The organism is Flavobacterium panici, from assembly GCF_903819335.1.
Classification (GTDB): Bacteria; Bacteroidota; Bacteroidia; order Flavobacteriales; family Flavobacteriaceae; genus Flavobacterium; species Flavobacterium panici.
This window is the reverse complement of sequence record NZ_CAIJDE010000036.1, coordinates 1-57671: the sequence shown is the minus strand read 5'-3', so window position 1 is coordinate 57671 and position 57671 is coordinate 1. Positions and strand designations below refer to the sequence as shown.

The window sequence follows — 57671 nt, the reverse complement described above, 5'->3', positions numbered from 1 at the left end:
TTACAAAAAATGTCTTTCAAAGCGCAATATAATTTCCGTCCGGGATTAATGAAACCCGATCCAACGCAAATTCATTTAAAAGGATTTAATAAATACATCAAATTTCTGTATCCAATTATGGGATTATTTTATACAGGCTGCGAAACCAGAGAAATTGGCCGCGCCATGATTTCGACAGCACGATTCGGATTCTCTCAAAAAATACTGGAAGCCATTGACATTAAAAAAGCCGCGAACTAAAAATGAAAAAACGAATCCTAAAAATTATCAAAAGAATACTAATTGTTCTCGTAATCCTAATTCTGATTCTTGGTTTCAGCACTTGGTTGTATATGCAAAAAGCAACATTTGGAAGTTTACCTTCAGACGAAAGTATGGCTCGAATTGAAAAATCATCACATTATAAAAATGGTGAATTTCAAAATAATACGTGCACGCCAACATTTGCGCCCGGTTATACTTTTTGGAGCGTAATAAGAAGACAGCTTTTTGATAAAAAAGTTCCAACTGAACCTACAGGAAAAATTCCGTCTGTAAAAAGAGATTTGAAACATTTACCTGCAAATCAGAATTTGTTGGTTTGGTTTGGGCATTCTTCTACCCTTTTGCAAATTGACGGAAAGAAAATTTTAATCGATCCCGTTTTTAGTGATAATGCATCACCAATTCCAAATAGTGTAACCGTTTTTGCAGGAACAAATTCGTATCATGTTGAAGATTTACCCGAAATTGATTACCTGTTAATTTCTCACGATCATTACGATCATCTTGATTATGAAACTGTTTTGGCATTAAAAGACAAAGTCAAAACTGTAATTTGCGGTTTGGGTGTTGGCGCACATTTTGAACGCTGGGGTTATCCTCAAAATAAGATTATAGGAGAAGACTGGAATGATTCCATCACGGTTGGAAAAGATTTCACGATTCACACACTTCCGGCAAGGCATAAATCCGGACGTGGATTTACACAAAACCAATCTTTGTGGGCGTCGTATTTAATTAGTTCCCCAAAAATGAAAGTATTCTACAGCGGCGACGGCGGTTACGATACGCATTTTGCCGAAATTGGAAAGAAATTTGGCCCAATCGATGTTGCTATTATGGAAAACGGACAATACAACAAAGCGTGGCATTATATCCACATGCTGCCCGAAGAAACCCTTCAAGCGGCGAAAGATCTAAACGCTAAAAGTGTTGTTCCGGTTCATAATTCAAAATTTGCGCTTGCCAAACATAGATGGAATGAACCGCTAAACGAAATCACTCGTTTAAATGAAAAATATCACATTCCGCTGATTACGCCTATTATGGGAGAAATCGTTAATTTTGATAGTCCTAAAATTTTCCAACAATGGTGGAAAACTAATCCTGAAAAATAAACGCTTTATGAAATATACAGAAATCAAAAGTTGTTATATAGGTCCCGAAATATCGCCGGAACATTTTATTTCAGAACATTTCTTTTTGTATCTGGCAAAAGGCACTATTGAAGGTTATGACGGAGTTAGCAAATACAACCTAAAACCAGGCGAATATTGTATTGCCCGAAAAAATCATCTCGCAAGATACAACAAACAAAAACAAGACGGAGAATTTGAAAAAGTCGTCGTAATTTTTGATACGGCGTTTTTAAAAACTTTTGCCGCAAAACATAAAACCAAAGCTCAAAAAAGTGAAGATGAAGCGGTATTTTTTGCTTTAAAGAAAACAAATCTGGTTCCGAATTTCATTCTTTCCTTAATGCCTTATTATAATGATGGCGGTGAAATCGATGAGACTTTTTCGAATATAAAACGGGAAGAATTGCTTTTGATTCTTTTAAAAGAAAATCCGCAACTGACAGATATTTTATTTGATTTTGCACCGCCGGAAAAAATAGATTTAGAAGCTTATATGAACCGAAATTATAAGTTTAATATCAGCATGGAACGTTTTGCATATTTAACCGGAAGAAGTATTTCTGCTTTTAAACGTGATTTTGCCTCCATTTTTTCAGATACTCCAAGCCGCTGGCTGATTCAACGCAGACTAAAAGAAGGTTATTTTTTACTGGAAAAGAAAGGCAAAAAACCTTCTGACATTTATCTTGAACTCGGTTTTGAAGATCTCTCCCATTTTTCTTTTGCTTTTAAAAAGAAATATGGGTTTTCTCCTTCAGATGTTTTGAAATTGGCGAAGAAAATTTAAAAACGCTATAAATCAACTTTTTAAAACAAAGCTTTTACTAACAATTTAATTTTATATTAGCGGTAACAAAAATCTCAAACCTTTTTCATCAAAATAGATAAATGAAGAATTATTTTTTTATCCTTTTTAGTATACTACTAATTTCATGTCAACTTGAAAGAAGACCAAAAGGTTCATTCTTTGATTTTGTTCCAAAAGAAGACACCACCTGCTTAAAGGATATATCTGAGGCAAAAAAAGATTTAGAAAATGGAAAACTGACCTACTGTCATTATTCTGGAAATATAATTAGTCACTATTTGCGTTCACAAAAAGAGTTAATTAAAATTCTGAAAGAAAATAATATTGACTTTAGAAATGAAGGATCTTCTTGTATTGTCTACGATGACCAGACTGAACATTGCTATTGCAAATTAATGGAGGAAAAGATAAATCAAAAATATGGCGAAAAATTCATAGATTCTTTGCTAAACATTGCTGATGAAAAGTACTTAATGAATCACATTAACGATACACTATATTATGCAGATTGTGACACGAGACCAAATTATCCAAATGATAAAGACGACAGTAACGATGAATATAGTGAAGTGATGCAAAATGAAATTGATCGGACACTCATTTATCCAAAAGGTTATATACAAAGACCCAACTATGAAGTTTCTGCATTTGTGGATATTTCATTTAATGTAGATAAAAATGGTAATGGAAAAATTAAAAATTTCTGGTTTCTATTTGATATAAAATCAAATCATAAATTTGAAAAATATTTTGAAAGTGAATTAAATAGGATAATTAAGAGAGAGGGTTGGAAACCAGCACAAATAAGAAAACAAAATGTAAATTCTAGTATGGTAATGCGCTACGGATTTAAATAAAACACAAATACCACATGTCAATAACAACAGAAGCAGAATTAATCGGAATGAAAAAGGCAAGCGAAGCTGTAGCTTACGCTTTGAGAGAAATGAGGAATTATGCCAAACCCGGAATTTCAACAAAAGAATTAGACGATTACGGCGGAAAAATCCTGAATGATTTAGGCGCAAAATCGGCACCATATGTAACGTATGGATTTCCCGGCTGGACTTGTATCAGCGTGAATAAAGAATTCTGCCACGGAATTCCTTCTGATAAAAGAATATTGAAAGAAGGCGATTTAATCAATATTGATGTTTCGGCAGAATTAAACGGTTTCTTTTCAGATAACGGCGGTTCGTTTGTTATTGGCGAAGATATAAACCGTCATCAAAAACTGATTGAAGCTTCAAAAGAAATTCTGCATAAAGCAATTCACAATATAAAAGGCGGCGTTCGTATTTCTGATATCGGTTTTATAATGGAAACCGAAGCTAAGAAAAGAGGTTATAAAGTCATCAAAAATTTAACAGGCCACGGAATTGGAAGAGGTCTTCACGAAGCACCACACGAAATAGCCAATTACAGAGATAAATTTAACTTAACAAGATTCAAGAAAAACTCTGTTGTGGCAATTGAAACTTTTATTTCAACAACTTCTACAATTGCCGAAACTTTACAAGACGGCTGGACAATGGTTGGCAACAAGGGGGGTTTTATGGCACAGCACGAACATACCATTGTGGTTACTGATGGAAAGCCAATTATTTTGACAGAAATGAATGAGATTTGGAATTAAAAATTCTGAATCACATGTAATTTTAAAAAGCGTCATTCAGTTATCATTCCGTAGGAATGTTTCATTGGTAGAAAAAATAGAATTTCGCCACATTAACGTTCCATAGGAACGTTTCATCGGTAGAAAAAAATAACGATTGACCGCATTTACGTTCCGTAGAAACGTTTGATATATTAGATTATAAAAAACGATGTCAAAATCAAACGTTCCTACGGAACGTAAACGGTGATAATAATATAATTTTTCTACCGACGAGATGTTCCTACGGAACAAAGAAATATATAAATTTAAAAAGGGCTGTTTCGATTTTGAGACAGCCCTTTTTTATTGTTTTTCAAATCTAAATTCACCCATTCTTCAAATGCTTCGCACGCAATCTGCTTAAAAATTCAGGCGTAATTCCCAAATAAGAAGCAATATACTGCTGAGAAACCCTTTGCGAAATTGTTGGATAACGCGTAACAAACTCAATATACTGATCCATTGCGGTTGAAGAAACGGTTTTAAACAATCTTTTTTGCAATTTCGATAAATGCCTTTGAATCATCAAACGGAACATTCTTTCTAACTGCGGAACTTCGTTAATCAAATTTTCTTTAGACTGACGAGTTAAAACCAATAATTCGCAATCTTCAAGCGTTTCAATATACATGTCACTCGGAATCTGGTCTTCAAAACTGGTAATATCACTTACCCACCAATCTTCGGTTGCAAATTGCAGCGTCAGTTCAATTCCTGCATCATCAATAAAATATTCGCGAATACAGCCTTTATTAATATAAGCTTCAAAATTGCATATTTCGCCAGCCTGTAACAAGATTGTTTTTTTGGGAACCAGCCTCAATTCCAGACTGTTTTCAAAAATTTTAATTTCTTTTTCAGAAAGGCGGACAGACCTTGAAAGATATTCTCGTATTTTTTGAAACATTGTTTTACTGATTTACAAGATGTAAATATAAGATGATTTATTTAACTCATTAAATGTAATAATCTAAACACATAGAAACATAGATTTTGTTGCTGTTGAAAGGCGTTTCACTTGCATAAACAAACATAGGCTATGTGCAAATGATGTGTCATTTATTTTAATCTTTTTCAACTTGAATATAAAACTATGTTTCTATGTGTTTAATAAAATTTTTATTTATTATAATTTCTTGATCTAGTTTAAGAAATTAGGAAACAAAATATTTCATCTTTGAAATCCCTAACATTTTATAAATCAAAATAATGAATGATCAAATTCTACACTTAAGAATTGCTTTAGCTTTATTGGCTATTGAAGATCTGATCCCCAGTTACATGGACGTTCAGGAAGACAAAGTAATTTCAAACGGAAATGTAGCCGTATGTATTATTGACGAAGAAGGAACCGTTTATGGCCGTATGTACGGAAATGATAAAGCCAAAAAAAGACAATCGTATAAAATTGCGTGGACAAAAGCGAGTCAGGTTTGGCTTACCGGAGTAAAAACGGGAGATTATGAAAAATTGGTTTTTAATAATATTGTAGATGAAAACGCTAACGGAATTGAAGCCCCAGATCTTATTGGCTGGCAGGGCGGACAACCTTTAACTTTATCTGACGGAACAAAACTTTCTGTTGGTTTTAGCGGCTTTAGAGGCGTTAGTGATTTAGAAATTGTAATAAAAGCATTCAAAAAAATATAACAACCAACTCGTTTAACTGTAACATTTTTTTTAAACACATAGAAACATAGCCTATGTTTGTTAAGGCAAGTGAAACGTCTTTTTTAGATTTATAAAAACTATGTTTCTATGTGTTTAATTAAATTGCACCACAGAACAAAAAATTAAAATAAAAACATGAGTTACACACCTGATTCCAACCGATATCAAAAAATGGAATACCGCCGCAGCGGTAAAAGCGGATTAATGCTTCCTGCCCTTTCTCTTGGGTTGTGGCACAACTTTGGCGCGATTGACAATATCGAAAACGCCCGTAAAATATTACACACTGCATTTGATAATGGTATAAGTCACTTTGATTTGGCCAATAATTATGGTCCGCCGGCGGGATCTGCAGAGCAGACTTTTGGTCAATTATTTAAAGAAGATTTCAAACCTTTCCGTGATGAACTTGTGATTTCTACCAAAGCTGGATGGCCTATGTGGGATGGCCCTTACGGCGATTGGGGATCAAAAAAACATTTAGTTGCGAGTTTAGATCAGAGTCTTTCCCGCCTCGGATTAGATTATGTTGATATTTTTTATCATCACAGGCCAGATCCAAATACACCATTAGAAGAAACTATGGCAGCACTTGACTTAATTGTACGTCAGGGAAAAGCACTTTATGTGGGTATTTCGAGCTACAATCCGGAAGAAACTCAAAATGCAATTAAAATTTTGAAAGAATTAGGAACGCCTTGCTTAATTCATCAGCCTAAATATTCGATGTTGGAACGTACTATCGAAAACGGTTTACTGGATGTTTTGGAAGCTAACGGAGTTGGCGGCATCGCTTTTTCTCCTTTGGCACAAGGACTTCTGACGAATAAATATTTAAACGGAATTCCTGAAAATTCAAGAGCAAACGCACATCGCGGAAACGGAGCAATTGAAGAAGACGCCATTACGCCGGAAAATATTGCAAAAGTTCGTCTGTTAAATGAAATGGCGATAGAACGCGGTCAAAGTCTGGCACAAATGGCATTGTCGTGGGTTTTAAAAGATAACAGAATTAGTTCAGTTATCATTGGCGCAAGCAAACCAGAGCAGGTTTTAGATTCTGTTGGCTGTCTTAAAAACACTGCTTTTTCTGCAGATGAACTTCAAAAAATTGATAACATTCTAGCATAAAACGACACTAACTATTTAACCATAATTATGAAAACATACCAATTCAACACATGCCTGACCATCATGTTATCGGGGTTTCTGACGGCAAGTTTAACGGCGCAGAAAAAGCAGACTAAAGCATCCGATTATAAAAGTGTAACAGTTTTTGTAACGGCAAAAAACACCGAAAATAAATTAACAAAAACCGAAACTTTATCGTTTTTTGATAAACCTCAGCCAACAGAAAAAGAAACTTCTGTTTTTGTTGATCCTTCAAAAACCTATCAAACTCTGCTTGGAATTGGCGGTGCACTTACTGACGCTTCCGCAGAAGTTTTTTACGCACTTCCAAAAGATAAGCAAGAAGAAATCCTGACGGCTTATTACGATAAAGACAAAGGAATTGGTTATACTTTGGCGCGTACGAATATGCAAAGCTGTGATTTCTCAAGTGATATTTACAGTTACATTGCGGAAGGTGACAAAGATTTAAAAACTTTCGATATCAGCCACGACAGGAAATACAAAATTCCGTTAATTAAAGAAGCGATTGCAAAAGCCGGAGGAAAATTAACTTTATATGCTTCGCCTTGGAGTCCGCCCGCGTGGATGAAAACGAATAATAATGTTTTGCAGGGCGGAACTTTAAAACCGGAATACCACCAAAGCTGGGCTAACTTTTTTGTAAAATTTATTAATGAATACGAAAAAGAAGGAATTCCTATTTGGGGTTATACCGTTCAAAATGAGCCAATGGCGGTTCAAAAATGGGAATCGTGCATTTTTACTGCGGAGGAAGAACGTGATTTTATCAAAAACTTTCTTGGGCCAACGATGCAAAAAGCCGGATTGTCTAAAAAGAAACTGATTATGTGGGATCACAATCGTGATTTAATGTATCAGCGTGTTAGTACGGTTTTAGAAGATAAAGATGCGGCAAAATATGTTTGGGGAGTTGGATATCACTGGTACGAAGACTGGATGAAAAACGGAATGAACTTTGAAGGCGAACGCCGCGTTGCAGAAGCTTTTCCGGACAAACCGCTTATTCTTACGGAAGGCTGTGCTGCAGATTTTGACCAAAAATTATTAACGGAATGGAGTTACGGTGAAAAATACGGAATGTCGATGATTAACGATTTCAACATTGGAACGGTTGCCTGGACAGACTGGAATATTTTACTGGATGAAAGAGGCGGACCAAATCACGTTCAAAACTTTTGCATGTGTCCTATTCACGTTGATTTAAAAACCGGAAAATTGATTTACACCAACGGATATTATTATTTAGGACATTTTTCTAAATTCATTAAACCGGGTGCAAAACGTGTAGCTTGTAATTCTAGCAGTAATAAATTGTTGTCTACAGCTTTTGTAAATCAGGATAATAATCTTGAAGTTGTGGTAATGAACCAAACTGATAATGATGTAGAATATTTTCTATGGATAAAAGGAAAAGCTTCTAAAATTACGAGTTTGGCGCATTCTATAGCAACTTTAGAAATACGTTAATGCTAAAATTGACTACTATGAAAAAAATATTATTATTTCTGAATGCTTTCGTTTTGATGAATGGTATTTCGACGTTTGCACAAACATCGGCTGAGAAGCCAAAATCTTTTAAAACACAGCAAATTCCAGGAAAAATAGAATGTGAATTCTATGATTTGGGAGGCGAAGGCGTTGCGTATCACGACACGGACGAAGTGAATAACGGAAGCGGAAAACTAAATCCCGTAAATGGAAATCCGTTAAACGAATTCCGATTAAAAGAAGGTGTTGATATTTCGTATACCAAAACAGACAGCATTGACGATACGCCTTATACCAAAGTTCCGATAAGGATGAAACAGCTTTATGTAGGCTGGACGCAGCCAACAGAATGGATTAATTATACGGTTGCCGTTAAAAAATCCGGCACTTATAAAATTGGTGTTTTATATACGGCAAACGGCGACGGAACAATTTCTATTGCTGTAAACGGGAAAGACGCAACGGGAAACATGAAAATTATTTCAACGCACGATGATAAAGATCCTGTTGCCTGGAGACAATGGCATCACTGGAACAGTTCTGAAAATATTGGTACAATTAAATTAGAAAAAGGAAAGCAATTGCTCACTTTGCATATCGTAGAAAACGGTAATATGAATTTAGATTATTTGACCTTTACGCCCAATTAATAATGATTTATGATTAGTTAACTTGATTTGGCCGCATGATTCAAACCAAATTGTGCGGTCATTTCTTTTTATAACTTTTCGAAGTAAAGATAATTGGTACTGCTGCTTACATCGCGCAATCTAATCTGCGAGTTATTAAATTCAAACAATTTCCAGCTGTTGTTCAATTTACTTAATAACGTTGAACTGAAAGTCAATTTTAATTCTCTAACATTATTTTGTACGCTGCTTTCCCATTGGCCCGTTTCTGAAGTTCCGCCTTTTGTAGCCACTACAGAATTATCGTTTTTAAATACAAATGAATAACCGCTGTAAGACGAAGTTTTTTCAGAATCATCAAAATAATACGGAATATCCCAAGAGCCTTTTGTAATTACTTCATTCAAGTCAAGGGTTACAATATTGTTTTCAGGACAGTAATCAATCGCATATTTTATAGCATTTTCGAAATCCAGATTATTATTAATAGTTTTCGTTTGGCCATGATAATCAACTATAGCAATTGGATATTTTAAAGAAATATACTGACTCGGATTCAAATTTTTAATAAAATTGAAAAAGGCCTGATCGCTTATAATCGATTGGGAACTTCCTATTTGATTAGCGCTGTTATAAATATTTATTGTTATAGGATAATTGATATTCAGTCCGTTAATTTTAGATAAAAGATCAGGGTATTGATTCCAGTAATCAATTAAAGAATCAAAATCAGCTTCATTTGGAATCAGTTTTTGGATGTAATTATAATAGACCATCGTTACCGGAAAATCTATTTTTACAATATCGTCATCATAATTATTTGCATTGATATTGTCTATTACTTTTTGATAATCGGCGGTAGTATTAACGGCAATTTGAGTATTATTTACAGTAACCGTATAAGGTAGTTTTATAGTACAATAAGTAGAACCGTCAATTACATTATCCTGCACGGTTGGCACCATAGCAACCCTTTGCAGATAAGAAGTAAGCGGAGAAGCATTTGTAATTGTTCCTTGTCCACTATCACCCTGATCGTCAGGCGATTCATTTTGACAAGATAACAAAAACAGGAAAACTGCTGCTAGTGATAAATATTTTTTAAAAGGGAACATATTTATATTTTTACAAAGGTAATAAAATTTAAGAAACTGCTTTTTAATAAATTCTCGATCAAGGAGTTTGAATTGTTTTTTCATTTTTAATTATCATACGAAATTTCATTTCATACTACTATAAAACAATCTGCATTGCTTTTACCCTACTTAAAGTAAAAACAAATACTTTTGCATCATACCAATCACAAATATAAATGCCAACTAAGAACCAATCAGATACTTGCGATGAAATAATTTTTTCGTCTTTTTTCAAAAGTCATGTAAAAGCACTTCGAAATTTTCTTTTTTACAAATTTGGCAATATCAATCAGGCAGAAGATGTGGCGCAGGAAGCATTTGTAAAACTTTGGCAAAATTGTGCATCTGTACCACTGGAAAAAGCAAAATCTTACGTATATACCATTGCCAACAACAGCAGTCTCAACGAAATTGCACACCAAAAAGTGGTTTTGAAATATGAAAAAAACTTCACAGGTTTAGACAAAACAAATGAAAGTCCCGAATATATTCTGGAAGAAAAACAATTTCAGGCTAAACTTTTGAAAGCCATTGAAAATTTAAACGAAAAACAGCGTGAAGCTTTTTTAATGCACAGAATTGACGGAAAAAAATACAGCGAAATTGCCTTAGAATTAAATATCAGCGTAAAGGCAGTAGAAAAGCGCATTCATCTCGCTTTATTAAGCCTGCGTAAAGAAATTGATTTATAAAAGTAGGGTAAATTTAGTTTTAATTGTTTTAATAATATAGTACAGTACAATGAAAAAAGATCGCTTATTAGCAAAATGGCTCAACGATGATTTATCTCCGGATGAATTGGCTGAATTTGAAGCAAGTCCCGATTTTGAAAAATACCGAAAATTAAAAGATTATACAGCTCATTTAGAGGTAGGTGATTTGGATGAAAACGCGATGCTGTCGAACATTTTGAGTCAGAAAAAAGCGGCTCCAAAAGTAGTTCCGCTATACAAAAAATGGGTGTTTAGAGCGGCGGCCATATTTGTTCTGGCACTTGGAATTACGTTTGCAATGAAAGTTTTAGTACCGCAGACAGAAACAGCAGATTTTGGAAAAAAGACCACTTTTTCATTACCTGATAATTCTGAAGTGGTATTAAATTCCGGTTCTGAAATAAATTATAAAAAATGGAACTGGGACAACAACAGACATCTCGAACTAAAAGGAGAAGCTTATTTCAGGGTTGCCAAAGGCCGAAAATTTGAAGTTCAGACCAATTTAGGAAAAGTAACGGTTTTAGGAACTCAGTTTAATGTAAAAGCCAGAAAAAACAGGTTTGATGTAGTGTGTTTTGAAGGACGTGTAAAAGTAAATTATGCCGATACTCAAATTTTATTAACGCACGGACAAAGCGTTAGTTTTGAAAACGGAAAACAAATTAAGACGGTTGTAAGTTTAACGCAGCCAGAATGGATAGGCAATGAAATCGCTTTTTATAAAGAAAATATCAGAAGCATTCTTGACGAAGTTGAAAGACAATATGACATTACAATCGAATTAAATACAAAAGATACAACATCATTATTTACAGGGAAATTACCCGCTAACGATTTAAACACAGCCTTGCAGATTATTAGTACAACTTATCATTTAGAGGCCAAGCAAGTCTCAAAAAATAAAATAATTTTTGACGGAAAATAAATGTTGCTCCCCAAACAATTTCATTTTTTGTTTCTTCTGTTTTTCCTTGTCCTGAATGCTTTTGCTCAGGACAAAGGAAAACTTATGCCTTTTAAAAAAATCATACTTGAAATTGAACAGCAGCATCAGGTCAGTTTTAATTATACCGAAAATAATATTGCGGGGCTGGAATTAGTTCCGCCAAAAAAATCACTTTCTTTAGTCGAAAAGCTGGAATATCTGGCTCAAAAAACCCATTTATCTTTTGAAAACATCGACAACAAATTCATTAATATTTATAAAAAAGAGAATCAGGAACCGCTAATCTGCGGTTATGTTTTTTCTAATACAGATAAAAAACCTATTGAAAATGCCAATATTAACCTATCTAACAAAACTCAGGTTTCAACAGATGCAAACGGTTATTTTGAATTTAAAAAAGAAGACAAAAACACATTCTTAATCAGTCACATAGGATTTTTAACTAAAAAAATAACCGCTGGCAATACCGATTCTAAAGATTGTCTACAACTATTTTTAGAACCGGAAATTATGCAGCTTCAGGAAATTAAAGCGAATGCAATTCTGGCTTCGGGGATTTCAAAAAACAAAGACGGATCGTTTGAAATTAAACCCAAGAAATTTGGGATTCTTCCCGGACTTATTGAGCCCGATGCTTTGCAGACCATGCAGCAAATTCCGGGTGTAAACAGTATCGACGAAAGCGTTTCCAGCATTAACGTTCGCGGCGGCACACACGACCAGAATTTGTTTTTGTGGAATGGTATACGAATGTTTCAAACGGGACATTTTTTTGGTTTAATATCGGCATTCAATCCTAATTTGGCACATACAATTTCTATTTACAAAAATGGAAGTTCTGCTTTTTACGGAGAAAGTGTTTCCAGCGTTGTAGCGATTTCATCTACTCCGGAAACAGCTGAAAAAAACTCGTTTAGCGCAGGATTAAATATGATTAATGCTGATGTTTACGGGAAATACAATATTTCGCCAAAGGGTTATATTGAGATTTCGGCACGTAAATCAATTACTGATTTTGTTGAAACGCCTACTTACAAAGAGTATTTCAATAAAGTATTTCAAAACACAACGATCACTGATTTTTCAGATAAACAAAATGTCGATTATCACAGCGACAAAAAATTTGGTTTTTATGATGCGACGCTAAAATATGCTCAAAAAATAGGACTTAAAGATCAAATCGTTTTAGACCTTATTACGATTAAAGATAATCTGGAAGTTTTTCAAAGTGCCAAAGTTTACGACATAAACAGTTCTGAAAACAATATTTTACGTCAGCAAAATTATGGAGGAAATTTGTCGTGGAAACGAAACTGGAATAGCTTTAATACGACTAAAATTAATATTTACAATTCTGCTTACGAGCTTCGCGCGAATCAATCTACCAGCGAAGGTCAAATTGTAATTCAGGAAAATACGGTGAACAATAACGGAATTAATTTAGAGAACAATCATATCCTTAATTCTAAATTTACCATAAACGATGGGTATCAGTTTAATGAAATTGGTGTTACTAATTTAGAGCAGGTTACAAATCCGGATTTCTACCGTAAAGTAAAAGACGTTTTAAGAACTCACGCTTTAATTGCAGAAGTAAAATACAACGATACGATTTCGAGAATCTATTTTAAGGCCGGAAGCCGAATTAATTATATCGAAAAGTTCAAAAAATATATTATCGAACCGCGTGTGCAGTTTAGCTACGGCATTAGTAAAAGTTTAAATGCAGAATTGCTGGGTGAACTAAAAAGTCAAAATTCTCAACAGATTATTGATTTGCAAAAGGATTATTTCGGAATTGAAAAAAGACGCTGGATTATCTCTAACAACTCCACAATTCCTATTCAAAAAAGCAGGCAGCTGTCTTTAAATTTATCTTATATAAAAAATGACTGGCTTTTTGATATCGAAAATTTTTATAAAAAAGTAATCGGAATTACAACTTCCAGTCAGGGATTTCAAAACCAGTTAGAGTTTGTTAAAACTACTGGCGATTATGAGGTTTGGGGAACCGAAATGCTGATTCAAAAAAAAATGAATCACTTTTTGACGTGGTTAAGTTATACTTATAATCATAATAATTATCATTTTTCTAATTACGAATACCCAATTTTCCCTAACAATTTTGAGGTAATGCATACGGCTTCGTGGGCGGGAATTTATGAGAAAAACAACTTTAAAATTGCTTTGGGTACAAAATGGACTTCGGGCAGGCCTAAAACTTCTCCTGATAATACACAAATCGATCCTTCAAATCCTACTTTAATTTATCGTAAGCCAAACAGTGATAATCTGCATATATTTTCGCAGGTAAACTTTTCTTCAACCTATAAATGGGAAACAGCTAACGGCATTCAATACAAATTAGGGATCTCTATTTTAAATATTTTAAACAGAAGAAACGAAATCAGCGAATATTACAGAGTAAGTTCGTTGACAAATTCTATCGAAGAAGTCGAGACTTTTTCACTGCAAAGAACTCCAAACGTGAGTTTTAGGGTTTCCTACTAATTTTCTTCAAGTCAGGATTTAAAAAAATCCTACATTATTTTTCATTTTTTTTACAAAAACTTCAATTCTTTGGTAGGGTAATCTACATCAAGGCTGTTTTACTATTGAACCCTATCAAAAAAACAGAAATGACCGCCTTACAAAACTTCAAAAAATACCACGAAGGCTATTTTATTTATGACTCTTCGTAGCATAAACTAAAACAGGAAACAAAATGCTCATTAAAGCATGATTTCCTGATGTAGAATTTTAAAACAAAACACTTTACGATTTTCTGTAAAGTTTCAATTCCCTTATCAATATCAAAATAACTTAAATTAAAAAACGATGAAATTAAAACAACTTAAATTCGCTGCGGCCCTTGTAATTACAACATTCTTTTTAAGCTGCAGTAGTGACAGTGGAGATAGTGGAGACAATGGTGGAAATAATAACCCGCCAACTCCAGAAGTTAAAAAAGAGGTCAGCCTTGCTACAAGCACTACATTAGGTTCTTACCTTGTAGATAAAGACGGAAGATCTTTATATTTTTTCTCAACAGATTCAAAAGGACAAGTATCTTGTACTGGTGACTGTGAAAAAGTTTGGCCTCCATTTTATTTAGATAATTTAACTGCAGATAAATTGGGTGCAGGATTATCATTATCAGATTTTGGAACTGTTACTGTTGGCACAAAAAAACAAGTTACTTACAAAGGATGGCCTTTATACTATTACTCCCCAAGTTCTGGAGATGATGGATATGGAAATGTAACTAATACTCCTGAAGCTGCTGGAAAAACAGGCGGGGACGGAATTGGCGGTATTTGGTTTATCGCAAAACCAGATTATTCTATCATGATTGTTAGAAGCCAGCTTGTGGGGCATGACGGTAAAAACTACAAATCAGATTATACTGTTGGAGACGGTGCTACAACGTACTTTACAGATGCTAAAGGTATTACGCTGTACACTTTTAAAAACGATAAATTCAACAAAAACAACTACACAAAAGAAGATTTTTCTAACAATGCAGTTTGGCCAATATATGAGACAGACAAAATTGTAGTTCCTTCTACTCTTGATAAAACTAAATTCTCAGTTATTACTGTATTTGGTAAATCTCAATTGGTTTACAACGGATGGCCTTTATACTATTTTGGACAAGATGCAAACGTAAGAGGGGCTAACAAAGGAATTAGTTTCCCTGCTCCTGGTGTTTGGCCGGTTCCTGTAAAAGATATTGTGGCTGCGGTTGCGCCATAACATAATTTACCTACTGAGTGTAAATTAATTTCAACACATAGGGACATAGATTTTAGATTCTTAAAAAGGCGTTTCATTTATTTAAAATTCACAGCGCTTACTATGTGAAAGAAACGAGTTTCTTTTTTATCCTTTTTAAGTATAAAATCTATGTTACTATGTGTTAAATAAAAAATCAATACATAATAAATTCTGGTAAACTGCTGTAAAATTTAAATCCCAAATTGACATGAACAAACGAAAAATCACGATTTTAATCGTACTGCTTTTGGTAAGTTTTGGTCCTTACTATATCTACCAAAACATTATTTACAAAGATGCCAGAGACATCAATAATGAAAAATCAATACTTACCATTTCTGCTAAAAACTTAGAAAACCACTATGCAAAAAACGCTTTGCAGGCAGATTCAAAATACTTAAATAAAACAATTGAAATTGAAGGAACAGCCACAGAAGTTACTGATTCTTCAATGGTAATTGACGGAAAAGTATTTTGTAAAATGAATGAAATAGTAAAAACGAACTTCACCAATAAACCAATCAATATAAAAGGAAGATGTATAGGTTTTGATGATTTATTTGGAGTTGTAAAATTGGATCAATGCAGTATACAACAAAACTAAATATGAAAAAAATATTCTTAATAGCCAGCTTTTTAATCTGCTTATGTGCAAATGCCCAAGAAGATTTACTTTCCAGTCTGGACTCAACACAAGTAGTTGATAAAAACGCAACTGCCACTTTTAAAGGTCTGCAGATTATAACATTGCAGTCGACAAAAATGGCGGCCAAAAAAGAGCTTTATATTGTTATATCGCATCGATTTGGTTCTGTAAAAGGCGGAATCTCTGAGTTTTTTGGTTTTGATGATGCCACGACAAAAATTGGCGGAATTTATGGTGTAACCGATTGGCTTTCTGTAAGTGCGTCACGTCATACACTTTTGAAAATTTACGAAACATCGGTTAAATATCGATTAGCGAGACAAAACGACGAATTCCCGTTTGACATTGTGGGTTACAATACAATTGATATTAACAGCGGATTAAAAAAAGACGATTATCCTAAAATTGAATTCTCTGACCGATTAACTTATATTAATCAACTTTTGATTTCCAGAAAATTCTCTGATAAATTATCTTTAGAATTAGCGCCTTCATTTATCCATAAAAATCTATATAATCCGGATAATGAAAACGATAATCAATTTACTTTAAGTGCGGGCGGAAGATTAAAATTAACCAAAAGACTTTCTTTAAATCTTGAATATGGTGAAAATTTCAACAAACCTGATTTTTATAACAATCCATTATCTGTTGGCCTGGACATCGAAACCGGCGGTCATATTTTTCAATTAATTTTCACGAATTCGCAATCTATGACTGAGAGCGGCTATTTGACCAATGCAACCGGTGATTGGGGAAAAGGCGATTTTTTCTTTGGATTTAATTTATATAGAGTTTTTTAAAAGTATACAATATGAAAAAATTTATCTTCTTATCTGGCATTATATTATCCTTATACAGCTGCGAATCTACTACTTATGAAAGTCTGGAAGAACCAGAAGTTATAACAGGTCCGGTTACCTACAACGCCAATGTGAAATCTATCATTGATGCAAACTGTATTGTCTGTCATAATTCTGAGTCCCAGCTTATCCCTTTAGAAACGTATGCTCAGGTGAAAGACGCGACTTTAAATACGAATTTAATAGACCGAATTCAGCGTCAAAACGGAACTCCGGGACAAATGCCAAAAGCAGGAAGAATGTCTCAGGATAAAATCAATACAATTCTACAATGGAGTACGGACGGATTATTAGAAAATTAAATCGATAGAAAATGAAAAAACGAATTGTACTGCTATTTTTATTGGCTGGAATATTTCATGTTTCGGCACAAAAATATGCGACAAAAACAGGAAACTTAAAGTTTGAAGCTTCTGTTGATTCTTTTGAAGAAGTGGCGGCAGAAAACAAAAACACATCGGCCATTTTAGATTCAGGAACGGGAGATATTGCGGTGTTAACACTTATGAAAGGGTTTCGGTTTAAAGTGGCCTTAATGGAAGAACATTTTAATGAAAATTATGTAGAATCAGATAAATTTCCTAAAGCTTCATTTAAAGGAAAAATTGAAGATTTTGATGCATCTAAAATTTCGGCGACAGCTAAAACAGTTAAGATTTCGGGAGATTTAACGCTGCACGGAAAAACAAAAAAAGTAACGACAAATGCCAAAATTTCAAAGTCTGATGACAAGATTACCGTAACAGGAAATTTTGAAGTAAAAGCAGAAGATTTTGATATTCAAATTCCAAAACTGGTTTCTAAAAAAGTGGCGGATAAAATAAAAGTCAATTTTAACCTGCCGCTTACAAAAATGTAATACTTTTTTTTAGTTCATGGTTGTTAGTTATGGGGCTGTCTCAAAAGTCAGCCCTTTATCTACAATTTATTATATCCAGTTATCATTCCATAGGAATGTTTCGTAGGTAGAGAAAAATAAAGATCAGCAACATTTGCGTTCCATAGGAATGTTTGACAGATCAGATTATTAAAAAACAATATCGAAATCAAACGTTCCTACGGAACGTAATCCATTAAAACAATATAATTTTTCTACCGATGAAATGTTCTTACAGAACAAATAAACATGTAAAATAAAAAGAGGCTGTCTCAAAAGTTGAGACAGCCTCTTTTTATGTTAGATTATTAAAAAATGATGCTAATTCAAACGTTCCTACGGAACGCAAGCCATGATAACGATATAATCTTCTACCTATGAAATGTTCCTACGGAACAAGAAATATATAAAATAAAAAGGGCTATCTCAACTTTTGAGACAGCCCTTTTTCAAAGATTATTTCCCTACCGTTTGCTGAAATTGAGCAGGATAACGATCTCCCTGAATTGTAGTTTGAGCAAAAGCATCGTCAATTTTTTTCACATCATCTGCAGATAAATGAATGGAAGCGCCGCCAATGTTTTCTGTTAATCGGTGTGATTTTGTTGTTCCCGGAATTGGAGCAATCCATGGTTTTTGAGCCAAAAGCCAGCCTAATGCAATTTGTGCAGGAGTTGCTTGTTTTTGAGAAGCAATTGCAGACAATAAATCAACTAATTTTTGATTGGCTTTTCTGTTTTCTTTACTAAAACGAGGTAAATTATTTCTAAAATCTGTAGCTTCAAAACTCGTACTTTCAGTTATTGCTCCAGTTAAAAATCCTCTTCCCAACGGGCTAAACGGTACAAAACCAATTCCTAATTCTTCTAATACTGGTAAAACTTCTAACTCCGGTTCTCTCCACCAAATAGAATATTCACTTTGCAAAGCTGATACCGGCTGAACAGCATGCGCTTTTCTTATTGATGCTGCACCTGCTTCAGACATTCCAAAGTATTTTACTTTTCCTTCCTGAATCAAATCTTTAACCGTTCCGGCAACATCTTCAATCGGTACATTTTGATCTACTCTATGCTGGTAAAACAAATCAATAACATCCGTTTTTAAACGTCTTAAAGATTCTTCGGCAACAGCCCTGATATTTTCTGGTCGGCTGTCTTGTCCGTTAAACGCTTGTCCGCCTTTAAAACCAAATTTGGTTGCAATAACAACATCTTTTCGAAACGGAGCCAAAGCCTCTCCTACCAACTCTTCATTGGCAATACCATAAGCTTCGGCAGTATCAAAAAAAGTAATTCCCTGTTCGTATGCTTCTCTAATTAATTTTATTCCTTGTTCTTTATCTAACGCTGTACCATAAGCAAAACTCAATCCCATACAACCCAGTCCTAATGCAGAAACCTCTAATCCTTGTGTTCCTAATATTCTCTTTTCCATAATTTTATTTATATAAAAGTTTATTGTTATTTTTAACAGTACAAATTTCCTTCAATAAAACCGGTTGGCTATAATACAGATTACTGCTATTATTACCATTTTTACTGATTTGAATAATCACGCTAAGTTATTAAGAATCTGAATAGTATATTTGTGTAGATATTTTTTTTAAATACATCATGGACCAATTAAAACTCGAACAAGTTACACAGTATAATCAGTTAAAAGGTGTTGAAACGCAGCATCCTTTAATTAGTGTTTTTGATAATTCTAATAGTAACGCATTACCTAATAATACGCGCCTTCATTTTGGTTTTTATGCCGTATTTTTAAAAGCCGGTCATTGCGGCGAATTAAAATACGGACGTAATAATTACGACTACGATGATGGCACAATGGTTTTTGTAGCACCCGGACAAGTACTCGAAGTTAATAATACAGACAATTATAAATCGACAGGTTTAACACTACTTTTTCATCCTGATTTGATAAAAGGAACTGCACTGGCTAAAAATATAAATCAATATTCGTTTTTTTCTTATGATTCGCACGAAGCGCTTCATTTATCTTTAAAAGAACAGCAGATCATAAAAGATTTATTCAGTAAATTAGACTACGAATTAAGCCAGTCTATTGATAAACACAGTAAAAATATTATAAGTAATACGATTGATTTGCTTTTAAATCATTGCGTGCGTTTTTATGACAGACAATTTATTACGCGCGAAAACATCAATTCTGATATTTTATCAAAGTTTGAAAATTTGTTAAACGACTATTTTCAATCAGAAATGGCGCAAGATTCCGGTTTGCCTTCTGTTGGCTATTTTGCAGATCATTTGCATCTTTCCCCTAATTATTTTGGAGATTTAATCAAAAAAGAAACAGGGAAATCGGCTCAGGAACACATTCATCTTAAGTTGATAAATCTGGCCAAAGAACGAATTTTTGATGCAGAAAAATCGGTTAGTCAGATTGCCTCTGAATTAGGGTTTAAATATCCGCAGCATTTTAATCGAATGTTTAAAAAGAATACCGGTTACACACCAATTGAATATAGAAACCTAAACTAAACGAATGCTGGACGACTTTCCATTTTACCTCGGTCTTTTAATTATCATTTTGCTGCTCATTATGCTGGGCAATAAAATAAAAGTAGCTTATCCTGTTCTTTTAGTATTGGCGGGATTGGTTATCAGTTTTATTCCGGGCATTCCCACTATAAATATTGAGCCGGAACTTATCTTTTTTATTTTCCTTCCGCCTTTATTATATGAAGCGGCGTGGACAATTTCATGGAAAGAGTTGTGGCGCTGGCGGCGTATAATTACAAGTTTTGCTTTTATTGTCGTTTTTATTTCCGCACTTTCAGTCGCGTTAGTGGCTAATTATATTATTCCCGGATTTTCATTGGCTTTAGGTTTTGTTTTAGGCGGAATTGTTTCGCCGCCGGATGCCGTAAGTGCCGGAGCGATTTTAAAATTTGTTAAAGTTCCCAAAACCATTTCGTCCATATTAGAAGGCGAAAGTTTATTGAATGACGCATCTTCCCTTATTATTTTCAGATTTGCGATGATTGCCGTCGCAACAGAGCAGTTTATATTTTACAAAGCAGCAATAAGTTTTAGCTGGATGATTTTTGGCGGCGTTGCCATTGGTTTATTAATTGGCTGGCTTTTTATGAAAGCGCATAAATATTTACCAACAGACGCGAATGCCGATATTGTGCTGTCATTGCTAACACCTTATATTATTTATCTGGCGGCTGAAGAAGTGCATAGTTCAGGGGTATTGGCGGTTGTAAGCTGCGGATTGCTTTTATCTAATAACAGGCATCGTTTTTTGAGCAGCAGATCGCGTATACAAGGCGTAAATGTCTGGGAAAGTTTATGTTTTATTTTAAATGGATTGGTCTTTATGCTGATTGGTTTAGATTTACCTCAAATTACAAAAGGGCTTGAAGGTGTAAGTCTTTTAACCGCAATTGGATATGGCGTACTAATTACGCTTGTTTTAATTGTAAGCCGAATGATATCATCTTACGGTGCAGTAATTGTGACCTTAATTGCCCGAAATTTTATCACCGTTGCTGACAGAAGACATCCGGGTTACAAAACGCCTTTTATTCTGGGCTGGACCGGAATGCGCGGCGTTGTATCATTAGCCGCAGCATTATCTATTCCGGTATATTTGAATAATGGCAACGGATTTCCGCAGCGTAATCTTATTTTGTTTATCACTTTTATTGTGATTCTTTTGACATTATTAATTCAGGGATTAACACTTCCTTATTTTATTAAAAAAATTAAACTGCCTAATATCTACGATGTACCTCGTGAAGAAGCTTATCATCAAATACGACAAGAATTAGCTGAATTTGCTTTACACTATTTAAAGACAAATTATGACGGTCAGGTAGAAAATAATACTTCATTGCAGCATCTTATTCAAAAATGGGAACAGCATATTAAAGGAATCGATGATGAATCGATAAGTCAGGATCTTAAACATATTTATCTTGATTTATTAAATCAGCAGAGACAATGGCTCATCAACAGAAATAAAGAAGATCAGACTTTAGATGAATCTATTATTCGCAGACAAATGCATTATCTGGATATTGAAGAAGAAAAATTGAGATATCTTTAGATTTAACCATAAAAAAACAGCCTCGAATTGGGCTGTTTTTTTATTAAGACTGAAAAGTTGTTTTCGTCTTATTTAGGAAGTTTAGCAAGAAATTTTAAAATATCATTTCCTATTTCGTTTACGTGTGTTTCAAGTGCAAAATGTCCGGTATCATAAAATTTTACCTCAGCATTTGGGCTGTCTTTTTTATACGCTTTTGCTCCGGCTGGTAAAAAGTAAGGATCTTTATCTCCCCAAACAGCCAGTATCATTGGTTTTTTGGTTCTAAAATATTCCTGAAATTTTGGGTAAAGCGCCACATTCGTTCTGTAATCTTTTACAAGATCAAGCTGAATTTCAATATTTCCCGGACGATCTAAAAAGTGCTGATCCAGTGTATAAGTTTCGGGAGCTATCAGGCTTTTATCAGCTACTCCGTGAAAGTACTGAAATTGGGTAACTTCTTTAGAAACAAAAATATTAAGTGCGTCGCGATTCGCTTGAGTTGGCTCTTTCCAATATTTCTGAATTGGATTCCATTCGCTGCTTAAACCTTCTTCATAAGCATTTCCGTTTTGGGATATAATCCCTGTAATTTTTTCCGGATTTGCCAAAGCAAGTCTAAAACCAGTTGGCGCTCCGTAATCAAATACATAAATCGCAAAACGTTTTAAACCAAGCTGATCGATAAAGCCCTGCATCGTTTTAGCCAAATTATCAAAAGTGTAAGCAAACTGTGTATGATCTGGCGCATCAGAATAACCAAATCCAGGTAAATCTGGAGCAATCACACGGTATTTTTTACTTAAAATAGGAATCAGGTTTCTGTACATATGCGATGAAGTTGGATATCCATGAAGCAATAGTACAACTGGAGCATCTTTTGGCCCAGCTTCACGATAAAAAATATTCAGTCCGTCTACCTTTATGGTATTAAAATGTGTGGTCTGAATTTCAGTATTACTTTTTGCTGCAAAAGATTTTTCTTGTGCATTTGCATCTATTCCGGATAGCGCTGTTAAGGTTAATATTAGCGCTGCAGATTTAATTGTGTTTTTCATATTTTCAATTGTTTGATACAAATTTACTTTGTATTTTTGATATCTAAATATGATATGTTATGATCATATTAATCACTAATAATGATACAATGAATAGCAATGATCTTAAAATATTTGAAGCTGCCGCAACACTCGGAAGCTTTACAAAAGCTGCAGAAGCTACTTTTACTGTACAATCGAATGTTACGGCACGCATAAAAAGTCTGGAAGAAGAATTTGAAACCGAACTTTTCAAAAGAGTTTCCCGAAAGGTTGTACTTACGGAAGCCGGCGAAACATTATTAAAATATGCGAAGAAAATAGGAAACCTATTAAATGATGCAAAAAATGATATTCAGAATTCAGATCAAATTGGAGGAACGGTACGCATTGGCTGTATTGAAACCACGATGGCATTAAAAGCACCTGATATTATTAATAATTTTAGCGAAATTTATCCGGCGGTTGAACTTGAGTTTCATTCGGCGGCATTATCAACACTTGTTCACGATGTATTAAATTATAAACTGGATGCCGCATTTGTTATAGCACCTATAAATATTCCAGAACTGGAACAAGTAGTTGTGCGCAACGAAAAGCTTCTTATACTTTCTCCACCGGGAACAAATAAATTAGAAGATATTCTTAAAGAGGATCCTTTAAAAATTGTAGTTTTTGAAAAAGGCTGTGTTTTTAGATCCCGACTTGAAACGTGGTTAAGTTCAAAAGGAATAACTCGATACAAAAGCACCGTACTTAATTCTATTGAAGGAATTATCAATTTTGTTGAAGCAGGTTTAGGAATCAGCATTCTTCCAGAAGAAGTAATTAACACGTATTACAGCGGCAGGAATATAAAAACTTTTCCGGTAAGCAAGGAGTTAAATACGATGACAACTTTATTAATTTATCGAAATGAAGAGCTCCATTCTAAAGCCCTAAATGCTTTTATTGAACAATACCGAGAACCTGCAGCAGTTTAAACTTTGATCCTTGACTTCCTTTTAAAATAAACAGAGAAGGAAATACAGCCAAATAGTTCATAAAAAAGTTTTTTTTAGTGACCAAAATCATTAACTTGTTATAAAATTAGAACTAATACCCCCTTATTTATGAGGTTTATTTCTAAAATTTTTCAAAACAAATTATACACGAAGTAATCATTCTAACATTAGAAAACACAATTACACATTGTGCTAAAAAACCAAAAACTATGCGAGTATCAGTAGTCCGAAAAAGTATAAAATTCACCCCAGATTCCAGAAGAGTTGTTGCCCGATATTTTATGAATGGTTATGAGCGAACCCAGCAAATGGTGCTTCGGATTATGACATTGGATGAAAAACAAGTGTTGGAAACTTTAGAGCAGACTCTTCGTGAATTTGCCAGACGCCATCGCAATATTTCGGCTATATTTTTTAGACACTGCGAAAAAATCAGGCCTATTATCGAATCCATGCAAGTCGATTATGAAGCCATGTCTTTGAATCGAAAAATGCTTATTGGTTCTTATTGCACTATGGAATATGCTATTGAATCTGCTGCTATTTTTAATCCCTCAATTGTAGAAGATTTTGATCAGTCGGGTCTTGAAGTTGGCGAAAAACGAGTTATTATTTCTTTTCGTGCCACGGGTGAAGGCCATATTTCATCTATTGTTTTTAGACGAGGAATCCTGGACAGAGACAACAATCTTCAGATAATGAAAATTGGTCATCATATTGATAAAGCCGAAATTGAACATAAAACTTTATTCAATAAAGAGCGATTTTTGACCAAGCTGATCGAAATGCATACGCAGGATAAATACATCGATCAAATTATGCAGGGTTTACCGGATGAATTTGAGTTTGCTGTCCTTAAAAGTTTATTAACCACAGCATTGGGTGATCCGTTGATTCGTCAGGAAAGAAGAGTTGCTCTTGAAGAAATTCTATGGCTGGCCAATTCGTTTTACGATTTGCAATTCAAACACGATTCTGATATTACGGAACGTGTTATTTTCCCAATATCCGATTCTGAAAGCCGCGGAATTGAAGACGCACGTTTTGTACGTTTTACCGATGATGATGATTCTGTTCGTGTAATGGCAACTTACACCGCCTATAACGGTCATGCTATTTTACCAAAACTGATTTCTACAGAAGATTTTTATTCTTTTAGAGTAATGCCTTTACACGGAGAAGGCGCCCAAAATAAAAACCTGGCTTTGTTTCCAAGAAAAATAAAAGGAAAATATGCCATGCTTGCCCGAATCGATGGTGTAAACAATTACATTATGTATTCGAACCGCGCAACACAATGGAATAATCCCGTTTTATTACAGCAGCCGCGTTACACCTGGGAACTTACCCAAATAGGAAATTGCGGTTCGCCACTTTGGACCGAGGAAGGCTGGCTTGTTATTACACACGGTGTTGGTACAATGCGTCGCTACTGCATTGGCGCGTCACTTTTTGATCTTGATGATCCGTCAAAAGAAATTGGAAGACTTAGCGAACCGTTACTTTCTCCGCTTGAAGACGAACGTGAAGGTTATGTTCCGAATGTAGTGTATTCCTGCGGGGCAATTATTCATAACAATAGTTTGATATTACCGTATGCGGTTTCTGATTATTCGTCTACTTATGGCGTGGTTGATATGGTGGAATTATTGGATGCTTTGAAGAAGAGTAAGTAGAAAATTTATCTTTTATTCAATCAGTACTAAAGTGAGATTACATTATCTTTACCTAGATTATTGTACATCAATTAGTAATGGAATCACTACGCGCTATTTTTACCGAAACCTTAGGATTAAGTTCCAATCATTTTGAAGAATTCTTAAAAGAATTGCATCTTAAAACCCTCAAGAAAAAACAATATTTAATTCAGGAAGGTTCTGTTTGCGATTTTATTGCTATCGTAATTTCGGGAACCTTGAGATCGTATGTGCAAAATAATGACGGAGAATTTAATAATGATTTTTATCTCGAAAATAGTTTTGCAAGTGCTTACACCAGTTTTTTAACGCAAATGCCAACAAACTGTAATATAGAAGCTTTAACGGATGTTGAATTATATTACATCACGCATAAGCAGTTTCATTCATTAATCGAAAAAGACACTAATTATTTAAAACTTGCCAAATACATTTCTGATAATTATTTCATCAGAAAATGTAAAAGAGAAACTTCTTTCCTAAAAAATTCTGCTGCCGAAAGATTAGAAATGATCAGAAAGCTTTATCCTGAAATTGAGCAGAAAGTGCCTCAATACCATATTGCCTCTTATTTAGGAATTAAGCCGGAATCTTTAAGCCGAATAAAACTCTTAACATACATCAATAAATAAGTCTGTTGTTATAATGAGCTTTGTACTTCATTAATTATTAAATATTAAATATTTGAAGTATGCCTATTATAAATTTAAAAGTCAGCGGCGAAGAAGACGCAGCTTTAGCAAAAGAATTAGCGGTAATTATTAGCGGCCTTACCAAAAAGGTGCTGAATAAAAAACCCGAAGTTACGGTTGTAACGGTATCATTTGTTCCAGACAATTTTTGGTTTATTAATTCTGAATCGCTGGAAGATTTACAAACAAAAAGTTTTCATCTTACGATTAAAATTTCTGATTCTACCAATCTAAAAAACGATAAAGCCAATTATATCGATGCTGTTCACGAAGCATTGGCACTTCGATTAGGCGGAATCCATCCGGTAAGTTATACTGCAATCGAAGAAATGAAAGCTGATGCGTACGGTTATGAGGGATTAACTATTGAATACAAACTGATTCATAATCGTATAAAATTAGAAAAATGAAATATATAAAACCATTGATTTTGGGCTGTTTGATTTTCATCCAAAATATAAGCGCTCAGCAAAAAACAGATAACAAAAAAGAAATAAATGCCATTATAGAAAAGTACAGCGAAAGCGTAATCAAAAAAGATTCTATCGCTTTTTACGATTTATTTAATGACGGAACTGTTACCTGGTGCGCTGCGCTTATGGATAAATCACAAAATAAAGAAATAGAAACAAACGGAAAAGAAAAAGCCCGATCGAATTATTTTTCCGGTACTTATAAAGGCTTTATGAGAAGTTTATTCCGCCACAAATCTACTGAAGATAAGTTTGACAACATTCATATTATTGAAGATGGAACTGTCGCCGCCGTAACAATGGATTATAGTTTTTGGGCGGATAATAAAATGACCAATTTTGGTGGTAAATATTTAACGTTAATTAAAAGAGATGGAAAATGGAAAATTACCAGCGTCATTTATTCCTTAGAACTTACTTCTTATTTTAAACAGCCTTCGCTAATAGACAGACAAAAAGAGAAGAAATTACAATTACTGTAAAGTCTTAACTCTGAAAAACAAAACCCTTAAACATTAATTTGTTTAAGGGTTTTATAGTTTAAAATTCAGAATAATTAATCTAAACCAGGAATGGTAATATCCCAAAATTTACCTGATGCTGTGTTTAAAAGAATAGCATTATAAATTCCGTCTGCAGAATCTTCTGTAGTAAATGGCGCTTGGTTTCCGCCTAATTTAGTTTGAACCCAGCCCGGATGAATTGGTGTTACAATAATTTCTTTATCAATTACTCTTGTTGCCAGCATTGCTGCATACATATTGATCGCATTTTTTGATATTCTGTAAGCTGTTCCATTTGGAGCTGCATTTTTTAATAATCCCATACTGCTTGAAATAAAAGCAATCTTTCCGCCCGTTTTAATATTTTTTAATAATGATTCTGTAAAGAAAATTACACTCGTCACATTTGTATCAATGGTTTCGGTAAAGGAATCAAAATCGGGTTGATTTGAAAAAGCATCGGGAGCAATTCCGGCATTGTTTACCAGTAAATCAATATCTGTTGTAATCGCTAAAATTTCTTTAATAGCGTTCTCTCTACTTTCCTGATTGGTAGCTTCTAATGAAATTACTTGCAAATTCGAATGCGAAAAATCATCTAACTTTCCAGATCTTGTTGTTCCTATTACATTATAATTTTCGTTTAGTAATTTTTTTATTAAGGCTAAACCTATTCCGCTGCTAATTCCTGTTATTACAGCTGTTTTATATAATTTGTTCATTTTGTTTTTATCTTAAATTAATTATTGGGTTTAAATCCGCCGCTTTGCATTAGTAAACCAAACCAGTCTTCTAAATGCCAGGTATGTGTTATTTTTCCATCTTTTAAATAATGAAATTCATGTATCGCGACAGACACTTTTTTGTCCGTTGCCGGTATGCCAATCAATTCTTTATTGTGTGTAAATACAATTTCAGCTCTTACCGCCGCACGTTCATGCGTTCCAAAGATTTCTAAAATATTGATTTCGATATCGGGAAAATCAGTTGTAAAACCTTTAATAATATCTTGTAAACCTTTTGGACCTGCTGCCTGATTGGGTAAAAGCGGCACATCCTTCCAGTCCGGCGTACAGATTTCATCTAATAATTCAGGTTGTTTTGTTCCCCAAATTGTATAAAAGGTTTTAATTGATTCTATTTCGGATGTTGTTAATCCTTTCACCATTTCTTCTTTATTTATCTTCATAATTTTACATGTTTTTCAGTCGTTTTTTCTGCAGAAAAATGGCTTATTATTACTTCTTAACTACTTTTGTTTACAATAGTTCCACAAATAAACTATCAATAGTTTATATTTGCAACTAATGTAAATTGATTTAAGAAAAATTGCGGTAACTAAAAAGTAACTTATGGCACGGAAACTACTTGAGAATAAAGATTCTTGTTCAATGCTTCACACAATAAATATAATTGGCACTAAATGGAAACCGCTTATTCTGTATTTACTGGCTAATAAAAGCGTGCGTTTTGGAAAACTACTTTTCTTTATGGAAGGTGTTTCTAGGAAAGTATTAACTGATCAGCTTCGTGAACTTGAAGAGGATGGTTTTATTTTGAGACAGAAATTTGGAGAAGTACCGCCAAGAGTAGAATATTCCTTAACAGATAAAGGAAAATCTTTTCTTCCGGTTTTAAAACAAATGTGCGACTGGACGATTCAATGGAATCCGGAAGTTTCGTTTATGGATTGTAAGATAGTTTTGCCTGCAGAAGATTAAATTCATCCAAATTATTATCTTTTCAAATTCGGGATTTTCTCTGTCAAATTCTTCCAATAACGTTTCGGCATGTGCTGTAAATGCAATTTGGTATTTTTTCTCGATTCGATATTAACGCTGCTGAAATAACGACGCCAGAGATTCTGAAAAAACTCCTCATCGTCGTCACATATTTCGGCTAAAAATTTAGAAGAATTGGAATTAGCATTAAACTCTAATTGTACCGATGTTGTATTTTCGAGATCATAATAAATGCCGTATTTGCGTTTGGCATCATAAATTAACCAGCGCTGATCGGCATAACGGTTTTTAAAATGACGTTCTATTAAAGGCAAAACATCGCAGTCGGGTTCTACGATTGCGTAATACAAATTGTCTTTGGTCAATTTAAACCGAACAAAAGCTTCCATTCTGTGGCTTTCTCTTCCGGTTAAATGAGCAGCTTTTCTAACTTCCAAAACTGGTGAATTAGATAAATCACCTTCCACATTTATGGAACTCGAAAAAATATATTTTACGTATTGAAATAAGGTTTCGTCAATTTTATCAATTTCAGATAAAAATGCTCTGTAAATATTCGCAAAACCTTCTTTTGATAGCTTTTGTTTCAATCCGTTTAAAACCCGTTTTGCTTTTACTAAATCTGTTGACACCAAATGTTTATCCGAAAAAAGCAAAGCATTTGATACTTCGCTTTTAGCAAAAACCACATCTTCGAGTTTAAGCTCGTAGATTTCAAATACAGCCGAAAGCCAGCCTTCAAAAGTACTATCGTAAATTACTTGTGTCATTGGGTTTAAAATAAAGAAAGCTGATTCGAAAAATCGTTTTTGTATTTGCTTTTCTGCGTATTTAAAATATGATCTTTTATTTGGATGGAAGTCAAATCCCGCTGCAATTGAAAAGGCGAAGCAAAAGCCAAAAAGTATTTTGATCTGCTGTAAGCGATTCCTAATTTCTGTAAATCTTCGGGCTGCAATCTTTTAAATTTTCTGGCGGCGACAATCTTATAAGCACTTCTAACTCCGATTCCGGGAATTCGAAGAATTAATTCTAAATCGGCAGTATTGATATCAACCGGAAATTGATTCAGATTTCGCAAAGCCCAGCCCAGTTTTGGGTCAATATCCAAATCCAGATTTGGCTGATCGAAACCTACAATTTCATTTACATTAAATCCGTAAAAGCGAATTAACCAATCGGCCTGATACAATCGGTTTTCCCGAATCATAGGAACCGGAGTTCCAATCGCCGGAAGCCGATTGTCATAACTTATGGGCACATATCCCGAATAATAAACTCGTTTCATGTTCATTTGTTCGTAGAAATAATTGGCCATTCCTAAAATTTCCATGTCATTTTCTTTGGTTGCACCAATAACCATTTGTGTACTTTGACCTGCCGGAGCAAAAAGCGGCGCTTTGTAGTTGAGCTTTTTTTCTTCTTTATAACTAACAATTTCATTTTTGAGATATTCCATTGGTTTAATCACATCAATATGATTTTTATCGGGAGCCAGTAATTTAAGACTTTGTTCTGTTGGCATTTCGACATTTACGCTTAAACGATCAGCATAAAGTCCTGCCTCTTTTAGTAATTCGTCGCTCGCGCCCGGAATCGCTTTTAAATGAATGTATCCATTAAAGTTTTCTTCTAGCCGAAGTTTCTTTACAATTCTCACCAAACGTTCCATCGTATAATCGGGATTATCAAAAATACCCGAACTTAAAAATAAACCTTCGATATAATTTCTTCGGTAAAAACCAATGGTCAAATCCACCACTTCCTGAACCGTGAAGGCGGCGCGTTTTACATCATTACTTTTTCTGCTCACACAATACGCACAATCGAAAATACAATGATTGGTCAGTAAAATTTTAAGCAACGAAACACAGCGCCCGTCTTCGGTATACGCATGACAAATTCCCTTTCCCAATGCATCGCCAAGTCCTTTGCCTTTATTTTCCCGTTTGCTGCCGCTGGACGAACACGAAACATCATATTTTGCTGCATCGGCTAAAATTGCCAATTTCTCCATCACTCTTTCGTGTACCATTTTGACCTTTTTTATTTGTTTTTGGAATAAAATTTTATCAATTCAAAATTAGGGATTTGGTATGGAGAAGGGTTGAAAATTAGTGTTCTAAATTGTATCAAAAATTCAAGCTAAAGTCAACAATAACAAAGCTTTTCTTAATAATTATCTTACTCAGGATAAAATAGTTAAAGTTTAAAAACAGGTATAAATACGTGGTTCAAAATTTTTGAATATTTATACATTGCGCTAACAGTTTAGAAAGTTTTTTTAGCCCCCTTTAAAATTATTTTTCAACTCTTTTTTTGATAAAATGGAGACTACTGTATTAGCGAATAAAATTTAAGAAATAAAAAAAGCTAAAGCAATGAATTTTGAAAAAGGACAAGATGTATCCTACACAACTTTAAGCGGAAGATCTTACAGGGCTATTGTATTAGAAAGAAAATTAGATTTTAAAAAAGGACTTATCAAAAAATCTGCAATGAAAGAAATGACTTTTCATTATTTGATTGAAGTCTATAGAAATGATCTTAGGGAACAAATTCTTTGTTCAGAAGATCAGATTAAGCTTTTAGAGCAAAAGGTATGTGTACAGAAAGCGGCTTAAACGCTTTTTACTATAATGAATTTCCATTTTTTCTCTTTCACTATTTCGCGTACCCACTTTGACCTTTCTTACTTTTGGAATGAATTTTTATCATTTCAAAATTAGGTTTTTGGCAAGAGGGAAGGATTGTAATTAATGCTTTAAAGTGCAATAAATTATATTTAACGTGTAGAGTAATTATTTTTATTTCTTATTTTTCAACACTATAGTATGTTAAATCAGGTGTTTATACTTGGTACTATTTTTTAAATTATTATGATGTTTGTGATGGAAAACCGTAAAGTAACCTAAATTAACTCTTTTATATTCGTAAGCGAATAAATTAAGTTTTCACATACAGTAATAAATTAAATATTTAAGAATAAACGAAATTATGCTAGACCAATCATTTTCATGTGATAATTTCAAAATCATATATGATCTAGAAAATCGGAAAGGTAATTTCGATTTAGATTTTTATTCAAAACCATATATAGATATAATTGATAAAATTAGAGATCTAAGGAGAGAAATAAAACTTGAAAAAGCAAGAAACATATCTGATGATTTTCTTCTTATTTTATTAAATCAAAAAGAAAAACTAGAAATTGAAAAAGAAAATCTTCTAGAGAATGATCTAACTAAATTTTCTCATGAGATTAACAAAGATTCTTTTTCATTTAAACTAAAAAGTTTTATTCCAGCACCTAGAGAAAAAACTATCTACACAACCGACAAGGACGCTGTTTCATACTTCGCAATGAAACAATTGCAACACAACATATATAGAACATTTAAAGTAAAACAATCCGACAGATATAAATTAGTAAAACAATTAAAATTATTGTTAGAAGATAACTTTCCGAAAATTATAATTAGAACAGATATTAAAAGTTTTTATGAAAGTGTTCCCCAATATGAATTATTAAAATTAATTGAAAACAATACATTATTAAGCCCAAAATCCAAATCACTCATTAAAAATTTATTATATAATTTCAATAAATTAACAAATCAACTTCAAATTGACAAAAGTATAAGAAAAGGTATACCGAGAGGCGCAGGCGTAAGTCCTTATTTAGCCGAACTATACATGAGAAATATTGATAATGAAATCAAAAACCTAGATGAAATATCGTTTTATGGAAGATACGTTGATGATATCATTATAATTTTTACTCCAAAATCTAATATTGTAACATCAAGTTATTTAAATGAAATTAAAAGTATAATTAACAATAGAGGCTTACAATTAAGCGAAGATTTGATAAGACCAAATAGAAGCAAAACTTTCGAATTGAATTTGATAAATCAAAATACTAATAAAGAAATAAATTTTCTCGGATATAAATTTGTAATTAATAGAGATTTATTTTCCAAAGTCAAGCTATCTGATAATAAAAAGAAAAAATATGAATCAAGAATAGAAAAATCGATACTTGATTACTTAAAAGAAGAAAAATACGACCAAAAAACAGCTAGAAAATTACTCGTTCATCGTATTAGCTATTTAACAAAAAACACTAAGCTACACCAACCTAAAAGAGGAATGATTGGAATTTATTATTCTAATAGTTTATTAGATAAGGATAGTACTTGTCTAGATGACTTAGACAATTCATTACACTTAATTATTGATCGTCTGTTAATAAATGTTCGTCACAATAATTTGAAACTCAAATTAAAGAAATACAGTTTTAAAAAAGGCTTTGAAGAAAAGCTATTCTTTAACATTAACTCAAAGAAAAAAGACATACCTGACATTCGTTCAGCAAAATACAAGCAAGATAAACCATTAATGAATAACTTCGAAAGAATAGTGAGTATTTGGAAATAATGAAAAAAAGAAAAAAGAAAATACTTAAATATTCTAAAGAGAGAGCAATTTTATCAGATGTTCTACCTTATGAAACCCCTATAACTTTTTCTAATAGGCACTTATACAATTTCTTAACTCTAAACAAAGTTAACTTAAATGGAGATTTCATTTCTTGGGAAAAATCTAAAAATGATTCTACAAACATTGTAAACGAACAATTTATTAGAGTTTTATTTGGTTTAAAGGGTCCAATTAATAACAATACAATTAAAATAGATCCGAAGAAAGAAAAGCGAAAAATACCATTTGGTTATAGAATCACACATAAAGAGAGAGACTTTAGAGAATTATCAATTCCTCATCCAAAAACACAATTAGAACTGGTTGCGTTTTATGAAAAATATAAAGAACTGATTCTTTACTATTCTAACATAAGTCCTTTCTCAATCAGAAAACCGCATGGTGTTGCTAAATTTATATTTAAAAATGATCGTTTACATAAGAAGAATAAAGGCGATAATGATGATATAATCGAAAGTCATGAAAAAGAATATGAAAATTTAAAAACATTTTTTACTTATAAAAAATATTCTAATATCTATCAGTTTTATGAAGACTATCGCTATCATAGAGCTGAAAAGAAATATAACAAAATGTTTAAGTTTGATATAGCCAAATGTTTTGACAGTATTTATACCCATTCATTATCTTGGGCGATATTCAATAAAGAAATCGTAAAAGATAATCTTAACAAAAAACCCTTTTCCGATGACTTTGATTGTTTTATGCAAAATTCAAATTATGGAGAGACTAACGGTATCCTAATCGGACCTGAATTTTCAAGGATTTTTGCAGAATTAATTCTACAACAGATCGACAAATCAATTGAGATAGAATTACGGAATGGTGAAAATAAGTTATATTTTAAAAAAGACTATGAAATCTATAGATATGTTGATGACTTTTTTGTTTTTTATAACACTGATGAAACAAGAGACAAAATTCTTTCTTTATACAAAATGAAATTGAAAGATTATAAGATGTCTATCAGTGAATCTAAAACAATATTTTATGAAAAGCCACTAATAACTGATCTTACTATTGGTAAAGGGCGAGTAGTAGAATTATTTGATGAAAAAATAAAATTAAAAATTGAGAAGCCTGAAGATGAAAATGAAATCTTTCACAAACTAAGTTATGACTGTAATTCAAATAAATTAATAATTAAGTTCAAAACAATTATAAAAGAGTCTAATGTTCAATATAAAGATATAATGAATTTTACTTTTGCAATAATTGGAAAACGACTTGAAAGATGCATAAATAAATTTGAAAAATACTATTCTACTTTATGTGAATTAGAAAAAGATAGTCAATTAAATGAGGAAGAAATTAAGAAAAAAACTAAACAAGAAAGTGTTTTTTCAAATTTTATCGTAGAGTATCTAGATTTCCTTTTCTTTTTATATTCAGTTTCACCTAAAGTTAATTCAACCATTAGAATTAGTAATATCTTAGCACTTGTTATAAAATACTTTAATGGTAAATATAGATACAAAATTGTAGCACCATTTTTAACCCATAGTTATTATTTATTTGATAGATTTCAAAATTCTTCAACATCCAAAGAATTTGTTTTGAAAAAAATAGCTGATGAAATTAATTTAGTAATATCGAGCAGTAAAATGGAAAAACATATTCAAATTGAGAATTTATACTTACTTATTTTATTAAGAGAGTTAGGGAAAAAATTTACTTTAACCGAAAACGAACTAATAAAATATTTTAAGCTTGAAGAATCAAACGAAAAATTAGCACTATCCTTCACTCCAAATTACTTTACAATTACTGTTTTATTATTTTACATAAGGGATATCAAATCGTTTAGTAGAATAAAAAGTATGCTTAAAGATGAAATCATAAATAAAATTAAACTTGTTGATTTGCCTAAAAGAAATCAAACTACAGAAAATGTTTTATTATTTTTTGATGTCTTATCTTGCCCATATTTGGACAATAAATTTAAGCGAGAAGTATTTACTTTATTTAATATTGACATAATATATCATAATCAAATATTAATGTACAAAAAAAGTAAAAAATATTGGTTTACTAAGTGGGATAATTTTAACTTAGCAAAAGAATTAACCGCAAAAAAATCATTAGAAGTTTATTCATAATATAAAATTTTGCACCAACCAAATCGAATGCATTTAGTTAATTTTAATAATAATTTTTTAAATTATTATTCGAAAAGATAAGATGCCACACACAAGCAAAATTGTTATGCCAAAAATGGTAATCAAATTTTAATTAATTATTAATTACAATTAATTTAAATATGACAAATTAAGTAGTCTGGTTGGGCTACTTTTTTAGTTTTAAACTACAAAACAATTCATTCCAATCCTTTAACATTTCGAAACAATATTAAAATCACAATTAACAAAAGTTCTTCCATATAAAAATAGTTTTCTCAAGAAACCGGAAAAATATTTGTATGAATAATGAAATTTATTTTCTGTTTCGAAGGCAAACAGGACTTAGATATAGTTATAATACTAAAACCTCTTCATTATTCAATCCCAAAATCTTACCGTAAGCCACAGCCGCTTTATGCACCTGAACAAACCAGTCTTCGGCAGCATTATCATCGGCACCATCCGAAATGTATTTAAGACATAAAAACGGGATATTTTCTTTCATTGCAATCATGGCTAAAACATAGCCTTCCATATCTACAACATTGTAGGCATCAGAGCAATGTCCCATTTCAAAATTATCGCCTGTTCCGCAAATACCTTCTTTCAGGTTATCCATTTTCAAACCGTATTCCAAGACTGTAGGCAGTCCGGATAATGGCGTTTCATATTGTGCGTAACCTAATCCCTGAACATCCATATCTCTCTGTACAAATTTAGTACAACAGATAACGTCTCCTTTTTGAAAAAAGCTGCTTCCCGCAGATCCTAAATTAACTATTAATGCAGGTTTTTTATTCTGAATAGCTTTAGACAATTCATACGCTGCATTAACTTTCCCAATCCCAGTAATCAATGTATTATAGTTCTTAAAAACTTCTGCGGCCTCAGATTCAAGAGCAAAAGAGAATAATATATCATCGATGGGAAAAGATTGATTTTGATTAATTTGGATCATTTTTAATTTGGATTTTCAGTGTGCAAAAATACGTTTAAAAAAGTTTTTTTATTTAATGTATTTCTTCTAATTCTAAAAACCACGTTAAAATCCAAATCAAATAGCGGTTTTTCCATATAAAAAAATATATTTGTCAAAAGCAGTTTTCCTTAGAACCGAAAAGACATTTGTATGGATAATGAAAAATTTATTTTCTGCCTTGAAGGCGTACAGGACGTAGATACCGTTACGACTACTGATGTGGTTAAAAATCTGGAAGAAATAGCTATTGACCAGGGAATTGCAAGTATTTATAAAGCCTGCGATACGATTGAAGGTTTGGAGGAAAGCTTGAATACGCTGCTTTATGATGATCATAATTTTAAGGATTATGAAATCATTTATCTTGTAATGCCGGGACAGGAAAACAACATCTGTCTTCATGATTATTACTACAGTCTCGAAGAAATAGCCGAACTTTTTGAGGGAAAAATGAAAGGTAAGATTATTCATTTTGCCAATAAAAAAAGACTCGACCTCAACGACGAAGAAGCACAATATTTTTTGGACATAACAGGCGCACGTGCCATTTCTGGTTACGGTTCTACTTATAATAAAATTGCCAGCTGCAGTACGATTGATAAAGCGTTTTTTAGTTTGTATCAGGAAAACGATGACCTTACGGAAGTGGTAGAAGATTTGTACCAAAAACATTATGCGCTTTGCAAATTACTTGATTTTAGATTGTATTATTAAGTATGAGCGCCAAAACAACCGAAAAAATAAAAACCTATAATCCTTCAAGATTTCGGGAGAAGTTTCTGGGAGAGGACAACCCTATCCATTTACTTTTCAAATCAAATTCTGATCATTTTTTCTGTTTGGAGATTGAGGAAATCATGCAGATGCAATATCCGGTTCCGCCTTCTAAAAATTCTTGTCATACTTTAATTTTTATTACCTCAGGAAAACATGTTATGAAATTGGGTTATCAGGAATACATCACTACCGATAACGAAATGATTATGGTTCCGGCTGGTCAGATTTTCTCTCTTGATAATGTGAACAATATACATAAAGGCTTTATCTGCCTGTTTCATCCTGATATTTTAATTGGCAAATACGGCAGCCGTGAAATGCTTAATGAATTTGATTTCATGAAAATTTCTGGTAATCCGAAAGTTGCTTTTGCCAGCAAAGATGTTCCTGATATTACCGCTATTTTGAATCGGTTGCAAAAAGAATATTCAGAAACGGAGAGTGCGAATTTGAATATTGTGCAATTGTATTTGATTGCTTTGTTTTATGAGATGAATAAAAATTTGGTTAAGAGTACTAAAAGTATTTCGGCCGCAGAGGTTATTACAAATAAGTTCAAAGAGCTGATTCACGAGCATATTAAAACCAATCATTTTGTTCATTATTATGCTTCGCTCCTAAATGTCACGCCAAACCATTTGAATAAATCTGTTCGAACCGTTACCGGAAAATCGGCAGCAAAATGGATTGACGAGACCATATTGCTTGAAGCTAAATACCTGTTGTTTCAAACTACGCTTTCTGTAAGTGAAATCGCAATACAAGTGGGACTTGAAGACCAATCATACTTTAGTCGGTTTTTCAAAAAAAATGAAGGGATTAGTCCTATTCAATATCGAAAAATGATTGATAAATCCTAATTATTGATTGTTGCATCCTAATAAATAACAATACATTTTTCTGAAATTTGCATCTCAAAAAAATGCATATTATGATTTATGTTTTTAAAACTTCCGTTGACAATCGATCCAAGTTTGAGTCGGCTTCTGCCCTGCTTCAGGAATTACTCCCAAATTCTTTATGGAATTTTGATCTTGAGAACTGCGATAATATTTTAAGAATCGACAGCGAACTTGATATTCCTAATTTAATTCAAAACAACGGCATTTTTGATTGTGTCGAATTAGAATAAAATCATGTTCATTTTTCCAATTTTTCAATTTCTTCACCCCTTTTAACGGAAACAAAATTATACCAAAACCGAACTTTTGATCTGGATTCTACTTTTAAAAACTCCAATCTTGGAGTTTTTTTATTGATTAAAGTGAAATTTAGGAAGATGTGCGTTAACAATCTGTTTTTTAACAAAAATTATAAATAAATTTCAATTTAAAAATTTAGTATAAAATAAATTATTAGTTAAATACTTGTTAATTTTAAAAGACTAAAATAAATTAATTTGTTGATTTTCATCATTATTTTTCTTACAGAAAAAATAATGATAGTTTTTTAGCGAATAAACTTGTAAGAATAATATGCTTTTTATTAATTAGTATCACTTTACATTTTATGTAAAACTTCTTCTACCACTAGATTCAAAAAAATTTCCAAAAAAACGAAATCGATTTCGTGATTCTATTACACGAAAGATTTTTTCTATTCCCTCCTATTTTACATAGCTGGGGAATAAACATGTCTATTTAACTAACCTATTTAAAATTATAATATGAAAAGGAAAAGATTAATTAGTTTATTAATTACAATTCTATCTACGAATTTGTATTCTCAGAATTTGGATACGGCATATCCGCATGTAGTGTCTATGACGCCAGAAGCAGCAGAATTTGCTAAATATGGTGATTCACCTGTGTCCTATTATACAGGCACACCCAACATAAACATTCCTCTCTACGAAATAGACGTTGATGGCTTTAAGCTACCTATTAATCTTAGTTATCATGCAACTGGTATAAGAGTAGATCAGGAAGCAACTTGGGTGGGATTAGGCTGGTCTCTTGATGTCGGCAGCAGAATATCAAGGACTGTAAAAAGTGTTGACGATTTTTTGCTAGGGGTTGCTGATAATAATTATAAAGATTGTGAAAAAGGATATTATGATGCTCCAGATATAGGTTCGCTAGTTGATAATCAATATGGTACACGTATGGAACCTGGTTTAGCTTGCTATTATACAGGAGTAATGGGAGATATTGTCAATTATTTGAAATATGATCCTGAACCAGATATTTTTTATTACAATTTACCTCATATGAGCGGTAAATTTATATTAGACAAATCACGAGGTGCTGTTTTGTTTGATAAATCTCATAATTTAAAAATTGAAGTTACAAAAGCTTCAGGCAGTGTTTCTTTTAAAATAATTGATAATGAAGGAAATCAATATTTATACAACCAATGGGAGATCACCAGAACTTATTCCAGCCTTGGCTGGCTAAACAAGAATACAGAAACATTTGATACCAAATATGATAGTGATCCATCAAGTTTTACAGAATGGTCTCCATTTCGTATAGCATGCGAGACATTTTTTGATGTAAATAAACAGAATCCTTACCCTATGGTAACAAGCTGGTGTTTAAGTAAAATAATTACAAGTAAGGGTAATGAGATCAATTTTGTATATGATACTGAAATACAATATCTGCCAACACAAGAATCTTGTGAAAATTACAATTATAATAAACAAAGTTCTCTTTATTATTATAAATCAAAAGTAGTTAATACTGCTTTGAGGTTAAAAACCATTTCAGGTGATTTTGGCCGCATAGAATTTATCGGTTCAGATCGATTTGATATAAAAGGTACTAGTAAAAAACTAGATCAGATCTCAATTTATAACAATATAAATGCCGTAATAAAATCGTATAAATTTGACTATAGTTATTTTAATAACGATTATGCCGGCAGTGCCCAATACGAACATGTTTTTAAAAGACTTAAATTAAATAAAGTAACGGAATACTCAGGAAGCACACCTTTAAACGGTGGTCATAAATTTCATTATTTCGGAGGCAGTTTTCCTGCAAAAAACTCAAAAAATGTGGATTACTGGGGTTTTCAAAATGGAGGCAATTATGGTGAAAAGTATTATGTAGGCTTAAAAATTAATAATGTAAATTATTCTGGGGTAAAAAAAGATGCCAATTTTGACAAGACCATTATTGGAACATTAAAAAAAATAACCTATCCAACAGGAGGAACAGAGGAATATAAATATGAGCCTCATTTAATTCCTTCCGGTTTCTTCGAAAACCATACTTATGAGCCTTTATCATCTACGAATAGTATTATGGAAGATATTCCTGTCTATAATAAATATAGTACAGAGTATTTGTGGGGTGATTATCCTTCAACCCGTGTTTATACTTTCCAAATAAGCAGCCCAACCACGTTAAAAATTACCGGCAGCATAGAAAGTTCTACAGGTGCTAAAGATCCTACGTATCAATACCGTAATAGCGCTGTGAATCCTTTAGGAAGGATAAGAAAAATCAGCCCTGCTGCAAACACTCTTTTTACTTATGAATGCCCCTATGTATATGAATATGTTTATGGATCAGCTCCTTTAGGACAGGGAAGTGAAGCATCATTAGCAGTTAAAGAGTATGCTTTAGATGCTGGTACTTACGAATTTACAGCGTATACGCCTCCAAGGGATGTATTGGTTTATTGGAGATTGTATTATCAGAATACTATAACCCGTACTCCGGGAGTTCCTACACCAAATTATAAAGCCGGAGGGATACGAATAAGCGAAATCAAAACCGATGCTAAAACCAGAAGATTTAGCTATCAGACAGGATTGATGCTTTCAGAACCTGTACTGTATTATTTGGGACGACGCGCAGGGATTCCAAGTAATATTGGCAGCTGTCTGGTTCAAGTATCAGAATCAAAGACACCTCTGTCAACATTTAGTCAGGGGAATTCTATAGGATATGATTGGGTAGAAGAATATATTCTGGATGATGATGACGATACTTCTACTGTAAGATATAATTTTTTCAATAATACAGAGTCTGACAAGTTTGATGACAACTTTCCGGATTCACCAGCTTATCTAAATTATACTAACGGATTGCTAAAATCTATTGAAAAATTCGGGACCAAGATGTCAGGCGGGCCAAATACACTTGTAGAGAAGGAAGAGTTTGAATATACATCAACTTATAGTAATGTTATAAAAGCCTTTAGGGATAGAGGGCAGAAAAAGTTTGACAGCGATCTGCTTCCTTATTTTTATAAAGTTGAATGGCCATTAAAAACCAAACTAACAAATACACTTAAAACAGATGATAATAAAAGTATAGTAACTGAAACAAATTATAGCTACAATACACGTGATTTGTTAAAATCTACTTCATATACTGTTGATAATACACAAATTGTAGAGAAAATAAAATATCCTTTTGATTTTACTGATGCAGTAAATGTAGCTCTAACAGCCAAAAATATGACAGGAGTACCTGTCGAAAACCTCACTTTAAAGAATAATATAGTAACGCAGGCTGTAAAAACAGAATACTTTAACAGTTCAGGATTATATCTCCCAAAGACGATTTATAAAGGAGAATTTGATACTGCTGTTTCAGAATCAGCGTATACATCCTACTACAAGCCTTTTATAAGTTTTGACAGTTATGGTGTTAAAGGGAAATTGCAACAGTTTAAACGTACAAATGGTACTGATACCTATTATGTATGGGGTTATAATAATCAGTATCCAATTGCTAAACTGGAAAACTTTACGGCGGCTAATGCAGCAGCTATACAAAGTACTATTACGGCAGCAGTAAACGCATCAAATGCTGACAATACCCTGGCGCTGGAAAATACACTTCGTACCACATTAACCAATCTGAGAAATGCAGCTCCTAATGCAATGGTGACGACCTACACCTATGACCCGCTGATAGGAATCACGAGTATGACTGATCCTAAAGGTTATACAGTGTATTATGAATATGATGCATTTAACAGGCTGAAACAGGTCAAAGATGCTGAAGGAAAAATAGTGAGTAAGAACGAATACAATTACAAACCTTAATGTCGCTGCCATGAAAAAGTTATTCTATATTTTAATAGCCGTATTATTAATACAAACTTCTATTGTTGCTCAAACAACCACTAGAAATTTTGTCAAATCAACCACTTTTCAAACAGGGACTACTACAGGAACAGTTTTAAATGATGAAAAAATTGAGGTCATAACTTATTTTGATGGATTAGGCCGCCCTTTACAGCGTATTGCAAAACAGGGAGGAGGAAGTAAACAGGATATTATAACGCCTTATGGTTATGATTATTTCGGCAGGCAGAAAAGAGAATATCTGCCTTATGCCAGAACAGCCAGTAGTTTGGATATTGAAACCAGTTTAATACCGGACTATTATGGAGATATTTATGCCCTTAGTTCTTTTTATGCCAGTAAATTTCCAGATGATTTTGCGGGAATACATCCTTCTATGACAACTCCTTTCTCAGAAAAATATGCAGAAGCATCACCACTAAGCAGGATTAGGAAACAAAGTGCTCCGGGTGCTGCATGGGAATTAAATAAATTTATTGATAGTGATCACACCATTAAGTTTGATTATTATGCTAATAGTACAACTGACAATGTAAAACGTTTTAAAGTCTCTTTCACTAATGGGAATAAAGAAGTTCCTTATTTAGAGAATGCCGGAACATATGCTGATTTACAATTGCATAAAACAATTATGAAAAATGAAAACTGGACTTCAGGAAAAAACAATACTACTGAAGAGTTTAAAAATAAAGAAGGCAATATTATATTAAAAAGAACCTATTCAGATTATAAAGATAATAACGGGCTGCTGCTTTCCAGCCAAGCACCTCATGATACGTACTATGTATACGATCAATATGGAAACCTGACTTTTGTACTTCCGCCAAAAGCAGAAGGAGCTTTTACCGAAGCTGTATTAAATAATCTTTGTTATCAGTACAAATACGACAATCGTAATCGTTTGGTAGAGAAAAAGCTGCCTGGAAAAGAATGGGAATACATTGTTTATGATAAACTGGACCGCCCAATACTTACGCAAGATGCAAATTTAAGAGCTTTAAAGAAATGGATGTTTACCAAATATGATGCTTTTAGCAGACCTGTTTATACCGGCGAATATGTCAATACAACACAAATTACACGTGCAGCCGTACAAGGTCTGGCAAATGCAGCTGGTATTTTATTTGAAAGCAGACTTACTTCTCCTATAGCCATTAATGGGACAAATGTATATTATTCTAAATCTGCTTTCCCTGATGCAGGAATAGATTTATTAACGATAAACTACTATGATAATTATACCACTATTGATTTAGATGGAGGAACGACTGTAACCTCTTATAATGTTACACCTGTTACCAATGCAAAAGGATTAATGACCTGCTCTAAAGTGCGTATTTTAGGAACTTCTTTATGGACAACAAACGTTATCTATTATGATGCAAAAGGAAGGTCTATTTATACTTATAGTAAAAACAATTTTTTAGGAACTGTAAATACTATTAAAAATAATATTGACTTTGCCGGTAAAATACTTGAAAGCACGACAGCACATCAAAAAACAAGTGCGCCTAATATAATAATTGTTGATACTTTTACTTATGACCATATGGGAAGGATATTGACCCAGAAACAAAAAATAAACAGTCAGGTTCAGGAAACGATTATTTCTAATCAATATGATAATTTAGGTCAGTTAGTTTCAAAAATAGTAGGTGGAGTACAAACTGTAAAGTATAACTATAATGTTCGTGGATGGCTTAAAAATATTAACGATATTAACAATATGGGAACTTCTTTGTTTGCTTTTAAAATAAACTACAATACCCCAACAGCCGGAACCTCTTTATTTAATGGAAATATAAGCCAGACTTTTTGGAAAACAGCCCATACAGACACCAGTTTAAGAAGTTATCTCTATAGCTACGATGCCCTTAACCGTTTAACTGAGGCCAAAGACAATTTAGACCGTTATACTGAAAAACCAATGTATGATAAAAATGGAAATATATTGAAGATGTTCAGGAATGGAAACACCATTCTAAATACAGCCAATTATGGTATTATTGATAATTTGGTTTATACTTACGACAGCGGTAACAAACTGCAAAAAGTCGAGGACAGTTCTAATAATGCACAAGGTTTTGATAATGGAACCAGCGGCTCTAATATAGATTATAGTTATGATTTTAACGGTAATATGCTAACAGATGCCAATAAAGGTATTACTGCCATTTCGTACAATTATCTCAATCTTCCGGTACAGGTTACGATACAAGGAAAAACCATTAATTATACTTATGATGCAGCAGGAGCAAAACAAAGAAAAGTGGTAAACGGTATTACTACAGATTATGTGGGAGGATTTCAGTATGAAAACAACAACTTACAATTTTTTCCACAACCAGAAGGATATGTGCGGAATAATTCAGGGGTTTATGAGTATATTTATCAATACAAAGATCATTTAGGGAACATCCGTTTAAGTTATAATAAGAGTTTAAAAATTATTGAAGAAAACAATTATTATCCTCTTGGTTTAAAACAAATGAGTAATATCAATACAGTTAATACAGTAGGCAATGCAACTGCACAAAAATATAAGTATAATGGAAAAGAACTGCAGGATGAACTGGGTCTTAACTTTTATGACTACGGAGCGAGAAATTATGATGCAGCTCTTGGTCGTTGGATGAATATTGACCCGCTTTCTGAAATGTCCAGACGATGGACTCCATATAATTACGCCTACAATAATCCTGTGCTTTTTGTTGACCCAGATGGAATGAAACCACAAGCAGGCCAGTCTGGAACTTATTACGATTGGGATGAAGGAGGATACAGAACCGAAAATGGCGAAAACGCAAGTTATGAAGATGCCATTGCAAATCATAGCAGTGACCCACCAGCGGGTGTAGATGCAAGAAATGGACAAAAATATACAGATGCCACAGGTAGTTGGATATATGACAAAAAAACTACTACCTGGGTAGGAAGATATGGAAATAAAAATGGTAAAAAATCGAAAAATATACCCAATACTATAGAATTAGAGAATATTAATGTAAAAGGATATAAATGTAATTATGTTCCTTCTGGAGAGTATGGGCCATATACACCTGATGGACTTGGTATAACTTTATCAGGATCTGTAGACTATAATTTTACAACTTACTCTGTTGCGTTTAGTCTTGTTGCAGATGAAAGAGGAAAAATTGGTGGTTTTTTAACTTTTGGATCAGGACTGTCAACAAGTAGATTTGATGGAGGTTTTGGGACTTCTTTTGATGTTTACGATACTCAAGGTGGAATTAAATTATTTGATGGCTTGAAAGGTTATTCTAGAGGTGGTGGTGCATCGTACAATTATTTAGGATTTTCTCATTATCAAGGATTAGATCCTAATGAAGCAGGGCAATTTATTATTAATAAAAATGAGGGTGTAATAACAAACAGCCTTCTGATTAATTTCACCCCAAGTAAAGGGGTTAATTATGGAATTACCAATACAAAAAGATTATTTTAAAAAATATAATATGTTATGAAAAAGTATATCATTTTATTTTGTGTGTGTTTAAGTTTGTTTTCTTGTAATTCTGCTAATGATTGTGATGCTTCGGCAGAAAATCGAAGAACAGATGAATGCCTTTTAATTGTTAAAAGAATACCTAGTGTTACAGATGACAGATTTGATTATAGAGGAATTAACCCAATTACACAAAAAAAATGTGATTGTAATTCGAAAAGAAGTGATTTATGGTGGGCAAAATATAAAGAACAGATAGAAATAGGAGATACTATTATAAAAAAGAAAGGCGAGCTTATATTTAGTATTCATAAGAAAGATACTATTTTGAGTTTTAATTTTGAATGTGATGGTAAGGTTTATAAATAATATTGTGACTGGAATACCATAAGTAAAGAGTCCTGACGCAATTTTCAGTCTAGGTTTACAGTCACTTTTTTTGAGTTGGCACATAGATTTTCACAGGTTTGAACGGATTTATTTTATACAAAAAGGGATGCAAAACTGCATCCCTTTTTAAACCAATATGAAAAAAAACAATGAATTATTAATCTAACCAGCGTGGATCTCCAATTTGGTTGTCGATCAGGGTTTGATTTTTTACTGTAAAGTCACCGCTTGCTGCATTTACGAACTGCGGATCGAGTGTTGTATAAGCAGACTTATCAACTGTAATTGCCTCTGCACCTACTGTGTACAATAAGTTTGCATTATAATAATTATTCCTAGAAAAAGTAGGAGGTGTTGTAGGCGTCGCTGTTCCGTTTTGGTTTGAATAAATTGCTGTTGGCGTATCTGTTATTAAAGTATTTTTTATAGTAGCTGTATTTGAATTGAAACGACTGTATAAAATTCTTTTTGAAGCTACAGTTGTACAAACTTTATACAAAGTACAGCTGCTGATTAATACATTTGTTGTTAACCCTGTACCTGATATATTAGCAGAAGCATCTAAACGAATAAATTCACGTGAGTCAGAACAAGTATCAAATGTACTGTTTTGAAGAACGATACTATTTACATAACCATATCTGACATCTATAAATTCAGCACCAATATTAGTATTTACTTTTCTAACAATACAGTTATCAATTGTAAATGAATTTATTTTGGCTGCAGCATTTGTTGTCGTATTTAAAAGGAATGAACGTGTATAATCATGAACATAACATCCTCTTACTAAAACATCACCAAAAGTTCCTGTACTATTAAAAGCTATCACGGCTGCATTGTTCAATCCTGTTCCATTCAAATCTAAATCTACTAACGAAAGATTTGTAACTCCCGGATTGATTGTAAACTTAACATTCAGTTTTGGTTTGTCGCCTGTTTTAAATCCTCTTATAATAAGTGATTTATTTAAAATTATTTCACCAGTTGTACTAAAAGTTCCCGGCATTAACAATAATCTTGATCCGGCAGGCGCGGCTGCAATGCTTGCTGCTAAATCATCTCCCGGATTCACTACAATCCCATTCGTAATATCAATTCCGGTTGTAAAAGTTGCAGTTCCTCTTGTTTTAGTTCCGTTTAATAATGTTGCCGTATAAGCTGTTTCACCAGTAAGTCCGTTTACGATTGCAGCTCCTGCTGTTTTTTCTGCAGGTGTTATCGTATGAATGATATTGCCCGGAGTAACAGAAATTTGTGTAACGTTGCTATTTGGTGTCCATCTCAAAGTAACAAATTTAGCATCGATATCTGCATCCTGAACCGGGAAGAAAATTTGCTCTGAAAGCGTAGTTGCGGTTACCACAGACCATTTTGAGTCTTCCAATCCTGTTGAACCAACTGCTTTTACTCTAATTGAATAAACGGTTTCACCCTCTAATGCAACCTGAACTGGTAATTGCTCAGGCGTAACGTTAATGGTTTTAAAAATCGTTTTAAAGTCCGGATCATCTGCACTAAATTCTACTACATAATGATCTGGAATTTCCTCTTGTTTTACAGTCCAGTTTAACTCAACTGTAGTCTGGTTTCTGACTTTTGCTGTTAAACCAATTGGAGAAAATTCCCTGCTTGTATTTATGCTGTCTATAACTTCTTCGTTATAATTTTCACAGCCCGAAATAACAGCTGTCAATACAATTGAAGCTATTAATCCTTTTATTATATATTTTGTTTTCATAAACATGATGCCTTATAATTAATAAATAATTGTATGAGATTAATAACCCTAATCATTAGTTAATTTACCGTTACTTCCGTCAATAAACACTTGCCAGATTGGCCAGAATTGTCTGTTATCAGGATTCACGCCGGCTTTATACAAACTATTGATTTTTGCATCGGTGGCAGCGCCTGTCCATGTCCATTCAAAAGAAGTATAAGCAGCTCCCGGATTAGCCGTTTCTCCACGGTTTAATCCGTAAATATCCAAGCTCACATTATCAGCTTTAAATTTATAATATAAGGTTGTTGGCACTGTAGCATATTCGCCCAAACGCTGCGATAAGTTTGTCATTTTGACTTTGGCTTCGTCTAGTTTTGTTTTAAGAAGGTTCCAGCGAATTAGGGCTTGTTTACGCTCCATTTCTCCTGTAAACTCAAATTTATTTTCTTCTACCAATGCTTTAAACATGGCATCTTTACTTGTTAAGGCACTTACATAAGCATCTACTTTTACTGGCTGAGCTGCGGCCGGAAATGCTCTCCTGCGGATTTCTTTTAAATAAGGTGCTGCGGCACTTGGGCCTTCTAATTCGTTAGCTGCTTCTGCTGCGATTAAAAGAACTTCTGCATAACGCATATAAATTTTGTTTACACCATCATCGTTTGTTGAAGTAACTCTGCGCGTCATCCATTCGTAACGGTATTTTCCAAAATACCATGTGTTTAAAGCTCCTAATTCTTGTTTTGCAATATTGTTTACCGCTGTTCCATATTTGTACGGAACGCAGGTTACATCTCTACGTGTATCTGCCTGATCGTAGTCGTAAAAAACGAAAGGAAGCGGCCCTGCAGTTCCCCCGCGGTTTGGTCCGTTTGCATGAAATTGATCATCTGTAGTATGGCGTACTGCAAATGTAAATAACATACGTCCTCTACCTTCTGAAAATGGAAGTTCCCATAGTGATTCTCCTCCTGCAACTAAATATTCCTGATTGTATTTTCTCCAGAATGTTTCGAAAGAAGATTCTAAATGTGCAGATCCGCTTTCAATTACCGAACGGGATTCTGCTAATGCCAATGCGTACATATTGGCAACAGAAAGCTGCGGATCTGTACTTCTTCTTACTCCGTCAGGATATTGCTGATAACCGCTCGCAGCCATTGCTAAACGCGCGCGGAAACCTTTTACGAAAGCTTTATTGATTCTTTCGACACTGCTTGTTGCGGTAGTTTCACCCGGCCACGGTACTAATGTCGTAGCTTCACCTAAATCTTTAAGCAGTTGTTTGTAAATTTCGTCACGGCTTGTTTTTCCTATGTAAAGTGTTTCATTTGTTAATGGTTCAAATCGGTATGGAACATCTCCCCAGGCTTTTATTAAATCAGCATAATAAATAGCTCTTAAAGTTAAAGCTTCACCTAATAAATATCCTAAGTCAGATCCCGGTGTTGGGTTTCCATAAGTACGTAAACCGCGAACACAAAGATTGGCACGTTCAATTCCTGAATACATCATTGCCCAGGCATTGTTGGTCGTGTTCATTTGTGAGTTATTTGACTTTGCATCATAGGTGCATAAATCTGAAGCATCACTTACGGTTTGCGAAGAATTATACCATTCTACATCCGTATTTAATCCATAAAAAGGAAGAAAACGACCTCTGTAAGAGTTAGTTTCTGCAAACGGAATTTTAATTCCGTCTACTGCTCCTGCAGCTAAATCAGGACTGGAAAAAATAACGGATTCGTCTAATGTTGATTGTGCCGGAGCATCTAAGTAGTCATCTGAGCAAGAACAAAAAAGACTTGCAACAAACATTCCTGCTATTACTATTTTATGTTTCATCTTGTGAAAGTTTTACTGAATTAAAAATTAAGGTTTAAACCAAATATCAACTGTCTGCTTCTTGGATAAGCTGAATAATCAACCCCAGGAGTCAACGGCGTATTTCTTCTTGTTGAAGCTTCAGGATCTTGCCCGGTGTATTTTGTCCAGACAAATACGTTACTGGCAGTTAAGTAAAATCTTAACTTAGAAACGCCTAAAGCAGAAGTTAAATCATTTGGTGTAGTATAACCTAAACTCAAAGTATTAAGTCTTAAAAAAGACCCGTCTTCAACAGCCCAGTCACTAAAAACATAACGCGGCATATAAGGTGACCACATTGTAGTATTTGCATTTAAAGCCCCCAGTGCCGCAGGATCTGTTACTAATTGTCCTGTGTTAGGATCAAAGTTTGTCCATCTTGTTCCGTCAGCCATTTCAGTATTTAAATTTCTATATTGTCCATTTGGAATTGAAGTAGAAAATTCAATTTTGTTGGCATTATAAACATCATTCCCAATCCTGTAGTTAAATGCTGCAGAAAGATCAAATCCATATGCATTCGCATTCAATACAAAACCTCCTGTCGTTTTTGGGTTTGCATTTCCAATCACCGTAAGATCATTTGCATCTATTTTATTATCACCATTAATATCTTTCAATTTCATTGCACCCGGTTTCATAGGCCCAACAATTGTAGTGCCATCTGGTACTCCGGTTTTTAAAGTGTAAGTTCCTGCGTTATAATTGAAATCAGATACTTCGTAACGTCCGTCACTTTTATATCCATACATAACACCTATTGACTGACCTACGTTTACTAAATAATCATTTCCAATTGCCGTAGAAGCCCATCCGGAACTTGCACCAAAGTTGCTCATTACACCAAGTGAGTTAATTTTATTGGTGTTGAATCCTGCATTAAACGATAAGCTTACACCGAATTTCTCTCTTTCGATTAGGTTAAGATTTAAAGTGGCCTCAACTCCGCTATTTTGAACTTCACCCATGTTTCTATATTGGAAATCATATCCTCCAGAAATTGGGAAGTTGATCAATAAATCTTTTGTAACGTTTTTATACACCTCAACAGAACCTGTAACACGGTTTTTAAACAAATCGAAATCTAAACCTAAGTTTTGCGTCACAGTAGTTTCCCATTTTAAATCCGGGTTTGCCATTGTTTTAGAAGGCGCCCAGTAATTATCAACACCATTAATCCAGGTAGATGTTGTAGAGGTAAAACTCTGAACCATTTGTCCTGTCGGGATATTATTGTTTCCTGCTTCACCATAACTTGCTCTAAGTTTAAGCAAATTGATCCATGATGCATTTTTCATAAATTCTTCTCCCGAAATTTTCCACGCTGCCGCAGCCGCCGGGAAAAATCCCCATTTATTATCACCTAAAAATTTACTTGAACCATCGGCACGATACGTTGCTGTAAAAAGGTAACGATCTTTATACTCGTAATTTACACGACCAAAAAATGAAAGCAATTTATCATCCGGGAAATAGAAATTATCCACAGAAACCGGTGTTCCCTGAGTCGTTAGTTTTTTTGCCTGATCCAAACCAAAAGTTAATGGGTAACCATGAATAGCAGTATTTACATCATTTCTTTTGTATTCAATAGATTCTTCACCAAAAAGTAATTTTAAACTATGATTTTCTCCAACGAATTTTTTCAAATCATAATTCAGCGTATTGGCGTTTCTAAAACGAGTATCTTTTCTGTCTCCCATTATCATAGCAGGCATACCTTGTCTTTCTGCCGCCGGATTATTTTTTACATAATAAGTAGAACGCCCAAAATAGCGATAGTCTAAATAATTATAATTATCCCAACCTAATTCTGTTTTAAACACTAAATCTGAAGTAAGTTTCCATGAAAAACTTCCCAGCATATTAAAGTTTTTTCTAAACTGCTGACGGTCAGTGTCAGCAATAGCCACAAAAGGATGCGTTAAATTATCCGAAACCGCTTCATCAGTATCATCAGTTGTTAAACCCGGAACAGGAATTGGAGCATATCCCACAATATTTTTTAAACGGGAATCTGCCGATGAAACTTCATTTTGCTCGTTCATTCCACCACCATTAATTTCTGTATCTGAATAACGAACTGTAAAACTCAAATCAACTTTATCAGAAGCTTTACTGTTTAAAGCCAGTGACAAGTTATTTCTATTAAAATCTGATCCGTCCATGATTGCTTTTTCATCATAATGAGCATAATTGAAATTATAGTTCATCTTGTCTGAACCGCCTCGAATAGATAAGTCACGGCTTTGAACTTCACCTGTACGTCCAAAAACCTGTCTTTGCCAGTCATTACCTTTCATGCCTTTGTACATGTCATAATCATTCCATGAACCAAAATATTTCTCATAAGAATTTAAATTAGCACTATCCTTAAGCAAAGCGTACTCATACTGCCATTTCACATAATCTTCCGGAGCTGTAACATCAATCGTATTGGCTATTTTTTTCATACCGTAAAACATATTATAGTTTACAGAGATTTTACCATCTTTACCTTTCTTAGTCGTTACAATAACAACTCCATACGCACCTCTTGAACCATAAATTGCGGTAGAAGATGCATCTTTTAATATGGTCATAGTATCAATATCAGAAGAAGAAATGTCATTAATATTATTTACCGGAAATCCGTCCACAATGTATAACGGTGAAGCATCCTGCGTTAAAGAACCGTTTCCACGAATTCTAATCTGCACGTTTGAATCTGGCGAACCTTCCGAAGAAGTTACCTGAACTCCCGCTATACGTCCCGTTAAGGCTTCTGCTACGTTAGGAACAGGAATTTTACGCATTTCATTTCCGGAAAATGTCGCCACCGCACCCGTTAAATCAGATTTTTTTGAAGTTCCATATCCAATTACAACAACCTCGTTTAGGTTATTAGAATCTTCAGACATCGTTGCATTTACTTTGGCTTTTCCTTCTGTAGGTATTTCAATAGTTTTAAATCCTATAAATGAAAAGCTTAAAACCGCTTTTGGATTGGTTAATTTTAATTTATAGTGGCCGTCAAAATCTGTAGAAGTCCCGTTCTTCGTTCCTTTCTCCAGTACATTAACCCCTGGCAAAGAAAGTCCGGCTGCATCCTTAACGGTTCCTTCTATTGTCACTGTCTGAGCATTCGCTCGATTGCTCAACAGCAAGCACAATAAAAAAACAAATGCAAAGCAATGATTTGCTCCCTTGTTTAATAAATCTTTAAAATTCATGGTTGTTTGTTTAAGTTAGTAAATTGTTTAAAAGTGGTTTTTGTGGTTTCTTTTTTTGTTTGCAAGTCCAGTCTCTGCTATTAATAACAAAGCATACGTCTATACTATTTTGGAATTTTAATCATTCTGTTTTTGTAAGAATCGAAACTTCTATTAACAATGCCCGAAAAAGTTGTAATCGATTACACAAACATAGATCTTTTTTCAATATAAAAAATTAAATTTCATAAAAATTTCATAAATAGAATTATATATCAAAAATAAAACAGCTTTTTTATACGACTTCTGTAATTTTACCGATATATAAATATTAAATATATTATCGTAATTTGATAATTTGTTACGATTTTATCTAAAAAAACAATCGATTACAAGCTTACAATTTAATAAATTTTTAAGTGTGTTTTTAACATTTAAAATTGCTGGAAAAATCAAATAAAATTTTTAACTCATGTAATTTTTAACAAGTTTTCTTTCAAAAAAGAAACCTATAACTTGTTTTTTAAACTTCTACTACAGTCCTTAAACAAGCACTCAAAACCCTAAACAAATCCTAAAATATTTTTTGGCCATAAAAAAACCCTTAGAAATAATCTAAGGGTTTGATATTTAGAAATATAAAATTTATGCGCTTTGAAGCTTCAAATCATTCTTGCGCATTTTAATTAAAGTCACTGTGATAAGCATTCCAACAATAGACATTCCAACTCCTATAAGATTTGGAGATTCGTAGCTGTATCCGGCTGTTAAAGGTAATCCGCCAAGGAAAGCTCCAAGAGCGTTTCCGATATTAAAACTTCCCTGCAAAGATGCCGAAGCAATCATCTCTGCCCCTTTTGCAGTTCGTATCATTAACATTTGAATTGGCGCAATAACCGAGAAAGAAATAGCTCCCGTTAAGAATGTCAAAAACAATGAAATATATTGATTTGATGAGAAAAAGTAAACTAAAACCAAATCGATTGACATGATAAACAACAAAGCTAAAGTAGTTGGTGCAGGTGAATATTTATCTGCCAGTTTTCCTCCGGCAAAATTTCCAACTACCATTCCAAGACCTGCCAGAATTAAAATATACGAAACATCGCCTTCGCCAAATTTCGAAACATTGATTAATAAAGGAGCGATATAACTAATCCAGGCAAATAATCCTCCAAAACCAATGGCAGTAATTCCTATAATTAGCCAAGCTTCGGTTCTTTTGAAAAATTCTAATTGTTTTTTCATATTTACTGTTTCGCCTTTATCCAGCTTTGGCATCCATAAAGAAATAAGCAAAAAGGTTAACAGACCCACAACGGCAATTAATACAAAAGTATAACGCCAGATAAAATTATGTCCAATGTAAGTTCCGATTGGGACACCAATTAAATTAGCAAGGGTTAAACCCGAAAACATAATCGCAATCGCCTGTGCTTCTTTTCCTTTATCGGCTAAACGGCTTGCGACTACCGCACCCACTCCAAAAAACGCTCCATGCGGTAATCCCGATAAAAATCGCGAAGCAAATAAAAAATTATAAGAAGGTGCAATAATCGAAAGCGCGTTAAAAACCGTTAACATCAAAGCTAAAATTAAAAGCATTTTTTTAGGTGGAAAATTTCTTCCAAGTATTACTAATAAAGGAGCGCCAATAACGACTCCAAGTGCATAAGCAGAAATTAAATATCCGGCAACGGGAATACTAACTTTCATATCTGAAGCGATATCAGGAAGAAGACCCATCATTACAAATTCGGTTATACCGATTGTTAAGCCTCCAAAAGAGAGTGCAATAAGACTTTTTTTCATTTTGATTGGATGAGAAAGGGAAAGACTTTCTACGTTGCAAATTTAACACCATTAAGCAAGAAAAAAGTTGTACATTTACAACATAAACTTGTAATAATAAAACATGCCGAAATTAAATCAATTTGAAACTCTTGTCATTCATGAGTTTGAAGATGAAAAATTTCATCTTCCGCCGCATACACATACCTATTACGAAATCATCTATATAAAGAAAGGAAGCGGCATTCATCACCTCAACAATAATCTTCTTCCGTACAAATCCGGAGATTTATTTGTGATTTCGCCAGAAGACGAACATTATTTTGATATTAAAAAATCAACACGCTTTGTTTATATCAAATTCACGGATAATTATTTTAACTCCAAACAAAATTTAACCTGCGATGAATTCTTAATTCACACGCCTGAAAATTTTATGCGTGATAAATTATTAAAGGAAACCGTTTTAAAATTAGACGATCCGTGCAAAACGATTCTTAAAAATACAATCGAAAATATTACGGCTTATAATTGTAAAACCGATGTTTCGACTTCGCCTATTATCTTTTATCAGATTCTTTCGATTTTTGGAGTAATCAAAGAAACTATAAAATGTATGAATCTGCGAATGGAATCGACGCATATCGACAACGAACAAATTGCGACTTATATTCATCAGAATATTTACAACCCGAAATTGGTTCAGATAAAAGTCATTGCCAGTCATTTTAATATTGCCGAAACTTATTTTAGTGCTTATTTTAAAAGGACTTTTTCTATCAGTTATCGCGAATACATTAATAATTTGCGAACGACTTTAATCGAAAAACGGATTCATAACGACAAGCTTTCTATAAAACAAATTGCTTATGAATTTGGTTTTACTGATGAAAGCCATCTTTCGAATTATTTTAAAAAGAAGAAAAACATGAAGCCGACTGATTTTAAGAAAACATAAAATTTGAAATCTTAAATAAGTAACGGCTCTAAAAAATTATCTAAATTTGTAATTCCAAAGCATTTTCATTGAAGAAAAAAGTTCACATATTATTTTTCCTTTTAACTCTTGGCTTCTTTTTGATGTCCAATTCAGGTCATGCGTGTGGAAAATCTGCTGAGAAAACTTCATGCGAAAAGAAAGCTGTTTCTAAAAAAGAGAATTCCCATTCTTGTCAGGAAGATTGCTGCAAAAAAGGTCATGATTCTAAAGATCAGCACGGCTGCAGCGGAAAATGTGATCATTCGAGCTGCACAACTACTGCTTTACAATTTAGTTTAATTACTACAAACGAATTTGAATTCGAAAATAATCTCTTTAATTTTTCTTCGGAGAAATCTATTTCTTATTATAAAACCGCCAGCATTTCTGATGGGTTTACTTCTATTTGGTTAATTCCTAAAATAAAGTAATTCTATTTCTGACAGCCATAATTATATTCTGCCAAGAAGGTACAAAGGCTCTAAGAAATATAAAACTTTGCTCCCGATAGCTATCGGGATTGCGAGATTAAAAACATCCTAAATTATTTAACTTAGAGAAAAATTAAATTCTCTATCAAAATTTACATACAATGAAAAACACGATATCAACTATAGCAACAATAATCACATTATTATTTTCTGCAAATACGATTCAGTCCAATACAATAAAAGTAACAGAAACAGGAATTGAAATCGCTAATTCAAGTCAGCTGCAATCTGTTTATGATGCTTATTTTACTGTAAAAGATGCTTTAATTAAAAGCGATGCAAAATCAACTTCGGCGAAAGCCAAAGATTTATTAAATGCGATTACCGCCATAAAAATGGACAAATTAAAAACTGACGAACATACTGCCTGGATGAAAGTGGTAAAAAAACTAACTGCCGATGCCAAAAGTATTTCGACTACAACAGATTTAAAAAAGCAACGTGAGACTTTTAAATCTCTTTCAAAAAACACATACACTTTAATTAAAGTTTCAAAATCAACTGATGTTGTTTACAAACAATATTGCCCAATGGCAGACGCAGATTGGTTAAGCAAGGAAAAAGCAGTTAAGAATCCGTATTACGGTTCTTCGATGTTAACTTGCGGAAACGTGGTAGAAACCATCAAATAAATATGACGCTCTACATCAAAAACATGGTGTGCGCCCGTTGTAAAATGGTTGTGAAGTCTGAGTTTGAAAAACTCGGACTTCAGACTATTTCTGTCGAATTGGGCGAAGTCGAACTGCAAGATGATCTCAACGATTCTCAAAAACAACTGTTGCTTAAAAACCTGCAGACTTTAGGTTTTGATTTACTCGATGATAAAAAAACGAAAACCATCGAGAAAATAAAAAATCTTATTGTGGATTTGGTTCATCATAAAAACAACGAACTCAAAATCAATTTATCTGATTATTTAGTCAAAAACATCAATCAGGATTATAATTCGTTAAGTAATCTTTTCTCTGAAATAGAAAATACTACCATTGAAAAGTATTTTATCAGCCAGAAAATAGAAAAGGTAAAAGAATTATTGATTTACAATGAGCTTTCTTTAAGTGAAATCGCTGATCTTTTAAACTACAGTAACGTAGCGCATTTAAGTAATCAGTTTAAGAAAATTACGGGTTTCACGCCTACTTATTTTAAACAGCTGAAAGATAAGAAACGTATTCAGATCGAGAATTTGTAAAAAGTCAATTTCTCGCAAAGTCGCAAAAGCGCAAAGTTTTTTAAGTCCGTAATAAGCATCTGGCTTGTCATTTCGATTTCTATGATAAAACCAAATCTTTTTCATAAAAGGTTTGGTTTTTTATTACTGCAAAAACTCGATGGATTATTTTGTTTCTCACAG

At 33.4% G+C, this 57671-nt stretch carries 51 protein-coding genes (1 of these 51 running past the window's edge); 38 read left to right on the top strand and 13 right to left on the bottom strand.

Annotated features, from left to right (window positions below; translation table 11 throughout):
* From FLAPXU55_RS08820 to map, 5 genes are all read left to right on the top strand, one after another.
* Positions 1-240: the end of a Rossmann-fold NAD(P)-binding domain-containing protein gene (locus tag FLAPXU55_RS08820; protein WP_180857365.1), read on the top strand. The gene continues 408 nt to the left of window position 1, outside the view; 240 of the gene's 648 nt are visible here — the last part of the coding sequence; the start codon falls outside the window, past its left edge; the stop codon is at positions 238-240.
* 2 nt (positions 241-242) lie between these two features.
* Complete coding sequence (locus FLAPXU55_RS08815; RefSeq protein WP_180857364.1) at positions 243-1379, top strand: MBL fold metallo-hydrolase; 1137 nt, start codon at positions 243-245, stop codon at positions 1377-1379.
* A gap of 7 nt (positions 1380-1386) precedes the next feature.
* Positions 1387-2187 carry a helix-turn-helix domain-containing protein gene (locus FLAPXU55_RS08810; protein WP_180857363.1) on the top strand — a complete coding sequence of 267 codons (801 nt, stop codon included), beginning with the start codon at positions 1387-1389 and terminating at the stop codon, positions 2185-2187.
* A 101-nt stretch (positions 2188-2288) separates the two neighbouring features.
* A complete protein-coding gene (locus tag FLAPXU55_RS08805; protein WP_180857362.1) occupies positions 2289-3065 on the top strand; it encodes a hypothetical protein in 777 nt (258 codons plus the stop codon).
* Between the two features lie 14 nt (positions 3066-3079).
* The gene (gene map / locus FLAPXU55_RS08800) at positions 3080-3844 is read left to right on the top strand and encodes a type I methionyl aminopeptidase (protein WP_180857361.1); all 765 of its coding nucleotides are present in this window, start codon (positions 3080-3082) and stop codon (positions 3842-3844) included.
* A 346-nt stretch (positions 3845-4190) separates the two neighbouring features.
* Here the strand turns inward: map and FLAPXU55_RS08795 are convergent, their stop codons facing one another.
* A complete protein-coding gene (locus FLAPXU55_RS08795; protein WP_180857360.1) occupies positions 4191-4772 on the bottom strand; it encodes a Crp/Fnr family transcriptional regulator in 582 nt (193 codons plus the stop codon).
* A 302-nt stretch (positions 4773-5074) separates the two neighbouring features.
* Between FLAPXU55_RS08795 and FLAPXU55_RS08790 the strand changes: the two genes are divergently transcribed.
* From FLAPXU55_RS08790 to FLAPXU55_RS08775, 4 genes are all read left to right on the top strand, one after another.
* On the top strand, positions 5075-5515 hold the full coding sequence (locus FLAPXU55_RS08790; protein ID WP_180857359.1) for a GlcG/HbpS family heme-binding protein: 441 nt from the start codon (positions 5075-5077) through the stop codon (positions 5513-5515).
* A 156-nt stretch (positions 5516-5671) separates the two neighbouring features.
* Positions 5672-6667 carry an L-glyceraldehyde 3-phosphate reductase gene (gene mgrA / locus FLAPXU55_RS08785; protein WP_180857358.1) on the top strand — a complete coding sequence of 332 codons (996 nt, stop codon included), beginning with the start codon at positions 5672-5674 and terminating at the stop codon, positions 6665-6667.
* A 27-nt stretch (positions 6668-6694) separates the two neighbouring features.
* A complete protein-coding gene (locus FLAPXU55_RS08780; RefSeq protein WP_180857357.1) occupies positions 6695-8158 on the top strand; it encodes a glycoside hydrolase family 30 protein in 1464 nt (487 codons plus the stop codon).
* 17 nt (positions 8159-8175) lie between these two features.
* Positions 8176-8829 carry a carbohydrate-binding protein gene (locus tag FLAPXU55_RS08775; RefSeq protein ID WP_219637248.1) on the top strand — a complete coding sequence of 218 codons (654 nt, stop codon included), beginning with the start codon at positions 8176-8178 and terminating at the stop codon, positions 8827-8829.
* Positions 8830-8897: 68 nt separating this feature from the next.
* Here the strand turns inward: FLAPXU55_RS08775 and FLAPXU55_RS08770 are convergent, their stop codons facing one another.
* Positions 8898-9923, bottom strand: coding sequence for a hypothetical protein (locus FLAPXU55_RS08770; protein WP_180857356.1), 1026 nt, complete (start codon positions 9921-9923; stop codon positions 8898-8900).
* A gap of 197 nt (positions 9924-10120) precedes the next feature.
* Here FLAPXU55_RS08770 and FLAPXU55_RS08765 point away from each other — a divergent pair, with 197 nt between their 5' ends.
* The 8 genes from FLAPXU55_RS08765 to FLAPXU55_RS08730 all read left to right on the top strand — a co-directional run bounded on the left by FLAPXU55_RS08765 (position 10121) and on the right by FLAPXU55_RS08730 (position 17751).
* A complete protein-coding gene (locus FLAPXU55_RS08765; RefSeq protein ID WP_053472336.1) occupies positions 10121-10636 on the top strand; it encodes an RNA polymerase sigma factor in 516 nt (171 codons plus the stop codon).
* 49 nt (positions 10637-10685) lie between these two features.
* Positions 10686-11585 carry a FecR family protein gene (locus FLAPXU55_RS08760; RefSeq protein WP_180857355.1) on the top strand — a complete coding sequence of 300 codons (900 nt, stop codon included), beginning with the start codon at positions 10686-10688 and terminating at the stop codon, positions 11583-11585.
* Positions 11586-11669: 84 nt separating this feature from the next.
* Positions 11670-14117: a carboxypeptidase-like regulatory domain-containing protein gene (locus tag FLAPXU55_RS08755; protein ID WP_235992009.1), complete on the top strand. Its 2448-nt coding sequence runs from the start codon at positions 11670-11672 to the stop codon at positions 14115-14117.
* A 327-nt stretch (positions 14118-14444) separates the two neighbouring features.
* A complete protein-coding gene (locus tag FLAPXU55_RS08750; protein WP_180857353.1) occupies positions 14445-15362 on the top strand; it encodes a COG4315 family predicted lipoprotein in 918 nt (305 codons plus the stop codon).
* A 229-nt stretch (positions 15363-15591) separates the two neighbouring features.
* Entirely contained in the window at positions 15592-15987 is a 396-nt protein-coding gene (locus FLAPXU55_RS08745; RefSeq protein WP_053472340.1) for an OB-fold protein, read from the top strand.
* Positions 15988-15989: 2 nt separating this feature from the next.
* Positions 15990-16832: a DUF5777 family beta-barrel protein gene (locus tag FLAPXU55_RS08740; RefSeq protein ID WP_053472447.1), complete on the top strand. Its 843-nt coding sequence runs from the start codon at positions 15990-15992 to the stop codon at positions 16830-16832.
* Positions 16833-16843: 11 nt separating this feature from the next.
* Entirely contained in the window at positions 16844-17194 is a 351-nt protein-coding gene (locus tag FLAPXU55_RS08735) for a cytochrome c (protein ID WP_180857352.1), read from the top strand.
* Positions 17195-17205: 11 nt separating this feature from the next.
* Positions 17206-17751 carry a YceI family protein gene (locus FLAPXU55_RS08730; protein ID WP_180857351.1) on the top strand — a complete coding sequence of 182 codons (546 nt, stop codon included), beginning with the start codon at positions 17206-17208 and terminating at the stop codon, positions 17749-17751.
* 474 nt (positions 17752-18225) lie between these two features.
* Here FLAPXU55_RS08730 and FLAPXU55_RS08725 read toward each other — a convergent pair whose 3' ends face one another.
* Entirely contained in the window at positions 18226-19206 is a 981-nt protein-coding gene (locus tag FLAPXU55_RS08725) for an aldo/keto reductase (RefSeq protein WP_180857350.1), read from the bottom strand.
* Between the two features lie 179 nt (positions 19207-19385).
* On the opposite strand from FLAPXU55_RS08725, the gene FLAPXU55_RS08720 reads away from it, so the two are divergent.
* Together FLAPXU55_RS08720 and FLAPXU55_RS08715 are read left to right on the top strand one after the other, a co-directional pair.
* Positions 19386-20279 carry a helix-turn-helix domain-containing protein gene (locus FLAPXU55_RS08720; RefSeq protein ID WP_053472344.1) on the top strand — a complete coding sequence of 298 codons (894 nt, stop codon included), beginning with the start codon at positions 19386-19388 and terminating at the stop codon, positions 20277-20279.
* A 4-nt stretch (positions 20280-20283) separates the two neighbouring features.
* Complete coding sequence (locus tag FLAPXU55_RS08715; RefSeq protein WP_180857349.1) at positions 20284-21855, top strand: Na+/H+ antiporter; 1572 nt, start codon at positions 20284-20286, stop codon at positions 21853-21855.
* Positions 21856-21923: 68 nt separating this feature from the next.
* Here the strand turns inward: FLAPXU55_RS08715 and FLAPXU55_RS08710 are convergent, their stop codons facing one another.
* A complete protein-coding gene (locus FLAPXU55_RS08710) occupies positions 21924-22895 on the bottom strand; it encodes an alpha/beta fold hydrolase (protein WP_082356432.1) in 972 nt (323 codons plus the stop codon).
* Positions 22896-22954: 59 nt separating this feature from the next.
* Between FLAPXU55_RS08710 and FLAPXU55_RS08705 the strand changes: the two genes are divergently transcribed.
* From FLAPXU55_RS08705 to FLAPXU55_RS08685, 5 genes are all read left to right on the top strand, one after another.
* A complete protein-coding gene (locus tag FLAPXU55_RS08705; protein ID WP_235992008.1) occupies positions 22955-23857 on the top strand; it encodes a LysR family transcriptional regulator in 903 nt (300 codons plus the stop codon).
* Positions 23858-24087: 230 nt separating this feature from the next.
* Entirely contained in the window at positions 24088-25554 is a 1467-nt protein-coding gene (locus FLAPXU55_RS08700) for a glycoside hydrolase family 130 protein (RefSeq protein WP_053472346.1), read from the top strand.
* 77 nt (positions 25555-25631) lie between these two features.
* The gene (locus FLAPXU55_RS08695) at positions 25632-26207 is read left to right on the top strand and encodes a Crp/Fnr family transcriptional regulator (protein ID WP_180857348.1); all 576 of its coding nucleotides are present in this window, start codon (positions 25632-25634) and stop codon (positions 26205-26207) included.
* A 59-nt stretch (positions 26208-26266) separates the two neighbouring features.
* Positions 26267-26677, top strand: a complete 411-nt coding sequence (locus tag FLAPXU55_RS08690; protein ID WP_180857347.1) for a tautomerase family protein — start codon at positions 26267-26269, stop codon at positions 26675-26677.
* Positions 26674-27222: a YybH family protein gene (locus FLAPXU55_RS08685; RefSeq protein ID WP_180857346.1), complete on the top strand. Its 549-nt coding sequence runs from the start codon at positions 26674-26676 to the stop codon at positions 27220-27222. The genes FLAPXU55_RS08690 and FLAPXU55_RS08685 overlap by 4 nt, the downstream gene beginning before the upstream one ends.
* A 74-nt stretch (positions 27223-27296) precedes the next feature.
* On the opposite strand, the gene FLAPXU55_RS08680 is transcribed toward FLAPXU55_RS08685, so the two are convergent.
* Positions 27297-27965: an SDR family NAD(P)-dependent oxidoreductase gene (locus tag FLAPXU55_RS08680; RefSeq protein WP_180857345.1), complete on the bottom strand. Its 669-nt coding sequence runs from the start codon at positions 27963-27965 to the stop codon at positions 27297-27299.
* Between the two features lie 17 nt (positions 27966-27982).
* Positions 27983-28432: an ester cyclase gene (locus FLAPXU55_RS08675; protein ID WP_180857344.1), complete on the bottom strand. Its 450-nt coding sequence runs from the start codon at positions 28430-28432 to the stop codon at positions 27983-27985.
* A 163-nt stretch (positions 28433-28595) separates the two neighbouring features.
* On the opposite strand from FLAPXU55_RS08675, the gene FLAPXU55_RS08670 reads away from it, so the two are divergent.
* Positions 28596-28964 carry a winged helix-turn-helix transcriptional regulator gene (locus tag FLAPXU55_RS08670; RefSeq protein ID WP_180857343.1) on the top strand — a complete coding sequence of 123 codons (369 nt, stop codon included), beginning with the start codon at positions 28596-28598 and terminating at the stop codon, positions 28962-28964.
* A 14-nt stretch (positions 28965-28978) separates the two neighbouring features.
* Here FLAPXU55_RS08670 and FLAPXU55_RS08665 read toward each other — a convergent pair whose 3' ends face one another.
* Positions 28979-29755 carry a TIGR03915 family putative DNA repair protein gene (locus tag FLAPXU55_RS08665; protein WP_180857342.1) on the bottom strand — a complete coding sequence of 259 codons (777 nt, stop codon included), beginning with the start codon at positions 29753-29755 and terminating at the stop codon, positions 28979-28981.
* A 5-nt stretch (positions 29756-29760) separates the two neighbouring features.
* Entirely contained in the window at positions 29761-31020 is a 1260-nt protein-coding gene (locus tag FLAPXU55_RS08660; RefSeq protein WP_180857341.1) for a putative DNA modification/repair radical SAM protein, read from the bottom strand.
* 346 nt (positions 31021-31366) lie between these two features.
* Here FLAPXU55_RS08660 and FLAPXU55_RS08655 point away from each other — a divergent pair, with 346 nt between their 5' ends.
* From FLAPXU55_RS08655 to drt3b, 3 genes are all read left to right on the top strand, one after another.
* The gene (locus tag FLAPXU55_RS08655) at positions 31367-31609 is read left to right on the top strand and encodes a hypothetical protein (protein WP_180857340.1); all 243 of its coding nucleotides are present in this window, start codon (positions 31367-31369) and stop codon (positions 31607-31609) included.
* A 373-nt stretch (positions 31610-31982) separates the two neighbouring features.
* Positions 31983-33425, top strand: a complete 1443-nt coding sequence (drt3a, locus tag FLAPXU55_RS08650) for an antiviral reverse transcriptase Drt3a (protein ID WP_180857339.1) — start codon at positions 31983-31985, stop codon at positions 33423-33425.
* Positions 33425-35587 carry an antiviral reverse transcriptase Drt3b gene (drt3b, locus tag FLAPXU55_RS08645; protein ID WP_180857338.1) on the top strand — a complete coding sequence of 721 codons (2163 nt, stop codon included), beginning with the start codon at positions 33425-33427 and terminating at the stop codon, positions 35585-35587. Before drt3a ends, drt3b begins: the two co-directional genes overlap by 1 nt.
* 373 nt (positions 35588-35960) lie before the next feature.
* Here drt3b and FLAPXU55_RS08640 read toward each other — a convergent pair whose 3' ends face one another.
* A complete protein-coding gene (locus FLAPXU55_RS08640) occupies positions 35961-36566 on the bottom strand; it encodes a 5'-methylthioadenosine/S-adenosylhomocysteine nucleosidase family protein (protein ID WP_180857337.1) in 606 nt (201 codons plus the stop codon).
* 171 nt (positions 36567-36737) lie between these two features.
* Here FLAPXU55_RS08640 and FLAPXU55_RS08635 point away from each other — a divergent pair, with 171 nt between their 5' ends.
* The 6 genes from FLAPXU55_RS08635 to FLAPXU55_RS08610 all read left to right on the top strand — a co-directional run bounded on the left by FLAPXU55_RS08635 (position 36738) and on the right by FLAPXU55_RS08610 (position 46249).
* The gene (locus tag FLAPXU55_RS08635) at positions 36738-37301 is read left to right on the top strand and encodes a DUF6642 family protein (protein WP_053472360.1); all 564 of its coding nucleotides are present in this window, start codon (positions 36738-36740) and stop codon (positions 37299-37301) included.
* Between the two features lie 2 nt (positions 37302-37303).
* Positions 37304-38224 carry an AraC family transcriptional regulator gene (locus FLAPXU55_RS08630; protein WP_180857336.1) on the top strand — a complete coding sequence of 307 codons (921 nt, stop codon included), beginning with the start codon at positions 37304-37306 and terminating at the stop codon, positions 38222-38224.
* Between the two features lie 71 nt (positions 38225-38295).
* Positions 38296-38496, top strand: coding sequence for a hypothetical protein (locus tag FLAPXU55_RS08625; RefSeq protein ID WP_180857335.1), 201 nt, complete (start codon positions 38296-38298; stop codon positions 38494-38496).
* A 534-nt stretch (positions 38497-39030) separates the two neighbouring features.
* Positions 39031-42372, top strand: coding sequence for an RHS repeat domain-containing protein (locus FLAPXU55_RS08620; RefSeq protein WP_180857334.1), 3342 nt, complete (start codon positions 39031-39033; stop codon positions 42370-42372).
* 10 nt (positions 42373-42382) lie between these two features.
* A complete protein-coding gene (locus FLAPXU55_RS08615; RefSeq protein ID WP_180857333.1) occupies positions 42383-45880 on the top strand; it encodes a DUF6443 domain-containing protein in 3498 nt (1165 codons plus the stop codon).
* Positions 45881-45895: 15 nt separating this feature from the next.
* Positions 45896-46249, top strand: coding sequence for a hypothetical protein (locus FLAPXU55_RS08610; RefSeq protein WP_180857332.1), 354 nt, complete (start codon positions 45896-45898; stop codon positions 46247-46249).
* A gap of 178 nt (positions 46250-46427) precedes the next feature.
* On the opposite strand, the gene FLAPXU55_RS08605 is transcribed toward FLAPXU55_RS08610, so the two are convergent.
* From FLAPXU55_RS08605 to FLAPXU55_RS08590, 4 genes are all read right to left on the bottom strand, one after another.
* Positions 46428-48011, bottom strand: a complete 1584-nt coding sequence (locus tag FLAPXU55_RS08605) for a DUF5123 domain-containing protein (protein WP_180857331.1) — start codon at positions 48009-48011, stop codon at positions 46428-46430.
* 48 nt (positions 48012-48059) lie between these two features.
* Positions 48060-49841: a RagB/SusD family nutrient uptake outer membrane protein gene (locus FLAPXU55_RS08600; protein WP_180857330.1), complete on the bottom strand. Its 1782-nt coding sequence runs from the start codon at positions 49839-49841 to the stop codon at positions 48060-48062.
* A gap of 20 nt (positions 49842-49861) precedes the next feature.
* Complete coding sequence (locus FLAPXU55_RS08595) at positions 49862-53074, bottom strand: SusC/RagA family TonB-linked outer membrane protein (RefSeq protein ID WP_180857329.1); 3213 nt, start codon at positions 53072-53074, stop codon at positions 49862-49864.
* Between the two features lie 624 nt (positions 53075-53698).
* Positions 53699-54865 (bottom strand): MFS transporter, encoded by a 1167-nt coding sequence (locus FLAPXU55_RS08590; RefSeq protein ID WP_180857328.1) that lies wholly within the window; start codon positions 54863-54865, stop codon positions 53699-53701.
* A 103-nt stretch (positions 54866-54968) separates the two neighbouring features.
* Between FLAPXU55_RS08590 and FLAPXU55_RS08585 the strand changes: the two genes are divergently transcribed.
* The 4 genes from FLAPXU55_RS08585 to FLAPXU55_RS08570 all read left to right on the top strand — a co-directional run bounded on the left by FLAPXU55_RS08585 (position 54969) and on the right by FLAPXU55_RS08570 (position 57509).
* Positions 54969-55802 (top strand): AraC family transcriptional regulator, encoded by an 834-nt coding sequence (locus tag FLAPXU55_RS08585; RefSeq protein ID WP_180857327.1) that lies wholly within the window; start codon positions 54969-54971, stop codon positions 55800-55802.
* Positions 55803-55870: 68 nt separating this feature from the next.
* Entirely contained in the window at positions 55871-56254 is a 384-nt protein-coding gene (locus FLAPXU55_RS08580) for a hypothetical protein (RefSeq protein WP_180857326.1), read from the top strand.
* A 161-nt stretch (positions 56255-56415) separates the two neighbouring features.
* Positions 56416-56946, top strand: coding sequence for a DUF3347 domain-containing protein (locus FLAPXU55_RS08575; RefSeq protein ID WP_180857325.1), 531 nt, complete (start codon positions 56416-56418; stop codon positions 56944-56946).
* A gap of 2 nt (positions 56947-56948) precedes the next feature.
* Positions 56949-57509, top strand: coding sequence for a helix-turn-helix domain-containing protein (locus tag FLAPXU55_RS08570; RefSeq protein ID WP_180857324.1), 561 nt, complete (start codon positions 56949-56951; stop codon positions 57507-57509).
* Positions 57510-57671: the final 162 nt, after the last annotated feature.

What these genes read in the sequence shown, in the direction of transcription:
- FLAPXU55_RS08770 (WP_180857356.1), bottom strand. Translation starts at nt 9,923, where the DNA reads ATGTTCCCTTTTAAAAAATATTTATCACTAGCAGCAGTTTTCCTGTTT.
- FLAPXU55_RS08795 (WP_180857360.1), bottom strand. Translation starts at nt 4,772, where the DNA reads ATGTTTCAAAAAATACGAGAATATCTTTCAAGGTCTGTCCGCCTTTCT.
- FLAPXU55_RS08720 (WP_053472344.1), top strand. Translation starts at nt 19,386, where the DNA reads ATGGACCAATTAAAACTCGAACAAGTTACACAGTATAATCAGTTAAAA.
- FLAPXU55_RS08670 (WP_180857343.1), top strand. Translation starts at nt 28,596, where the DNA reads ATGGCACGGAAACTACTTGAGAATAAAGATTCTTGTTCAATGCTTCAC.
- FLAPXU55_RS08695 (WP_180857348.1), top strand. Translation starts at nt 25,632, where the DNA reads ATGGAATCACTACGCGCTATTTTTACCGAAACCTTAGGATTAAGTTCC.
- FLAPXU55_RS08805 (WP_180857362.1), top strand. Translation starts at nt 2,289, where the DNA reads ATGAAGAATTATTTTTTTATCCTTTTTAGTATACTACTAATTTCATGT.
- FLAPXU55_RS08755 (WP_235992009.1), top strand. Translation starts at nt 11,670, where the DNA reads ATGCCTTTTAAAAAAATCATACTTGAAATTGAACAGCAGCATCAGGTC.
- FLAPXU55_RS08760 (WP_180857355.1), top strand. Translation starts at nt 10,686, where the DNA reads ATGAAAAAAGATCGCTTATTAGCAAAATGGCTCAACGATGATTTATCT.
- FLAPXU55_RS08600 (WP_180857330.1), bottom strand. Translation starts at nt 49,841, where the DNA reads ATGAAACATAAAATAGTAATAGCAGGAATGTTTGTTGCAAGTCTTTTT.
- FLAPXU55_RS08790 (WP_180857359.1), top strand. Translation starts at nt 5,075, where the DNA reads ATGAATGATCAAATTCTACACTTAAGAATTGCTTTAGCTTTATTGGCT.
- drt3b (WP_180857338.1), top strand. Translation starts at nt 33,425, where the DNA reads ATGAAAAAAAGAAAAAAGAAAATACTTAAATATTCTAAAGAGAGAGCA.
- mgrA (WP_180857358.1), top strand. Translation starts at nt 5,672, where the DNA reads ATGAGTTACACACCTGATTCCAACCGATATCAAAAAATGGAATACCGC.
- FLAPXU55_RS08685 (WP_180857346.1), top strand. Translation starts at nt 26,674, where the DNA reads ATGAAATATATAAAACCATTGATTTTGGGCTGTTTGATTTTCATCCAA.
- FLAPXU55_RS08815 (WP_180857364.1), top strand. Translation starts at nt 243, where the DNA reads ATGAAAAAACGAATCCTAAAAATTATCAAAAGAATACTAATTGTTCTC.
- FLAPXU55_RS08620 (WP_180857334.1), top strand. Translation starts at nt 39,031, where the DNA reads ATGAAAAGGAAAAGATTAATTAGTTTATTAATTACAATTCTATCTACG.
- FLAPXU55_RS08700 (WP_053472346.1), top strand. Translation starts at nt 24,088, where the DNA reads ATGCGAGTATCAGTAGTCCGAAAAAGTATAAAATTCACCCCAGATTCC.
- FLAPXU55_RS08725 (WP_180857350.1), bottom strand. Translation starts at nt 19,206, where the DNA reads ATGGAAAAGAGAATATTAGGAACACAAGGATTAGAGGTTTCTGCATTA.
- FLAPXU55_RS08745 (WP_053472340.1), top strand. Translation starts at nt 15,592, where the DNA reads ATGAACAAACGAAAAATCACGATTTTAATCGTACTGCTTTTGGTAAGT.
- FLAPXU55_RS08735 (WP_180857352.1), top strand. Translation starts at nt 16,844, where the DNA reads ATGAAAAAATTTATCTTCTTATCTGGCATTATATTATCCTTATACAGC.
- FLAPXU55_RS08585 (WP_180857327.1), top strand. Translation starts at nt 54,969, where the DNA reads ATGCCGAAATTAAATCAATTTGAAACTCTTGTCATTCATGAGTTTGAA.
- FLAPXU55_RS08630 (WP_180857336.1), top strand. Translation starts at nt 37,304, where the DNA reads ATGAGCGCCAAAACAACCGAAAAAATAAAAACCTATAATCCTTCAAGA.
- FLAPXU55_RS08595 (WP_180857329.1), bottom strand. Translation starts at nt 53,074, where the DNA reads ATGAATTTTAAAGATTTATTAAACAAGGGAGCAAATCATTGCTTTGCA.
- FLAPXU55_RS08715 (WP_180857349.1), top strand. Translation starts at nt 20,284, where the DNA reads ATGCTGGACGACTTTCCATTTTACCTCGGTCTTTTAATTATCATTTTG.
- FLAPXU55_RS08575 (WP_180857325.1), top strand. Translation starts at nt 56,416, where the DNA reads ATGAAAAACACGATATCAACTATAGCAACAATAATCACATTATTATTT.
- FLAPXU55_RS08610 (WP_180857332.1), top strand. Translation starts at nt 45,896, where the DNA reads ATGAAAAAGTATATCATTTTATTTTGTGTGTGTTTAAGTTTGTTTTCT.
- FLAPXU55_RS08660 (WP_180857341.1), bottom strand. Translation starts at nt 31,020, where the DNA reads ATGGTACACGAAAGAGTGATGGAGAAATTGGCAATTTTAGCCGATGCA.
- FLAPXU55_RS08635 (WP_053472360.1), top strand. Translation starts at nt 36,738, where the DNA reads ATGGATAATGAAAAATTTATTTTCTGCCTTGAAGGCGTACAGGACGTA.
- FLAPXU55_RS08710 (WP_082356432.1), bottom strand. Translation starts at nt 22,895, where the DNA reads ATGAAAAACACAATTAAATCTGCAGCGCTAATATTAACCTTAACAGCG.
- FLAPXU55_RS08765 (WP_053472336.1), top strand. Translation starts at nt 10,121, where the DNA reads ATGCCAACTAAGAACCAATCAGATACTTGCGATGAAATAATTTTTTCG.
- FLAPXU55_RS08665 (WP_180857342.1), bottom strand. Translation starts at nt 29,755, where the DNA reads ATGACACAAGTAATTTACGATAGTACTTTTGAAGGCTGGCTTTCGGCT.
- FLAPXU55_RS08590 (WP_180857328.1), bottom strand. Translation starts at nt 54,865, where the DNA reads ATGAAAAAAAGTCTTATTGCACTCTCTTTTGGAGGCTTAACAATCGGT.
- FLAPXU55_RS08680 (WP_180857345.1), bottom strand. Translation starts at nt 27,965, where the DNA reads ATGAACAAATTATATAAAACAGCTGTAATAACAGGAATTAGCAGCGGA.
- FLAPXU55_RS08780 (WP_180857357.1), top strand. Translation starts at nt 6,695, where the DNA reads ATGAAAACATACCAATTCAACACATGCCTGACCATCATGTTATCGGGG.
- FLAPXU55_RS08690 (WP_180857347.1), top strand. Translation starts at nt 26,267, where the DNA reads ATGCCTATTATAAATTTAAAAGTCAGCGGCGAAGAAGACGCAGCTTTA.
- FLAPXU55_RS08675 (WP_180857344.1), bottom strand. Translation starts at nt 28,432, where the DNA reads ATGAAGATAAATAAAGAAGAAATGGTGAAAGGATTAACAACATCCGAA.
- FLAPXU55_RS08810 (WP_180857363.1), top strand. Translation starts at nt 1,387, where the DNA reads ATGAAATATACAGAAATCAAAAGTTGTTATATAGGTCCCGAAATATCG.
- FLAPXU55_RS08605 (WP_180857331.1), bottom strand. Translation starts at nt 48,011, where the DNA reads ATGAAAACAAAATATATAATAAAAGGATTAATAGCTTCAATTGTATTG.
- FLAPXU55_RS08570 (WP_180857324.1), top strand. Translation starts at nt 56,949, where the DNA reads ATGACGCTCTACATCAAAAACATGGTGTGCGCCCGTTGTAAAATGGTT.
- FLAPXU55_RS08615 (WP_180857333.1), top strand. Translation starts at nt 42,383, where the DNA reads ATGAAAAAGTTATTCTATATTTTAATAGCCGTATTATTAATACAAACT.
- FLAPXU55_RS08625 (WP_180857335.1), top strand. Translation starts at nt 38,296, where the DNA reads ATGATTTATGTTTTTAAAACTTCCGTTGACAATCGATCCAAGTTTGAG.
- FLAPXU55_RS08740 (WP_053472447.1), top strand. Translation starts at nt 15,990, where the DNA reads ATGAAAAAAATATTCTTAATAGCCAGCTTTTTAATCTGCTTATGTGCA.
- FLAPXU55_RS08750 (WP_180857353.1), top strand. Translation starts at nt 14,445, where the DNA reads ATGAAATTAAAACAACTTAAATTCGCTGCGGCCCTTGTAATTACAACA.
- FLAPXU55_RS08730 (WP_180857351.1), top strand. Translation starts at nt 17,206, where the DNA reads ATGAAAAAACGAATTGTACTGCTATTTTTATTGGCTGGAATATTTCAT.
- FLAPXU55_RS08640 (WP_180857337.1), bottom strand. Translation starts at nt 36,566, where the DNA reads ATGATCCAAATTAATCAAAATCAATCTTTTCCCATCGATGATATATTA.
- map (WP_180857361.1), top strand. Translation starts at nt 3,080, where the DNA reads ATGTCAATAACAACAGAAGCAGAATTAATCGGAATGAAAAAGGCAAGC.
- drt3a (WP_180857339.1), top strand. Translation starts at nt 31,983, where the DNA reads ATGCTAGACCAATCATTTTCATGTGATAATTTCAAAATCATATATGAT.
- FLAPXU55_RS08705 (WP_235992008.1), top strand. Translation starts at nt 22,955, where the DNA reads ATGATCATATTAATCACTAATAATGATACAATGAATAGCAATGATCTT.
- FLAPXU55_RS08655 (WP_180857340.1), top strand. Translation starts at nt 31,367, where the DNA reads ATGAATTTTGAAAAAGGACAAGATGTATCCTACACAACTTTAAGCGGA.
- FLAPXU55_RS08775 (WP_219637248.1), top strand. Translation starts at nt 8,176, where the DNA reads ATGAAAAAAATATTATTATTTCTGAATGCTTTCGTTTTGATGAATGGT.